A 52,373-nucleotide genomic window follows, 5' to 3' on the forward strand; every position below is an offset into this window, starting at 1 on the left:
TGAACCATGCGGTTCAAAATATTATCCGGTATTAGCTCCGGTTTCCCGAAGTTATCCCAGTCTTATAGGTAGGTTATCCACGTGTTACTCACCCGTCCGCCGCTAACATCAGAGAAGCAAGCTTCTCATCCGTTCGCTCGACTTGCATGTATTAGGCACGCCGCCAGCGTTCATCCTGAGCCAGGATCAAACTCTCCATAAAAATTTATGATGTTTGATTAGCTCATAAATACTAAATAATGTTTGTAACTAATAGTTACGTTTTTGGAATTAACGTTGACATATTGTCATTCAGTTTTCAATGTTCGTTTGTCACTTACAAGATTTAATTATAACTCGTAAGTTTTTGTAAGTCAAGAATTATTTTTAATTATTTTATTTCTAAAAAATAAATTTCCTAACTCAATTAATTCAACAAATATTATTTTATTATGTATTTGTTCGAATTTCAATAGTCAAATTTACACTTTATTAATATTTTAAATCAACAACTTAAAACATTTGTTTTTTAAATATTAGTGCCGTTTGACGACTTTTATATAATATCAAGTTATTCTAGTAGAGTCAACATAAAACAACACTTATTTTTGTTTAAAAATTACTGTTGAAGGGATTATTTTCTATTCGTAAGTACTATATGTATTTAAAGTGTAATTCCTTACGCTTTTTACTTCAGTTTTACAAACAAACTTATACTCACTTTATGGATAGTTATTTAGTAGACCTTCGTTTGAATATTTTTATGTTTATTTATAAAGGATACTAGTTATTAGTTAATACCACTTCCGTAGTTAGAATGTTCTTTTCTTCTATTTAAATATTTTTCAGAATAAGCATAAAAAAGAAGTTAAACAACTTTCATGTCGTTTAACTTCTTAAATATTACGCTTACTTATATGAAGTAAGCTAACGCCTTTTTAATTTGTCATACTACCAAAGTTAAATTATTTATCTTGGCATTCTTTACAAACTCCATAAATTTCCATTCGATGATGTGTTACGTCAAAGTCAGTCATATGCTGAGCTAATCTTTCAATTTCATTTAACTGTGGATATTGAAAATCAACAATCTTACCACATTGTTCACATATAATATGATAATGATTATGTGTATTAAAGTCGAATCGACTTGATGAGTCTCCATATGTTAATTCTTTTACAATTCCAATATCTTTAAACACTCTTAAGTTATTATATATTGTCGCAACACTTATATTTGGAAAATCAGGTGAAAGTGCTTGATAAATTTCATCAGCTGTTGGATGAGTATGTGAAGAAATTAAATAACGTAATATTGCTTGTCTTTGAGGTGTAATTCTTACGCCTGCTTGTCGCAATGATGCAATTGATTCTTCTAGTTCATGTTCAATTGATTCTATTTCAACACTCATCTATATCACCATCTTTCTTATATAATAATTATTATTACTTACTATAAATATAACTGTAGTATTGCGCGCGTGTCAATATTTACATGATGATTTCATTTAATAGCCTTTTTTAGCATCAACTTCATTCTCAATTAGATCATTCTTATTGAGAAAATTAACTAGATTGTTTTTAAAAATATCTAATAAGTCATACTTTGCCTCATAATCATTACCAGTTATATGCGCTGTTATAGTTACATTATCCAATTCATATAATTCATGATTAGGTTTCAAAGGTTCATTTTCAAACACATCTAAATATGCATGTCGAATAACTTTACTTTTTAATACTTCTATTAAGAGCGCTTCTTTAACTATGCTACCTCGTCCTATATTTATAAAAAGTGCTTCATCTTTCATTAATTCAAAATGTTTTTTCTTTAGTAAATGAATCGTTTCTTGCGTTTCTGGTAAAGCATTTATAATAATGTCAGCATTTGGTAATGTGCTTTCAAGTGATTCGATAGTATATATCTCGTCAAACTCATCTTTGTTCTGACCTGACTTGCTCAGACCAATTAAATTCATATTAAAAGCCTTTGCTAACTTCGCAGTTCTAGTAGCAATTGCACCTGTACCTAAAAATAAAACTGTTTGTCCTGATAGGCGTTTACCAGTTATTTTCGAATCATATATATGTTGTCGTTGGTTATCATATGATAGTTTCATCTTTTTATAATCATCTAAAATGAAAGCTAAAATGTATTCAGATAATTGTTTAGCTTGAACACCTTTTCCATTAGTTAAAAGTATGCCGTGATCTGCAATATAATCTAACGGCAATGTATTTACACCCGTTGCAAACCATGCAATCCATTTTAAATTCGGGCAACGTTGTAAAAATGCCTCATTGATACCGCCATCATAACCAACTAATATATCTAAATCAGCCAAGTCGCTCTCAGGTATTTCTGATGCTTTTTTATAAAATTTAAAATCTAAATCTGAAAAGCGTTGTTGTAATTCAGTTTCAACTTCACGCATACGATTCAACCCAACAACTTTCATATATGTCACCCCAAAATGTTTTTAAGTTCTTCTATTTGTGTTTTAACCTTAACCTTCTCGATAACATCTAATACTTTACCTTGTTCATCTATTATAAAAGTCGTTCTTACAATGCCCATACTTTCTTTGCCAAATGATTTTTTTAACTGATATACGCCAGTTTCTTTAGCTAATTTAAAATCTTCATCTACTAATAAATCGAAATTCAATCCGTGTTTCTCAATAAAATTTTGGTGTTTTTTCTTTGAATCACCGCTTATACCATATACTGCAACATCTAAATCATTGAACATTTCTAAATTGTCTCTAAAGTCACAAGCTTCTGTGGTACAAGTAGGTGTATTATCTCTAGGATAAAAATATATAATCGCCTTTTTACCTTTTAATGTATCATTTGTAATGACAGTTCCGTCTTGATTTTCTAATTTAAATATTGGAAATTGTTCTCCTTTTTGCAACATATAATCACCTTTTTCTTCATTATAATAATTTTATGATACGATATTAGATGAAAATATTAAATTAAAAGAGGTTGATATAAATGAATTTTAGTGAAAGTGAACGTTTACAACAACTTTCAAACGAATATATTCTAGGCGGTGTCAATTCCCCTTCTCGTTCTTATAAAGCTGTAGGAGGCGGTGCACCTGTTGTTATGAAAGAAGGACACGGTGCATATTTATATGATGTCGATGGCAATAAATTTATTGATTACCTTCAAGCATACGGTCCAATTATTACGGGGCATGCACATCCTCATATTACTAAAGCAATTCAAGAACAAGCTGCTAAAGGTGTTTTATTTGGTACACCGACTGAATTAGAAATTGAATTCAGCAAAAAATTACGTGATGCAATTCCATCTCTTGAGAAAATTCGCTTTGTAAATTCTGGAACAGAAGCAGTCATGACAACAATTCGTGTTGCACGTGCATATACTAAAAGAAATAAAATTATAAAATTTGCTGGATCTTATCATGGCCATTCTGATTTAGTATTGGTTGCAGCAGGTAGCGGCCCATCTCAGCTCGGTTCTCCAGACTCAGCTGGTGTTCCAGAAAGCGTCGCACGTGAAGTCATTACTGTACCTTTCAATGATATTAACGCCTATAAAGAAGCAATTGAATTTTGGGGTGATGAAATTGCCGCAGTATTAGTAGAACCAATTGTTGGTAACTTTGGAATGGTAATGCCTCAACCTGGATTTTTAGAAGAGGTTAATGAAATTTCACATAACAATGGGACCCTAGTGATTTATGATGAAGTAATTACTGCATTCCGTTTCCATTACGGTGCCGCTCAAGATTTATTAGGTGTTATCCCTGATTTAACTGCATTTGGTAAAATTGTTGGCGGTGGTTTACCAATTGGAGGCTATGGTGGACGTCAAGATATTATGGAACAAGTAGCACCTCTAGGACCTGCATATCAAGCTGGTACAATGGCTGGTAACCCGTTATCTATGAAAGCAGGTATTGCATTACTCGAAGTACTAGAACAAGACGGTGTTTATGAAAAATTAGACAGCTTAGGCCAACAACTAGAAGAAGGTTTACTTAAATTAATCGAAAAACATAATATCACAGCTACAATTAATCGTATTTATGGATCTTTAACATTGTACTTTACAGATGAAAAAGTCACACATTATGATCAAGTTGAACATTCTGACGGCGAAGCGTTCGGTAAATTTTTCAAATTAATGTTAAATCAAGGTATCAATTTAGCACCTTCTAAGTTTGAAGCTTGGTTCTTAACAACTGAACATACAGAAGAAGATATTCAACAAACTTTAAAAGCTGCAGACTATGCTTTTAGTCAAATGAAATAACTTTTAAGGAAGTATATTTTTAATTGAATTAAAATAAAACAAATGCTCACATAGTAGATTCATTTTATATCGTTAACTATTAACGTTTAACTTGATATGTCACTATGTGAGTTTTTATTTTACAAATTTATACTCTTTTAATCTCTGACTAAAGTTTTACATCGCTATCAGTATTATGTATGATTTATTTTAACAACTATAAATAAGCTTGAATTTTGTAACTAGTAAGTGTATAACAGTAATGAATACGAATATTAGATATTCAATAAACTTAAAAGGGGCGTCATTATTTTTGAGACTAGGAGCTCGGATTTTTAAAACTGGTATAGCCATTATTTTAGCTATGTCTATCGCTTCTTTACTACCGGATGATGTTGGTCTGAAAGCCTTAGCTGGTGTCAGTGCTGTTGTTGCAATGCAACCTAGTATTTATCGTTCATTTAAAACAGTTTCTGATCAGGCATTAGGTAACATTATAGGTGCCATACTTTCTGTTACAATGGTAACAATTTTTAGTGATAATTTTATCATTATGGGTGTTACCGTCATAGTACTTATTGCTATTTTATTTAAATTTAATTTAGCACATGTTGCTACTTTGGCGAGTGTAACAGCATTAATCATTATGGGACAACATACCGGTTCTTTCTATATTACCGCCTTTTACAGGTTTGTACTTGTAATGATTGGTGTCATAAGTTCATCTCTAGTTAACTTTGTGTTTCTACCACCTAAATTTGAAACAAAAATTTACTATAATTCATTAAATATATCCTCAGATATTTTTATGTGGTTTAAATTAGTATTAAATGATACGACGGAGTTTAATAATATTAAACAAGATAGTCATAATTTAAAACAACGTGTCGAAAAGTTAGAGAAAATTTATGATTACTATAGCGAAGAACGTCCTATTACAAAAAAACATATTCACCAACAGAATAGAAAGAAAATACTTTTCAGAGAAGTAGTTCAGACGACTAGACAAGCTTATGAAGTATTAAACAAATTGTCGCGTTATCAAAACGACTTATATTTACTTAATAACAATTTCCTATTACAAATCAAATTAGATTTAGATTCATTAACTGCTTTTCACGAGCAAATTTTAGCTAGCCTTTCTAAAAAAGCACGTTATAATGTGACACATGTTGATTATGAGTTAGATAATCCGCAGAAAAAAGATTTATTGTCTACATTTCAGCATGAGTTAATAAATCATCCTTATCAAACGGAATATTCGTTTGCCAATGTTATGCAAATTGTTGCAGCCATCGAAGAGTATCGACACCATTTAGAGCATTTAGACCGCATAAGAATTAGCTTTTTCACATATCATAGATCTGATGCAGACATTGAAATTGTTGAAGAAGACTTTGATTTATAACATTAAAAAAATTCCTATAATTAATTCCACAATGAGATAAAGTAATATTGAATCTCGAAATTAAATTTAAAAAAGCAGTAAGATTATTTTCAATTAAGAAAATCTCTTACTGCTTTTTCTTATGTTATGACCCCACCATCCTGTTACAAATTTTCTCTTCAGGATTGTACTGAAGTCAAACAACTAATACTTTATAAGTTTTGAATGCTATATAAATGCTCGTAAGCACCTTGTTTTGCAATCAATTCACGATGCGTACCTGTTTCAACAATATGTCCATTTTCAATTACGACAATTTTGTCAGCATGTGTAATAGTGGACAAGCGATGCGCTACGATAAGTGTCGTTCGATCTTTACTCAACACATCTAATGCTTCTTGAATAATGGATTCACTTTCTAAATCAAGTGCACTTGTTGCTTCATCCAAGATAAGAATTGGCGGATTATTTAAAAATATTCTAGCAATCGATAATCTTTGTTTTTGACCACCTGATAATTTAACACCTCGTTCACCTACTTCAGTGTCATATCCCTGTGGCAAGTTCATAATAAAGTCATGTGCATTAGCCATTTTCGCCGCTTCAACTACTTCTTCATCTGTTGCTGTTGGACGACCAAGTAAAATATTTTCCTTAACTGTATCAGAGAATAAAATATTATCCTGTTGCACCAATCCTATTTGATTTCTTAAACTTCCCGTTAAAAAATCTTTAATGTTGTGACCATCTATTAAAATTTGCCCAGAAGTTACATCGTAAAATCTCGGTATTAAGTTAATTAATGTTGATTTACCACCACCACTCATACCTACGAAAGCAACTGTTTCTCCTTTTTCAATACTCAAATTAATATCTTTTAAAATTGGAGCTTCGTTATCGTTATATTGAAAACTAACATGATCAATATCAATACGACCTTGTTTAATTTCAATAGGTTGAGCACCAACACCATTTTTGATGTCATAATCTTCATCAATTAATTGGAATACACGGTCCATTGAAGCAAAACTTTGCGTTAAAGTTGTAAATGATGCGACTAAACGACGTAAAGGCCCGAACAATAACTCCAAGTATCCAACAAATGCTGCAAGTGTACCTACTGTGATTGATCCAGAAATAGCAAGATATGCACCAACACCGATGACAATTATTGGTCCAATATCTGTAACTGTATTAATTGCGGCAAAGGAATAGGCATTCCATCTTGTATGTTTCAAAGCACGTGTTAAGAAATTAGTGTTCTTTTTATCAAAGTTTTTCGCTTCATTGTCTTCAATCGCAAAACTTTTAACGACTGAAATACCTTGAACACGTTCATGCAAGAATCCTTGAACCTCAGCTAATGCTTGCGATCTTTCACGCGTCAATTTTCTTAATCTTCCAAAGAAAACGTACACCGTTAAAATGTAAAATGGGAAGATAAACAGTGCTGCTAAAGTCAATTTCACATCTAAAAAGAACATTATGGATAGTGCAATAATAATTGTTATACAATCTAACCAAATATTCATTAACCCGGTTAAAATGAAATCTTTTGTTTGTTCAACATCATTAATCACTCTAGATATTACTTGACCTACTTGATTATTAGCATAAAATCTCGCACTTAAAGCTTGTAAATGGTTGTATAACTTTTTACGTATATCATACAATATTTTATTACTTGTCCATTGCGCCAAATATTGACGTATAAATTCAATTGGTGGTCTCACTATTACAAAAATAAATAATGCGATACCAATGGCAATAGTTAAATGATGAACTTTTTCATCAGTCGTTAGTGCGTGGTTATTAATCACGCCATCTATTGCATATTTAATTAAAAGTGGTATAAGCATTGGTATACCAAACTTAATTATCCCAACAATAATCGTTGCAAAAATACGATATTTGTATGGCTTAACAAATTGCAAATATCGTTTAATCATACAATCCCCCCTAATCTATTGCCCTATCCTATTCATAAGCATAAAAATGAATAGAGGTTGGATACATAATTTGTAGATGTAAATTCTTCTTACAATTTACATTTTTAAAATTAAGATATCTCAACCTCTGTCATATTCATGTGATTAAATACGTTGTCTTATTCGTATGTTATATTCTATTCAATTTAATCTATGGATACTGTGTCCCCACACGACAGCAAAAGTTATCATACTTCTTTACAACACTAAGTCAATATAAATGATTTAATCAGTATTTACACTTTATTTGCTTAATACTGTCTAATTTTTTTGTAACGTTCATTCCAAACTTTGATAAAATCTGGCGCGAATGGGCCCTTCTTCTGTTCTATCCATTGTTGAAGAATGTCCACGTTGCGTCTTAAAATAATATCAATATCATGCGGATAATTCATTTGATTCATATGTTGTTCATATTCATCTTCATCTAATAAATGATACTTTCCGTTTGGATATACTTTAATATCTAAATCATAGTCTATATATTTTAATGCCTCTTCATCACAAACAAATGGTGATGACAAATTGCAATAGTAATAAATTCCATCTTCTCTAAACATGCAGATAACATTAAACCAATATTCTGAGTGAAAGTAAACAATTGCCGGTTCACGTGTTATCCAAGTTCTTCCGTCACTTTCAGTTACTAACGTATGATCATTGCCACCAATGACAACATGATCAGTACCCTTTAATATTGTTGTTTCAGACCAAACGCGATGAATCTTACCATCATGTTTATAACTCTGAATTTTAATGTTTTCCCCTTCTTTAGGTATGGATTCTCTGACCATACTCCACACCACCTTCTGTTAATTTAACCATTATAAATTATAGCATATTTCAGAAATAGTATTATATAAATACATATTTTTACGAAATAAGATTTTACTACTTAATAATTAAACTCGGTAATATTGCTAAGTACTACAACAGAGATTTACATGTCCCATTTAAAGTATATAAAATAATCACTTTTATATATCAACACTTTAACTTTTTGACATTGTTATTCTATGAGATTTAAAGATATCATTTATACTTTTTAAAATTAATGTCACTATGTTTTCCGATAATATTACCAATCATCGAATGTTACCCATTTATAAATTGATAAATCTTTGACATAGGTACAGGGAATGTATATTGATCTCGATCACTTAAATCAAACCAAATCATGTCATCTGGTAATGTTTCAATGTTAATTGCTCCTGAAACGGCGTATACTTTAATCTTCCATGTTAAATGAGTAAATTGATGCTTCAACTCAAAAATAGGTGTTTCTACTGGTTGAATGTCATGACCGATTTTTTCAGTCATTTTACGTCTAGCATGCTCACTTTCAAACATAGGAAATTGCCACATACCATGCAATAATTTTTCTCTACGCTTTTGCAACAGATATTGACCTTGATTATTTCTAATTAAAAAGACGGATTGCTCAATTACTTTTTTACTTACATTTTTAGATTTAACAGGTAACTTTTCAAATGTACCTTTATCAAATGCCTCACAGTTTTCTTGAACTGGACAAAATAAGCATAATGGATTTTTTGGTGTACAAATTAATGCCCCTAATTCCATCATAGCTTGATTAAACGTTCCAGCTTCTGTAGTAACATACGGTAACAATTCTTGTTCGTACGATTTCCTCGTCGATTGTAATTTAATATCTCGATAGTCATCATTCAATCTAGACCATACTCGAAAAACATTTCCGTCTACAGTTGCTAGTGGTACATTATATGCAATGCTCATTACTGCAGCTTGTGTGTATGGGCCAACACCTTTTAACGCTTTAAATTGATCAGGATCTTTGGGAACTAAGCCTTCATATTTATCATAAACTTCTTTAATCGCCGTATGAAAATTTCGAGCTCTACTATAATATCCTAAGCCTTCCCAATACTTTAACACTTCATCTTCCGAAGCTTGACTCAAAACTTCCACAGTTGGAAATCGTTCAACAAAACGATGATAATAGTCAATAACTGTTTTAACTTGTGTCTGTTGTAACATGACCTCACTTAACCAAATATAGTACGGATTGGTCGTTTGTCGCCATGGCATTTCTCTTTGATTTTCATCAAACCAGTGTATCAAATTTTCTTTAAAACTAGACTGCTGATACATTTATAAAACCCTTTCCTCACCAAAATTAATTGTCTTTACTCATAATGTTTTTATTGTACATTAAAATCATGGTTAGTATGTAAGTTAATTTAGTTATTTGCGAAATTGGATTATAATAGTATATATAATATTATGAAATGAGTGAACTGATATGGACACTGCAACACATATCGCAATTGGGGTGGGCCTTACAGCACTTGCAACTCAAGATCCAGCAATGGCTTCTACGTTTGGTGCAACAGCTACAACCCTTATCGTTGGTTCATTAATTCCTGATGGGGATACTGTTCTTAAATTAAAGGACAATGCAACATATATTTCGCATCATAGAGGTATCACGCATTCCATCCCTTTCACAATACTATGGCCAATTTTAATTACATTTTTAATATTCACGTTCTTTAGTGGAACCAACCCATTTCATGTATGGATGTGGGCTCAGCTCGCAGTATTTTTACATGTCTTTGTAGATATATTCAATTCTTATGGTACACAAGCGCTTAGACCTATCACAAACAAATGGATTCAATTAAGTGTGATTAACACATTTGACCCTATTATTTTCACAGTTCTTTGTATTGGTATTGTATTATGGGTTATAGGCTTGCATCCATTTGCAGTCTTCTTTCCTATAATCGCTTTACTAATCATTTATTACATGATTCGTTTTAAAATGAGAGCCGTAATTAAGCAACAAGCTTTAAAAGCAATTCAACAAGAGCATCACCCTGTTAAAGTATTTGTTGCGCCAACAATAAAATTTATGGAATGGCGTGTCGCGATACAAACTGATGCACATGACTATGTTGGAAAAGCATATGGTAGGAATGTGGTGTTTAGTGATAAAGTGGAACGTCAAACATTATCAACAGACTCCATTTTATGGAAAGTCAAAGGTAATAAAGATATACGTACTTTTTTAAACTTTTCATCAATCTATCGTTGGCAAACAACAACGTTAGCAGATGGTTCTACTGAAATTCGTTTGATTGATTTGCGTTATTTAAAAAATGATCATTATTCATTTGTGGCAATTGCACATGTAACAAACGATAATGTCATAGACCACTCTTATATTGGCTGGGTATTTACAGAAGATAAGTTACAACGTAAACTGTATGCTAAATAATTTCAAGTTATTATTCACTAAAGTTAATCTATAAAAAATGAACAACCGGGCAGAATGAAAATCAAAACGATTTTTACTCTGTCCGGTTTTTTAATGTAAAACTATGAATGCTTTTACAAAATCTAAAATTTATATTGTTGCTAACAAACTACCTTTAATGACTCGAAATATCAAAATCAGTATAGGAAAACAATATCTAGATGATATTCTAATTGTTTCTGATTCTCACAGATTAATTTACACAACAGGTCAGCTAAACATCATGAAGAAGTATCCGCCTCGTCTGTACTATCATTTGAAACATCCTGTTGATTATCAGTTTGTGTCACTTTAGATGTTTTATTATAAATTGCGTGTGTCGTATACCTTGCTAATACGAAATTTACTGCAGCTATTAAACATAAGAATAAAATAAAGTAAAAATGATATGGAATGTTTTCCATACTTGATATACCAAATATGATAGATTGTGCTATACCATTAACAATGTAATACATTGGATTTAGCATTAGGATGTGATTGATAAATACATGATTTGGATTTGGTATGAAAATAATTGGTAACAATAAGAAACACAATACACAAACCCCATAAAATATGATATTTATTTTTTCAGTTAACAGTCGAATAAGACCAAAAGTAACGGATATTAATCCTACAAAAATAGTTGCCATCACAATAAAATAGAATAGCGCTATATATGATGTTTCGAAGTTTACTGGTTTAACCAATGCACTAATCATCGTCAAAATGACTAGCATAATAAAACTTAAAATAGACATAATAACTACTGGCGTCGCTGCGGAAATATTAAATAACTTAGTAACTAAAAAGTCATTCATATAATGATGATAAGAGATATAAATTGTGAACATCACTACCGCAAAAACAATCAATACAATGATTCTAAATAACCATCTCACCTCTTTAACATCGGTCAAATGACTAAAGGAAAATAGCGTTTCACTTGCAATAATAAGTATTAAACATGCAGCTAATACGATTAGAAAACTTTTCCAACTTTGTTTTAAACGTTCTGTTACATACCTTTTAGTATGCGGTAAGTTTTTAAAATATAAAATAATATTATCTAGCATCTTTACACCTACAATTCAATATAAATCCATTTGTCTTCTTTCAAATTGGCAATACAATATCCATTCCCAACTTTAGTAATCCAAATGTTATTGTTAATATTAAACTTATCTTTTAATTCTTTTTTATCTACAATTGGATAAACAAAACCGTATAACTGATTATTATCATTGAAAAGTAATTGTATCGGTTGTTGTGTAACGGATGCAACGAAACGGTTATCATCATCAGGAACTAAAGTTTTTATAACTGAACTATGCTTTTTATGTAATTGACTATTAAAGTATGCATAGTAATTACTATAATTTGATTTCATATATGGTGCTAATTTTTTAAAACTATGCGTTTGATATAAACCTGCCGGGTTAAAATATTCTAATTTATCTTTACTAACATAGTAAGTCTTATTATCGGCGGTAACACGATAATTTTTACTATTTTCGCCAGTAATTGTAACTACACTATATTTTGGAATTGTGACTTGTTTATCCCCTTGCATATCCACACTGCCATTAAAAGCAATTCCATAAGCTAACTTTTCGCCATATGGATCTTTATTTTCATTTTGCATCGTAGCACGATTCGTAAAATCTGTTATCGAAATAATTCCTATATTATTGAAAATGAGCAACATCATCAATGCTAAGCCTAAAATAGTACCTGAGGCTAAAGTCCAAAAACGCACTAAAAACTTAGGCGGTTTTGCATGATTATAGCGCTCAACACGTTTGAAATTATAGGTCATCTCTGGTATTCTTGTACGATTCTTTTTCCAATCTAAATCAAAGTTTTCAATTTCTTCTTTTGAGTTTAGACTTAATCGATCACGTTCATGTTCTTTAAAAGATGGAATAACTTGTTTAAGTGACCCTTCCATTCTTAATTGACCATGTGAAAACCAAGCTATGTAGTTACTCACTTGTGAAATTTTATCAATATCATCACCAATTGACACAATCGTTAAATTATTTTCAATATAATCATTTGTTAATTCAATCGCACGTTCCATAAATTGTGGTGTTAAATAGTCAATAACATGATTTAAAATAATAATATTTGATTTTGATGAGCGTGCAATACTTAATAGTAATTGAGCGTATGCCGCTTTCGAAATATGGTTAACCGGCTTCGTTTTATAATCACCTAAATGTGCATATTGAATAATCTGTTCAGCTTTATGATCATTAATTTCATATGGAAATAGTTGAACTAACTGCGCTGTATAAGCTTCAACAGTTTGATGAATTAACGATTGATCTTCAATATATCCGTAGAACAAATCTTCAGTACAAACTACTTTACCTTTATCAGGTTTAATTGCACCTGCCAACAATTGACCTACCAACGCTTTGGAAGATTCAGGTTCACCAATTATACCTAATGCTTCTCCTTGATAAATATGTAAACTAATATTGTTTAAATCGATATCTTCAGCATCATATCCAAAAGGTAAATACCATTTCTTATTCTGTTTATTCCTATAGTAGTGTGTTACTTTTAGTAACTTTAAAACAATTGAACTTCCCATCTATTTTCATCCTTCTATAATTGTAATAACGCTATAGGTAATCCTTCTTCGGGTTCATCGCTATTAAATCTAAACCCCCACGCAAAAATACCTTTTAATCTTTCTACTTTAAAATATTGATTACTGCCATCAGTCAGTTTATAAATTTTACCAATTTCTATCTTTTTTCTGTCTACTAAGTAACTTTCGGCAACAATTACTTTACTTTGATAAACGTCATATTCATTTAAAATACCATTCATCTCAGCTTTTCTCATTTTCTCTTTATAAAGTTGTATTTCGTGTCTTAATTCTGGCTCAGACATCTCACTCAATTTCTTCTGTTCCATCGGCAATACCACTTTCTTCTAATTTAGCTTTAATTTTATCATATTTATATCCTTTTCTCATAAGGCCTTCGATAGTTTTTGAAATTAATTTCTGTTGCGTGTACTTCTTTCGATTTTTATTATAAATTTTTTCTAAATCTCGTTGTAATAAATCGTCTAAAACCGCTTCATCTTGTGTAAAATCCATTTCATTCAATACAGCATGAATGGTTTCCATTTCAAACCCTTTTTGAATTAAAGATTGCATTACTTTTTCTTTAACTTTATTTTGTGGCCCTTTTTTTGTTTTAGATATTTTTTCAGCAATTTGGATAATATCATCAAGTTCCTGTTGTTCTCTATAAAGTTCTGTAAATATTTCAATGATATTTGGTTCTATACCAAGTTGATATAGTTTTTGTTGATAAATTTTAGGTCCTTTATCTGTCGTGCGAATCATTGTATTTTTTAAACTTTCCGCATAATCTTGATGGTCGATTAACTTTTCGCGATAACAATATTCAATCACTTCAGAAATCGCTTGCTCTGATATCTCTTCTTTTTGTAAATATTGTATAACTTCTTTTTCAGTTCTCTTTTTATATGATAAATATTGGATTGCTTTGTTTAAACCTATGCGATAATGATCATACTTTTGAATCTCTGCCATGTCAGCAGCTTCAAGTTGTTGCCCTTTTTTTAAATTAAATTTGACTAATGTATCGATATCTATACCCATTTCAAATTGTTCGTCTAAAAAAAGATTAAAACGTTCTTTGTTTTTCTTTTGAACTTCTATTTTAGTAATCTTCGGCACTGGATCACCCCGTTACTTTCTCAAGTTTTAATACAATACTCTTTTATTATTCAATAAGCCACTTCCTATAGCAAATGTTTAACTTTAAATATTTTTCGATGCTAACAAAAAATCACACTATCATCTTTTAAAATGAAAGTGTGATTACAAGCAAATCTGTAAAATTTATAAAGCAGAAACAATTCAACTTTATCATTATGACATTTCAATTAAACCTTCTACATTATAGTTCCAAGCATCTTACACATGAATGCAAGTATTTAACGATTTAATTGTGACATAGCCTGTTGATATTGTGTTTCATTGATATAATTTTGTTGCTTCATTTTTTCTAAGTTCGTGCTTACACGTTGCGTAAAATTCTCTGACATATTATTGATATTATATACGCTAGGTGCATTGACTTTACTAGCTAAAATAGCGCTTTGTAAAACTGTTATGTGAGACATTGTTGTACTATTTTTATTCACGGTTGTTCCAAAGTAATGGTTTGCTGCGCCCTCAAGCGTATATTGATTATCCCCAAAGTAAATATTATTTAAATAAAAGCTTAAAATTTCGTTCTTATTATATTGTTTTTCAACTCGATGAGCTACAAATAATTCTTTTACTTTTCTAGTAAATGAACGATCATTATCATAAAAATAATTTTTGACAACTTGTTGTGTAATGGTACTACCACCTTGCACATCTCTGTCGCTAATCGTTGAAAATAAAGCTCTAGTTGTACCTTTCAAATCGAATCCATGATGATTGTAGAATCGTTCATCTTCCATTGAAATAAAGGCACCTTTAACATACTCTGGCATGTTATCAGCTGACACAAAACTACTTTTATTTTCAATTTTTCTTAGTTCATCCACATTATCGCGTGTAGATAAAAAATACATGATACCAATAAACAATGCGATAATGATTAGAATGGTTAATAATATTTTTAATAGTATTCGTTTACTTTTTTTCTTTTTCGGCGGTTTGCCAACTGGTTGATAATACGTATTATAGTGAGGTTCGTGTTTCATATGCTCAAAATGTTCATTTGAGTTTGAGTACCTATCGCTTCTTTTCATGCGTTTGCTCCTTCTTTTAAAACTCACTTAGTATATACCTTGAGTTTACCAGTACTATCACAAATAGGCTACACTTTTTGGGAAAATCAGTCCAAGGGCTTACAATCGTATACGCCATCATACTTACTTTTTGTTTTTTGAAAAGATTATAGATAAATCATTGCGATTTTAAATATTAATCATGTCAAATATTGTTATATTTTATAAAAATAAAAGACCATCCCTATTAAATGCCAATAGAGACGACCTTTTATTTGTTATTCATTTTTTAAAACTAAAATCCATATTTCATTTCAAACGAAAATATATAAATTTTAACAATTGATAACCGCAATACTCTATTGTAATTGCTTAACGATTTCTCGATTAAAATCATCTAAATCGTCTGGTACTCGACTTGTTACAATATTGTTGTCTACAACTACTGACTCATCAACTACATGTGCGCCTGCATTTGATAAATCTTTGCGTACATTTAATACTGCTGTTAACGTACGACCTTTTAAATCGTCTGTATCTATTAGTATTTGTGGCCCATGACAAATGGCAAATGTTGGTACATCATTTTTAGTAAAGTATTTAGCAAATGTGCCATATCGACCTTCTGTATCTCCACGTAAATGATCTGGTGAAAATCCTCCAGGAATTAATAATGCATCATAATCTTCTGGTTTAGCTTCTGCAATGCCTACATCGACAGTAACTTTTTCACCGTGTTTACCAACAACTTCACTATTTGCAGTATCTCCAATCACTACAGTATTAAAGCCTGCATTCTCTAATGCCTCTTTAGGGCTTGAATATTCTATATCTTCAAATTCGTTTGCTAGAATAATTGCTACTTTTTTAGTCATTGAAAATCACCTTTCTATATATCATTGATATAATTACTATAGACAAGTAAATCAGTGATTAAACATACAAGATATAAAAATTATTAAGCGACTGTCGCGATATCTAACCCTAACACATCTTATGTGGCATTTACTTAGATACTAATTTAACCTTTTCTTCAAGCTGATCTAACAATCCAATCCATTCATCTATATCTTCAACACGTACTTCATCAGGATTTACATGATCGATATCCTCAATAAACTTATTTAAACGCGCTTTTATCTGTTCGATTGTTTGCTGTTCATTCATAAAAAGTTAACTCCTTTTATTTTGTTTTCTTTTTCATTATTATCCTAACAGAAATTGCGTTAAAGCGATATAATCTTAGCTATATTTATGACATTCAAATTATTTTGACTTTTAAAAATCCCCTTTTCAATTAACTAAAATTAAGAGATAATTTGTTACGAGTGATAATACGAAGTGGTATCATACCGATATGAACCAAATAGAAAGAAGGAAGTTTAAGACGATGAATAGCGTCAAATTGAAGCAACCTGTTAGCATTTACAATGATCCATGGGAATCATATAACGATGTTAAAGAACATGGCCAATTAACTTTAAGTAACATCGAATTTACAACTACAAATCTTTGTAATATGCGTTGTAGCCACTGTGCAGTTGGTTATACTTTACAAACTGTCGACCCCGAGCCTTTAGATATGGACTTAATTTATCGTAGACTTGATGAAATTCCAAATCTGCGAACGATGTCAATTACAGGTGGCGAACCAATGTTTTCTAAAAAGTCTATTAGAAATGTTGTTAAACCTCTATTAAAGTATGCACATCATCGAGGTATATATACACAAATGAATTCAAACCTAACATTGCCTCAAGATCGTTATTTAGATATTGCTGAATATATCGATGTTATGCATATCTCACATAACTGGGGAACAACTGATGAATTCGCAAATGTTGGCTTTGGCGCAATGAAGAAGCAACCACCGTTAAAAGCTAAGTTAAAATTATATGAACAAATGATTTCGAATGCACGTACATTATCAGAACAAGGAATGTTTGTATCTGCGGAAACAATGCTCAATCAAAGTACGCTACCACATTTACGAAAAATACATCAAGAAGTCGTTCATGATATGAAATGTAGCAGACACGAGATTCACCCTATGTATCCAGCTGACTTTGCAAGTCAATTAAATGTGTTAACTCTAGCGGAAATGAAAAAGACAATTCATGATATATTGGATTTCAGAGATGAAGATATTTGGATGTTATTTGGTACTTTGCCTGTGTTTCCATGCTTAAAAGATGATGAAGATCAAAAGTTACTATCACGTTTAAGAACTGCTAAAAATGTAACGACTAGAAATGACCCGGATGGCCGTAGTCGTTTAAATGTCAATGTATTTACAGGTAATGTAATCGTAACTGATTTCGGAGATGAAACAGGTACAATTTCGAATATACAAAAAGATAAATTAACAGATGTATTTGATAAATGGTTATCCTCTGATCTTGCTAAATCATTAAATTGTCATTGTTCCGAGTTTAGTTGTTTAGGACCAAATGTTCTTGTTAAAAATATGTACTATCCGAATATGGATTTTAAAGATAATGAGCGTCATATGCACAAACAACCACAAATTATACAATTTTAAAAACTCTTAATTATGCGGAGAAGCACTTTATCGATAAGTAGTCTCCGCATATTTTAATGCTATTATAAAATAAAAAACAATTAATTGCTGGCAGTACTCTACTTTAATAATAAAGGTCATTTAATAGGACTAATAGTCTATAATAAAAGGGTTAAATTTTAACTAAAAGCATAAACGTGCATAATCAAAAAGACAGATTGTAGGTGGAATATTCGAACATAACAGTTCAATTCATCCTTAACAATCTGTCTTTATATTTTTAGTCTCTAATATGTTGCACTTGAGCTAAATATTCAATTGTTTGTTTACTTTCAATGCGACGTGCTTTTCTTCGTTCAACACGTTGTGGTGCTGTATCATAAAACCATTTTTCAACATCATCTTCTGGATATACACCAGGTACATGTTTAGGTTTGCCTTCATCATCTAACGCAACAAATGTTAGGTAACTTAATGCAGCTAAATCATGCTTGTTATTAAATACATCGTCAATTCTAATTTGAACGACCACTTCCATTGAACTAGTCCCAGCGTATGAAACCATCGCTACGTATTGTAATATGTCCCCTGTTTTAATCGGCTTTAAGAAATCTACTGAGTCTGTAGATGCGGTAACTACTTGCGCACCAGCATGTTTCATAGCTGTGATTGCTGCAATTTCATCAATATTAGCCATCAATGTACCACCAAACATTGTATGATGGTGATTCGTATCTTGAGGGAAAACTTGTCTATTTTTATAACATTTTGATTCTGACATAGATTTCATTGGTCTGTCCTGATTTGTCATTATTTTATCTCCCAATCTATACTTTAATCACGTATTTGACCTTTAAATACATGTTTCATTTCCTACTCAGCACCTCAAAATACATTTATTAAAATGTTGATGCCCAATTTCCATTTTCAAATACTAGTTCTTTTGAACCATCTTCGAATATGCCATAAATAGTCAAATCACTACTACCAATCATGAAATCGACATGTACGTTTGAATCATTTAATCCGCTTGCAATCTTTTCCTCAACAGTCATTTCCGTTCCACCTTGAATATTAAAGGCGTAAGCAGATCCAATCGCTAAATGACATGCTGCATTTTCATCAAATAAAGTATTGTAAAAAATGGTATTACGATTTGATATCGGTGAATCATCAGGTACTAATGCTACTTCACCTAATCTTCTTGAACCTTCATCAGTATTGATTAAATCTTTCAATACCGCTTCACCTTTTTCAGCTGAAAAATCAATAATCTCTCCATCTTTAAACATCAATTTAAATTGATCGATAATTGTGCCATTATAACTTAAAGGCAATTTATTAGTAACATATCCATCTACTCTATTTCGATCTGGTGCTGTAAATACTTCTTCAGTTGGTATATTAGCAATAAAAGCTTGTTCCTTGCCGTTAACATAACTTGTAGCATCTTCCCAGATATGATTTTTCGCTAAACCTACTGTTAAATCAGTACCTTCAGATACATAATGCAACGCATGGTAATTTTTTTGTTGTAACTTTTGAGCGTAAACACTTAAATTAGCGATGTGTTGACGCCAATTTTCAACTGGATCGTTACCATCAATTCGCACAATATCGAATACCTCGTCAATAAACTTAATATATGCTTCTTCCACAGATAGTTCAGGATACACACTCTTCGCCCAAGCTTTAGATGGAAAAGCAGCTACGACCCATGGAAATTGATTTTTTTGTACACTTTCCATATATCCTTTAAATGCGCGTGCGTTTTGTTGTTGAAATGCTTGTAATTTTTGGCTATCGATACCATCCATTAAATCAGGATCTTCACTAATAAGTGCTAAATTAGCAGCGCCACGTTTAACGTAATCCATTCTCGCTTCAACATCATATGATTTTATCTCATGATTAGCAAAATGTTCCACAGATTCATTTTCAAATTTTAAGCGTTTTAAGGTTGGATCGCTATATACAACACGTACATCTGAAGCGCCACAATGATATGCTTCTTCTACAATTAAATGCGTTAATTCTAATGTTTCTACTGATGATCTAATAAATACTGGCTGTTTTGGTTGAACATTCATACCAACCTTAACTAATAGTTCAGCGTATTGTTGTAACTTTTCTTTGTAATTAGTCAAAATTCCCACTCCTAGTCGTGTCGCAATTGTCCTAAAGCGTCAGCAATAGCTGTCACTTCACTTGGCGACAATCTTTCTCTTGATTGAACAAAATCATATATATCTGTTAATTCTTCTTCATTTGCATTTTTATATTTTTCAGGATCTAATAATCCTTGATTAACAATATTTAACTTCTCTCTAATAGCTAATACTTTCTCTTCATTTGTCATAGCCACAATGTTCACCTCTAATAATAGTTATGTTATCAAAGTATCACAATTTAATAAACTTTAATAGAATTTTATATAATCTGCTTTCTTATTGTTTAAAGTCGCTATAAAATGGGGATATAACTACATAGTTTGGAGGAATCAAAATGGTAGATGTAGCATTTGTCTGTCTTGGCAATATATGTCGTTCTCCAATGGCAGAAGCAATCATGCGACAAAGACTTAAAGACAGAAATATTCATGATATTAAAGTACATTCAAGAGGTACTGGTAGCTGGAATTTAGGAGAGCCACCTCATGAAGGTACACAAAAAATTCTCAACAAACACAATATTCCATTTGATGGCATGATTAGTGAATTATTCGAAGCGACAGATGATTTTGATTACATTGTGGCTATGGATCAAAGTAACGTTGATAATATTAAATCTATCAATCCTAATCTTAAGGGACAATTGTTCAAACTGTTAGAATTTAGTAATATGGAAGAGAGTGATGTACCAGATCCATACTACACGAATAATTTTGAAGGTGTATACGACATGGTATTATCATCTTGTGATAATTTAATAGACTACATCGTAAAAGATGCAAATTTGAAAGAGGGGTAGTTTTTTATGGAAAATAAATTTGTTCCTGGTATTTTAATTGGTGCCGTAATTGGTGGTGCAATTAGTTTAGCTGATAAATCTACACGTCAAGCTTTAGTTCAATCAGTTAAAGATGCAAAAAATGGTAACCGCACTCGTAAGCCTTCTAAAGTCAGCAAGATTAAAGACGAAGTTTTATACTGGAAAGATGTTGTTGAAGAAATTCGTCGTAATAATCCTGAATTAGAACGTTCATTAAAAGATGCGAAAGAAACATTTGTTAATAGAAAAAATCAACGCTAAGATGATTTTGTTTTTATAAGGCAATACTTAACAATTTGGTGTACGCCTTTCATAGTTATCATTATTAAATGATAATACAATGATTGGCCAAACTGCATTGTTTCAGTATTGCCTTTGTTTTAATTTTAAATCAAAATAGCCTATGAAAGATTTAAATCAATTAATTTCTATAATATTATCATTTTTAAAGCATATCATTGTTTAGTTTTTTTATAATTGGATAAATACTAATAGTTACTTTATAAAACATTACATAGAGAAAGGTTAAGGAGTGCACATGTCGAAAAAGGATCACTCTTCTTCAAAATATCTTAATTCTGTTAAGGAAGCACAAGAGGAGTCAAAAAATAAAAGTAATCCCAAAATTGATGTTGATCGTACATATATTGAACCTCAACAATTCCAATCTAAGAAACCTAAAAAAGATGATCAGGTTTTCTTCTTATCAAGATTAAATAAACCTGCAAAATATAAGAAAGACTCTAATTTCTTATCATATCTCATCTATCGCATAGGAAAAGATGATGCCTCAGGACTAGCAGCACAAATGACTTACCATTTCGTACTTGCTATGTTCCCTATGTTGCTTTTCCTATTAACATTATTACCATTTTTCAATATTAAGCAGAGTCAAATTACTAATATGTTAAGCAATGCACCCGCTGAAACATCTACTCTAATTAAGAGTGTAATTGGTGATATAACTCAAAACTCCAGTGGTGGCTTATTATCTATCGGTTTGATTTTAGCAATTTGGTCAGCTTCAAATGGAATGACTGCAATTATGAATTCTTTCAATGTTGCTTACGATGTAGAAGATAGCCGTAATGGAATCGTATTAAAACTACTAAGTGTTGTCTTCACTGTAGTTATGGGCGTTGTGTTTGTAGTTGCTCTAGCATTACCAACGCTTGGTTCTGTAATTAGTCATTTCCTATTCGGTCCACTTGGATTTGACGAACAAGTGAAATGGATTTTTAACCTTATTAGAATTGTGTTACCAATCATTATTATATTTATCGTATTTATCGTGTTATATTCGGTTGCACCTAACGTTAAAACGAAGCTTAAGTCAGTATTACCAGGTGCAGTATTTACTTCAATTATTTGGTTAGCTGGTTCATTTGGTTTTGGTTGGTATATTTCAAATTTTGGTAACTATTCTAAAACATATGGCAGTATCGCGGGTATCATCATTTTGTTACTATGGTTATATATCACAAGTTTTATTATAATTGTCGGTGCTGAAATCAATGCAATCATTCATCAGCGTAGTGTAATTAAAGGTAAAACACCTGAAGAAGCAGCATTAGAACATGATGACAATAATAAAAATCATTATAATGAGAACACTAGATACGAATATGATGAAGATAGTAATGCAACACATCAACGTACGTACCATGTTGATGAACATCCTAGTGATACCTATCCAGAAGATGATAAAAATATAAAAGACAAAATCGTTGATAAGCTTAAAAAAGACTAAACACCAACAAAACAGAGGTTTTCGCTAATGATTGCGAAGACCTCTGTTTTTGGTGTCTATTTGATGTTATATTGTGATTGGCGTAAGTAACTTTTCTTAATTCAATACGAACTATTGAATTAAATTATGTTGGAATGCATAGATGACAGCTTGTGTTCTATCTTGCACTTCTAACTTACTTAAAATGTTACTCACATGTGTCTTAACCGTTTTAATAGTAATATGCGATGCACTAGCAATTTCTTGATTTGAGTAACCTTTCGCAATCAATAATAATATTTCCATTTCTCGTTCTGTAAGCATTTCATATAACTCTGCGCGCTTTTTCATACGGTTACGCATTTTCACTAAAACTTCCGGTTCAAAAACAGATTCTCCTCTAGAAGTTTTACGAACTGCATCGGCGATATCTTTTGCACTTGTTGTTTTTAAAATGTAACTATCGACACCTGCATCTAATGCACGATATACCTCTTTATCTTCAATAAAACTAGTTAACATTAATACTTTAATTTGCGGTAAATCTTTTTTAATCTGAGTCGTCGCTTCTACACCATCCATGTCTTCCATAAGTAAATCCATTAAAATTAAATCTGGCTTCAACTCATGGGCTTTGGCAATTGCTTCCTTACCAGAAGCGCCTTCACCAACTACTTCAATATCACTTTGCGTTGATAGATAACTTGAAATTCCTATACGTACCATTTCATGATCATCCACAAACAATACTTTAATCGTCATACGAATCCTCCTTATTTAAAGGTGCTTTCACCTCGATACGTGTACCTGAATCTGGCAATGATACAATATGGAACGTTGCACCAATTTCCAAAGCTCTTTCACGCATATTTTTAAGTCCATAACTTTGTTCTAATTTTTCATCAACATTAAAACCTTTACCATTGTCTTGAATTCTCAACAATAAATAATCGTCTTTATTAAACAATTCTACTGTCACTTTTGTACCGTTTGAATGACGCAATGTATTCGAAATTGCTTCCTGTGTAATTCTGAACAAATGATCTTCAATACCTTTAGGCACTTTAAAATCTTGTATTTCATGCACAACTTTCATCGGCACTTTTTTTTGTAAATCAATAACTAAATCTTTAATACCCTCACCTAAAGATTTGTCTTTTAAACCAAGCGGTCTTAAATGTAACAGCAAAGCACGCATTTCTAACTGCGAATCTTGAACCATTTTCTCTAAAATCGGAATTTGTTGGTCTAATGGTGGTTCTAACTTCGTTTCTTTGATAGCAGAAAGCATCATACTTGCCGCAAAAAGTTGCTGACTAACAGAATCGTGAAGTTCTCGAGCTAGTCTTTGACGTTCATCTTCAATAATCTTTTTAACTTTCACATCATTAATATTATAATTTTCATTGGTTAAATTTTGAGTTTTAAGTCGCAACTTATGCAATTCTTGATTTAAAGGTACGAGTGTATGGTATAAATCTAACGTTTCACTATATATTTCTATATTTTGATCATTAATGCCAACTGTTTCGCCTTCCATTGAACGCTCAATTTGCGTCTTAATCCAATCATTTTGCTGATTGATTTTGTATGCGAGTACCGAACCAACAATAATACACAATAATATGATGATGAGATTTAAAAATAAAAAGACTGGTATTCCGAATATTTGTGTATAAAACATACCTTGAAAATAGATGATATTTACAAAAACTTTATCGATGAATAGAAATGCAGCTAGCATGCTATATACTAAGATGAGCATTGAACCAATTGTTCTAATGTAGTGGTTCATCGATAAATCACCTCTACGTCTCCGATAAACGTTGATACGTAGATATTAACTGTATAGTTATCCGGTTTCATCATTTCTTCAATATGAATATTGTTATTTTCAACTTTATATGATTTTTCATTCACGTAAGTACTTCCATAAAAAGCAGCTACATGTAAATTAATATTGTAATTAACCGGCAATATAACCTGCACTTTACCTAAAATGTGTCTAACAACAATGGTATTATTTTCCTTAATATTTGCAGCTTTTGTTAAGTCAATATGTAGGTCGCCAATTCCATGTTGAATTTGGACATCTTCCCATTTATATACATAAACTGGTGTACGTTGCTCACCAAACCACTTTTGTTTAATAAAAGATGGTGAAGTCATAACCTCATCCGTCGCAACTACTTTTTTTGGTTTAAATTTGTGTATTAAATAACGCACAATAAGTAGTAATAAAAAGACGAACAAGATGATGATTGTATACTTATTAGACAATAATGTGAATGCAATTAATAGCGCGCCTATCCAAAACGCCAAAAGGCCACGTATTTTATGAAAATAAAGATATCCTACATAAACTAATACACATCCCAATAATAGAACGAGTAAAAAGCCAATTTTTTCAAAAAATATGTAGTAAAAATTGGCAATAATCATTAATGCAGTAAAAATGATCAACATTTGCGTTGATATATATTTGTGTGTCATGTTTCGCCGCCTTTCTATGCCACAGCGTTCATATAATTTATTAGATACGATGTTTTTTCTGTTGCTATTTTTTCAGTTGAAGTTTGTTGAATTTGAGTTTCAATTTGTGCATAATATGCTTCAACTTTATTCAACTCTGATTTAATATTTTCAATTTCTTGATTATTGATTTCTCTTGCACATTGAATTTGAAATGCTTCAGCAATATCAATATATTTATTTTCTAATGTTAGCATTAGACTGTCAATTAACTTGCTAAGTTGTTCTTTTTTAGTAATTAAATAACGCATATAATCATCTAAATTTTTCATTTTTTCATCTAGCATTAAAAGGTAGTGCTTGATATTATTTCTTACTGTTGCTCTCAAAAACTGTTCAATATAACGTTCAACATAGTTCATAACTATCACCTTTTATAATAAGTTTTAAAATACCAAATGCGCTATGTATCTTCGTTGATGTCGATGATATGTTTGCTTAAAAACTACTTTAGTACAACATATTTTTGAAATGACGCATTGATTGTGTTCTTAATTATTATAAAACAGTTCCGAAACCAATATGAATAGGCTCCGGAACTAAATGATGTTCATACTTTAGTCTTAGTATATGTTGAACTATTCTTCTTCAATTTTTGTCGTTAAAATCGGACCATCCTTAGTCACGATAACCGTATGCTCAATTTGAGCAACAAAACTTTTATCGCTCGTTTCAAAAGCCCATTCATTTTTACCTTCTGTAACAAATGATGCATTTGATGAGATAAACGGTTCAATAGCTAATACCATACCTTCAGTTAATAATGTTTTGTCTTTTGGATCAAAGTAATTAAGTACATGTGCTGGTGCTTCATGTAATGATAAACCAACACCATGACCTGTTAAGTTTTTAATGACTTTCAAATCATTTTGTCTAGCTGTATTATGCACCGCTTTACCAATGTTACTTAACTTAGTACCCGGTTTTACTTTTGCAATTGCATTCTCAAATGCCATCGTTGCTACGTCACATACTTTTTGTTTCATTGGATCATCTGATTCTCCAACGACAAATGAAATGCCTGTATCTGCATAATAGCCATTCTTCAAAGCCGATACATCAATATTTACTAAATCTCCTTCACGAATGACACGCTTACTTGGAATCCCATGTGCCACCTCTTCATTGACACTAATACACGTTTGACCAGGAAAATTTTCATCATGAATTGGCGCAGAAATAGCACCGTATTCTTCAAATAACTCTTTCGCAATATTATCAAGCTCTTTCGTAGTGATACCTGGTTTGGTTGCAGCTTGCATTGTATTGCGCACTTTAGCGCATATGTATCCAATTTCTTTTAACGCTTGTAATTCTTCTTCTGTTTTTACAATCATTTTATCCCGTTCCTTTTTTATATAATTATAACTTATTATAGCAAAAATTCTTTGATATACTAAAGATGTTACTTTAGTATTTTGGAAAGTGAGTGAGACATAGTGTGATAAAGAAAAAATATTTCTTTATCGTTGTACCCCAACTTGCATTGCCTGTAGAAATTGTAGATCCAATTTCTCTATGTTGGGGCCCCGCCAACCTGCACATTATCGTAAGCTGACTTTTCGTCAGCTTCTGTGTTGGGGCCCACACCCCAACTTGCATTGCCTGTAGAATTTCTTTTTTGAAATTCTCTATGTTGGGGCCCCGGACTATAATTGAAAAATGCTTGTTACAAGTGCATTTTATTTCAGTCAACTACTAACAATATAACATTGTGGAGCCCAGAACTTTGATTAATGTATATGAAAATCAAAGTAATGCTTAAGTATGATTATTTCAAATATTTTACATACATGAACTTTTCCAATGTACGATACTATTATTATAAAGCGCTCGCTAAGATTTTACGATGATTAGAGGTTAAAAAATGAACGATCAATGGTATAAACATTTAATTGGTGCCAGAACAATTAAAACTGGTATTGCCATTTTTTTAACAGCTGTCTTTTGTATGGCACTAGATTTAACACCCATCTATGCCATTTTAACAGCTGTAGTCACAATTGAACCAACTGCCAAGGCATCACTTATTAAAGGTTATCGTAGATTACCTGCTACGGTAATTGGTGCAGGCTTTGCAGTATTATTTACATATTTATTCGGCGATCAATCACCTTTTACATATGCATTGAGTGCAACGTTCACGATTTTATTCTGTACAAAACTCAAATTGCAAGTTGGTACGAATGTCGCTGTACTAACATCATTAGCTATGATTCCAGGTATTCATGATGCCTACATATTCAACTTTTTGTCTCGAACATTGACAGCAATTATTGGACTCGTGACATCAGGTTTAATTAACTTCATGGTGTTTCCACCTAAGTATTATGGTCAGGTCGAAGAAAAATTAAGTAAGACAGATGCCTTGATGTATAAATTATTTTACAATCGCTGCCAAGAACTTATCTTATCAAGACTGCAATCTGATAAAAGCGAAAAAGCATATAAAAATATTTTCAATTTAAACAATCAAGTTGAAACGTTAATAAGTTATCAACGTGATGAATTAAGCTATCATAAGAAAAAAGAATGTGATTGGAAATTACTCAATCAATTAACTAAACGTGCATATACGAATCGTTTGTTTATCACTCATTTATCAAATATCATTTACTTACCTAAAAATACTCGTGTTAACTTTTCAGGTGACGAAAAAATGGCATTGCTAAAAATTAGTAGTAGCATCAAAGATATATTTTATGATGGTTCTTTTAAGAGAGAAGATGATTCTGTAGAAACTTTACGTTCGACAATAAAAGCACTTGAAATTAGTGGTGAAAATCAAATTAAAAGTCATATACTATACGAAGTTCTAATGATTTATCGACTGCTAGACAGCAGATATGCTTAATTTAAGTACCTTATACTAATTGGCACCATGGGAGTGGGACAGAAATGATATTTTCGTAAAATTTATTTCGTCGTCCCACCCCAACTCGCATTGCCTGTAGAATTTCTTTTCGAAATTCTCTGTGTTGGGGCCCACACCCCAACTTGCATTGTCTGTTGAAATTGGGAATCCAATTTCTCTTTGTTGGGGCCCACACCCCAACTTGCATTGTCTGTAGAAATTGGGAATCCAATTTCTCTTTGTTGGGGCCCCTGACTAGAATTGAAAAAAGCTTGTTACAAGCGCATTTTCGTTCAGTCAACTACTGCCAATATAACTTCGTAGAGCATAGAACATTGATTTATGTCCCCGCCTCTTTTTATCGTATATAGCATGTCCCTTTTTAAAATTACAAGCATAAATATTCAGACTCAAATATAGCCACACCCCTAAACTACGGAGGGATGTGGCTGTCTTTTTTGATTGTAATTATGTATCAGATTTAAATCATTAATGTAAAGAGGCTAATTCATTAATAAATTTAGTAAAATCTGATTTAGCAACATTTATCCTTAATGAAATACCAGATTCTGTTGCCATGTTTGAATGCCTTAAACCAGAATCAAAATCAATATAAATACAAAGCAGTTCTTGATTAAAATCAATAATTGTAAAATGTAAATCAGGTTCTATAAAATATATTTCAGTAACAGGATTGTCGTAATCCATATGTTTCAAATTGTCCATGTCACTATCAAAAAGTGCAAATTCAAATTTAACTTCTTGATCTTCGAAAGTTGCACTAGTGTCGAAATAATAAATTTTATTATCTTCTTCGATAACTACATCTTTTAAAATAAATGTTATCGATGTTTTGCTATGTAAATAAGATGCATCTTTTAATATCAATTTAGTAGGCTTCATCGTCAAATTCCTTTCATCATTCATTTTTTCATGTTGCATAATCACCATTACTATTGATAATTCTAGGATAGATACTCATTGTATAATAATTATTCACTAGAACAAAAAAAACACACATCAATTTGGTTGTTTCCATCCAAAATAATGTGTGTGTTTATACATATATGATTAATTACTAAACTTCATCGTTTATCAATATTAAATCCATTGATGCGATGTTCAGAGTTAACGAGATTTCTTCTGTCTATTTGCTCTGTCTATTAATACTTGTTTCGCTTGTATTTCCGCTTCATTATCTATTTCTTTAGGCTCAAACGGAATACCCTTACGTTCACAAGCTTTTTCTAACAGATAATCAGTGATTTCGTAATTTTTAGGTAAAATTGGTCCGTGTAAATAAGTACCTAATAAATTTTTATAATGAATGCCTTCTTTTTTATCTTCATCATTATTACCATAACCAAAAGTGACATGACCAAGTGTACCGAAATCATGATATGTTCTACCACCGTGATTTTCAAAACCTACAATAGTTCCAAAAGTATCACTTTCGATAACAATATCTCCTGTTAATCGGTTTGTCTTTGATTCAGTATAAAAATCTAAAATACCTAACCCTTCTAATTCTGTACCATCAGGCGTGATATATTTTTTTCCTAAAAATTGATAGCCTCCACAAATTGTTAATCCCGGCATACCATCTTCAATCGCTTCTTTAAGTGGTGTCTTAATTTTACTTAATTCTTTTGTTGCTAATGCTTGTTCTCTATCACTTCCACCACCGATAAAGAAAATATCACATTCATCAAAGGTAATACCTTCTGTTTCATTGATTTCTACGACATTAACTTTAATATTTCGTTTTTTAGCACGTTGTCTTAAAGCAATAATATTTCCTATATCACTGTATAAATTCAATTTATCTGACATAAAATGATAAATAGTCAATTCATGCATATTATGATTGACCTCCTTCAAACGAACGGTTTAATTGTTCAAGCATAGGCGCTAATGATGTATAGTTTGGTATTGCAACTGTGAAACCTTTATAATCCATAGTCTTTGCCGTTGCTTTATAAATATCACGCTCAACTATAATTGGTACTTCAACCTCTGCTAACTTCAATCGCAATTGAAGTTCTTCTGCTCGTGTACCTGTCACGATGATAGCTTCAATTTGTTGCTTAGATAATTTTTCAAAATCTGCATCATAAATCCATGAAGTATCTCGACCATCTGCAGCGTTATCATTTAGCGAAATAACATACACTTTTTCGCCTTCTAATTGTTCACCAACTGATAAACTTGCATTCATTCCTGCAGGATTTTTAGCTAAATTGATCATCGCTTCTTTTCGTTCTTTTTTAAAGTACTGCATACGACCATTGTCTGATGTATACGTTTCAAAGCCATTTTTAATTGCTTGTTCATTTAACCCTAGCTCTCTTAAAACAGTATATGCTGCTAACGCGTTATAAGCGTTAAAGTCACCTGCAATTTTCATATCATATTTTTCATCATTGATATTTAAATGTAAAAACGGTGCCACATCAAAACTTGATATTTCATATTTTGCTTGCTCTCGTTTGAAACCACACTGACAGTGATAATGACCAATTTGATTATAATGAATATAATCGTATTGCAATAAGCGACCACAGTTTGGACAATATCTACTTTCATTCATCGTACTTTGTTCAAATTCATGGGCATGTGCTTTCATACCATAGTACACAATCGTATCACTTGCGATTTTCAAACGACTCACAAATGGATCATCAGCATTTAGCAATAATTTGATGCCTTTATTACTAATTGTCTCTGCAATGTTATTAACCATAATATCAATTTCACCGAAGCGATCCATTTGATCTCTAAAGAAATTAGTAAATACCATCATTGAAGGTGTAACTTCTTTTAACACACGTGGAATCGAACCTTCATCAATTTCGATTACCGCAATTTTAGTCTTAGGTGTTGATTGCATGATGAATGCAGAAGTTATACCTGCAGCCATATTAGCACCTTCATTATTGTGTATAATTTGAATATTATTTGCTTTTAAAGTATGTCCAATTAAGTTTGAAGTCGTTGTTTTACCATTTGTTCCACTGATAAATACAATATCATCAACTTGCTCTGCTAATTTTCTTAATATATCTGTATCCACTTTTCTAGCGATTTGTCCAGGTAAATCTGTTCCTCTTTTACCTACTGCTCTACTTGCTTTACGCGCCAATTTCGCTAGATGGATTGCCGTCCACTGTCTCATGTGTTTCCTCCTCAAATTTCCACTCGCATCATTATAACATGACAAGGCAACTTCAAAAAAGTTTCTCAATCACAAATTGATACAGTGTTTCTAAATTATAATAATTCTCATTTAGATAATTAAAAATGATATTTATTCTCAATTAAATATCGCTAAATGATACATTTTCTCAATTAGAGTGCTAAAATAAGGTGTTAAATTATAATTATTATTATTTACAATTGAGAATGAGTTTGTTATACTAAGTTTAATTCATAGTAATTTTAATTTACAAATAAGAGGTGTATCAAAATGTTAAGTAAAAATTTATTAGAAGCATTAAATGATCAAATGAACCATGAGTACTTTGCAGCACACGCATATATGGCAATGGCAGCATACTGTGATAAAGAATCGTACGAAGGATTTGCAAACTTCTTCATTCAACAAGCTAAAGAAGAACGTTTCCATGGACAAAAGATTTATAACTATATTAACGACAGAGGTGCACATGCAGAATTCAGAGCAGTTTCAGCACCAAAAATTGACTTTTCAAGCATACTAGAAACTTTCAAAGACAGCTTATCTCAAGAACAAGAAGTAACAAGACGTTTCTATAACTTATCTGAAATCGCTCGTCAAGATAAAGATTATGCAACTATCTCATTCTTAAACTGGTTCTTAGATGAACAAGTCGAAGAAGAATCAATGTTTGAAACTCACATCAATTATTTAACTCGTATCGGCGATGACAGCAATGCATTATATCTTTACGAAAAAGAACTTGGCGCTCGTACATTCGACGAAGAATAATTAAACATCACTACAATAGACAGATAAATATCATACGACATGATAGGCATTTGGGTCACTTACAATAACCCAATGTCTATATTATTTTGCTTTACGGAGATCACTAGATTCATTTTCTGAATCATTGATCTGCGTTTTTTCATTTTCAAGGCTAATTATTGTATTTTTAGTCATTTATTTTTTAAACTACTAATGTTAATAACTCTAAATTTGATGTTGAATTAATTTGACCGATTTTAAAGCATATCATCATTTACTTTTTAATCAGAGTTACATCCAAATGATAGATTTCACGTTATACCTTCACGTATAATATTATGTATCGTTTGTAAGCAAATGACTAAAAGTCTATTAATATATACATTTAATTAATTGAAAGGATTGACTACATGATACAAGATGCGTTTGTTGCACTTGATTTTGAAACAGCAAATGGTAAACGTACAAGTATTTGTTCTGTCGGAATGGTTAAAGTCATTGATAGTCAAATAACAGAAACATTTCATACTCTTGTGAATCCGCAAGACTATTTTTCACAACAAAATATTAAAGTTCATGGCATACAACCAGAAGATGTTGAAAATGCACCTACGTTTGACTACGTATTTCCATATATGATGCAATTTATTGCAGATTTACCTGTTGTCGCACATAACGCGGCATTTGATATGAACGTCTTACATCAAAGCATTCAAAATATTGGTTTACCAACACCAAATTTAACTTACTTTTGTAGTTATCAACTTGCTAAAAGAACCGTTGATTCGTATCGATACGGTTTAAAACATATGATGGAGTTTTATCAATTAGATTTTCATGGTCATCATGATGCATTGAATGATGCCAAAGCATGCGCAATGATTACTTTTAGGCTACTGAAAAATTATGAAAATTTAACATATGTAACTAATATTTATGGTAAAAATCTAAAAGATAAAGGCTAGGACTAAATAAAATACTCCCTTCAAAGTAAGCATTGTAAAAATGTAAACTTTGCAGGGAGCTTTATTTTATATAAAGTCATATATCGTCATATTTTTATAAGTTGATTGTTCTAAATTACCTACAGTGACACCAATAAGTCGAATTGGTACATCAGGGTCTTTTAAATCGTTATAAAGTAAATATGCAATATTATAAATATCTTCTTCAGAACTAACCGAATCTCTTAAACTCATCTGTTTAGATAGCGTTTCAAATTGATAAGTTTTAATTTTAACCGTTACAGTTTTAGCTGACTTCTGTAATTTATTTAGACGTTCAGCTGTTTTACCTGACAATTCCCATACTTTTCTTAAAATCTCTTCATCATCATTCACGTCTGTTGCAAATGTGCGTTCAGTCCCTACTGATTTTCTTACTCTTGATGATTTCACTTCACTATGGTCAATACCGCGTGCCTTGTTATATAAACCCCGACCTCTTTTTCCAAACAAACGTATTAATTCAAATTCCGTTTTCTCATATAAATCTCTACCGTTAAAAATACCATTATCATGCATTACTTTTTTGGAAGCTTTACCTACGCCTGGAAAATCTCCAATATCCAATGTCATCAAAATATCATGGACATTTTGATAATCAATCACAGTCATACCATCAGGTTTATTCATACCACTCGCTAATTTAGCTAAAAATTTGTTATAAGAAACACCTGCAGATGCTGTTAAATGTGTCTGCTCTAGAATATCTTTTCTAATATACTGAGCAATTTTCGAAGCAGGAAGGTCTGGTCTCACTAATTCTGTAATATCTAAATACGCTTCATCCAATGACATCGGTTCTACCTTATCTGTATAACTTCGGAAAATAGACATAATCTGCGCAGATGTTTCTCGGTAAGCACCAAAATTACTTGTGACAAAGTATCCATTTGGACATAATTTATGCGCTTGTGACATAGGCATTGCTGAATGGACGCCGTATTTTCGTGCTTCATAAGATGCCGTAGAGACAACACCCCTACTGCTTGCTTTACCACCAACAATAACTGGTTTCCCTTTCAATTTGGGGTTGTCTCTCATTTCGACTTGTGCAAAAAAATAGTCCATATCTATATGAATAATTCGTCTCTCAGTCAAGTGCTCACCTCCCTACTAATTTTTACTTTTATAACGCACAAAAATATCTCAACATAATTATACGCTGTGTACGATTTTTTTACATAAATCTTGCACTTAGCGATAACTATATTGAGATAACTACAAGTTGTTATAAAATCAATTGCTATTTAAGCATGATGATGAAGACGATTGAGTAAGAAAACATAGGTAATCTGAAATAATTCAAGCAAATTCATTTTGTTGGTATCATCATATTAAAATTTATTATTGAGCCGGCTTTTGATGATACAAATAAATACTATCTTCATCTTGTTGAACATATTTAAAACTACTAGATATTGTTAATGCAACAAGCAGAATATCTATAAAGCAATAAGCAGTATGCATACTAAACATAAAAATAAGTGATGAATAACCAAATACCTTAATTAAAATAAGCAAGCCAGTACTTAATAGGATTAGTGGTGACAGCATAATAATTGAGAATTGCCATTTGTTGAAGCAAGCATCTGCTGTTTGGAATAAGATTCTGTCTTTTTTTATATTAAACATAGGTTTGCTATCTTTTTTAAATAAAAGAAATAATGCTCTATGGATAAGTTCATGTAAAATCAATAAAATAATGAATCCAGCAAACCCATATACAAGATTGATGATGATATTTTGATCGACAACCGCTGTGACACCTAACGCCCACTTATACGTAAATAAAATCACGAATAACGCAATAACAAGTTGCAAGATAATAAACCTTCGCATTTGAAAATTATTTGTCGTTAAATCAATTTTATGCATTACCAACCCTCCCGATCATGACATTCTTATTCTTCTTTAAATATAGTATACAATGTCACATTTAATTTAAAAAGTTCATATCAAGAAAGTAAATTGGCTGTAATAAAATTTTAATATACGACTTCTTTCTTCACTTATTAAGGCGAAATTTTATCTCAAATCATGTGCGCTATTTCAAATTGAATAATGCCACTGTCTCAACATGTGTTGTTTGTGGAAACATATCTACCGGTGTTACCTCTTCAAGTTGATATTTTTCAGCTAATAATAATGCATCACGTTGCTGTGTTGCGGGATTACATGAAATATAGACAATACGCTTAGGTTCTAATGTAAGCAAAGTCTGAATAAACGTTTCGTCACAGCCCTTTCTTGGCGGATCAACCATTACAACATCTGGTTTAATCCCTTGTGCTTTCCATTGTAAAATAACTTCTTCAGCTTTCCCACAGACAAAAGTTGTATTATTGCATTGGTTTATAGTCGCATTTTGTTGTGCGTCTTCAATTGCAGAAGGTACTACTTCAACACCGTATACATGTTTTGCATGTGGTGCCATATATAGCCCTATTGTTCCAATACCACAATAGGTATCTAATACAACTTCATTACCTGTCAATTGCGCATATTCAATTGCTTTATTATATAATTTCTCTGTTTGTTCAGAATTAATTTGGTAGAATGACTGATCACTTATTTTAAATGTACTATCTGTTAATTGATCAATAATTGTATCTTTACCATATAGCGTTATAGATTGACGCCCCATAATAACATTAGAGTGGCTATCATTAATGTTTTGTTTAATGCTTGTCACATTAGGAAATGCATCTAATATCTTCTCAACAACAGCATTTTTTTGTGGCCACTTTTTACCATTAGTTACAAAAATAATCATCATTTCGTCTGTATGATATCCTGTTCTTACAACCAAATGTCTCATTAAACCTTTTTTCAATTGTTCTTGATAAATACTTACATTTAAATCTTTTAAAATAGATTTAACTTCATTCATCACTTCTTGATGTTGTGAATCTTGTATTAAACAACTTTCCATGTCAATAATGTCATGGCTTCTTTGACGATAAAAGCCCATAATAACTTCATTCTGTTCATTCTTACCAACTGGAATCTGGGACTTGTTTCGATATCTCCAAGGATCTGTCATGCCAACTGTATCGTTAATCTTAGAATTATCAAAATGCGCTTTTCGCTGAAACAAATTAATCACTTGTTCCTTTTTCATTTCAAGTTGTGCTTCGTATGATAAGTGTTGAAGTTGGCACCCACCACAACGTTCATAATATATACATGGCGGTGCAACACGATTCTCACTTCTCGTATTTATATTAAGCAACTTACCTATCGCAAAGTTCTTTTTTACTTTGATAATTTTATATTCAATTTGTTCATTAATTAAAGCTTGTGGTATGAAAATAGGAAAGCGATCTATTTTTACGACACCATGGCCTTCATGCGTTAAATCAACAACTGTTCCCGTTTTTATGTCATTTTTAGCTATTGCTTGCAAAATTTTACCTCCAAAATGAACAGGTTAGGAACAAAATTATGCGCTTCCTAACCTGCCATTATATATTTCACTATTTCTGTTTATTCTTCGATTAAATTGTCATCAACATGATCATTATTTATTAACTCTTCATTTACAATATCATTAGGTGCAAAGACATCTATATGACGTTCTAGATTTAAGAAATTCGCTGGTAATTTACCACCATATTCTCCATCTACATTTAGTTGTAAGTCTGTGAATGATGAAATATTAATTGCCTTTGCTTTTTCATAAATAACTTTAGGATGCTTAGTATGTTCTCCTCTTGAAGCTAAAGTCATAATATGACCAAGTTCTGCAAGGTTTGATTTTTCAACTATAATTAACGTAAAATAGCCGTCATCTAACTTAGCGTCCGGCACTAATTTTTCAAATCCTGCCATTGAATTTGTTAAACCTAAAAAGAATAATAATGCTTCTCCTTGGAAAACATTACCATCATATTCAATTCTTAAATCTACAGCTTTCATTTGAGGTAACATTTCGAAACCTTTGATGTAATAAGCAAATGGACCAACAATAGATTTCAATTTACTCGGTGTTTCATAAGAGACTTGCGTCAATTGTCCGCCTGCAGCTAAATTAATAAAGTATCGATTATTCATTTTACCAATATCTACTTTAGTAGAATGACCTTCAATGATGACATCAAGTGCCCCCATGATGTCATTAGGTATATGCAATGCACGTCCAAAGTCATTAACAGTACCCATAGGAATGACACCTAGCTTAGGACGATTAGGCTTTTCTGCGATACCATTAACTACTTCATTTAATGTTCCATCACCACCTGCAGCGATTAATACATCATAATTTTCATGCATAGCTCTTTCTGCTTCAAGTGTGGCATCACCTATTTTCTCGGTTGCATATGCACTCGTTTCATATCCCGCTTTTTCTAATTTTATTAAGGCATCAGGTAATTCTCTTTTAAATAGCTCTTTACCTGATGTCGGGTTATAAATGATTCTAGCACGTTTCCTCATATCTTATCCCTCTACTTAAAATTCATATATTTTAACATCATCTTTGTTTCGTCTAATAGGGAGTGGGACAGAAATAATATTTAACAAAATTTATTTCGTTCTACCCCAACTTGCACATTATTGTAAGCTGACAGAAAGTCAGCTTCTTTGTTGGGGCCCCACTAGAATTGAAAAAAGCTTGTTACAAGCGTATTTTCTTTCAGTCAACTACTGCCAATATAACATTGTAGTGCCTAGGACATTGAATTTATGACCCAGGCTCAGTCTTATTTCATCATTCTTAATATCGTTAAAGACCAACTTGTATCTTAAACAAATACTATCTCAATATGTACAAAGCTTGTTATTTATTCAGCATTTTTTGCCGTTCTTCATTATATAGACTTCGTCAGTTATGCTATTTTACCTTTAAAATGATGTTGTAAATATAATGTTGTCTTTATACAAAAATGTTTTATACCTTTTTATTATACAGTTTGCCTTAATATAATTAAAGCTAACGCATTAATAAAATTAATATTTTTACCATTAACATGTACAATGAATAAAGTTAAAAGTAATATGACTTCTATAGATATAAATAAACCCTCGATTGCATCTAAGTCAGCAATCAAGGGTTTATTTTTTAAATCTTCATAGTTTGATGATTTAAATTATCTTTTATCTAATTCTTGTTTTAATAGTTGATTTACTAATTGTGGATTAGCTTGACCTTTAGACGCTTTCATAATTTGACCAACTAAGAAGCCCATAGCTTTGCCTTTACCATTTTTGTAATCTTCAACTGATTGTTCGTTATTGTCTAATGCTTCATTTACAAATTTTAGAAGTGTTGCTTCATCAGAAATTTGAACTAAGCCATTATCTTCCATAATCTGTTTAGCATTACCACCTTTAGCTGCTAACTCTGGGAAGACTTTCTTCGCAATTTTACTGCTCATTGTTCCGTCTTCGATAAGTTTAATCATACCTGCTAAATTTTCTGGTGTTAATTTAGTATCTAATAATTCTACTTGATTTTTATTTAAATATTCGTTTACGCCACCCATTAACCAGTTAGATGTTAATTTAACATCTGCACCGTGTTCAATTGTTGATTCAAAGAAATCTGACATTTCTTTAGTCAATGTTAATACGTGTGCATCGTATGCAGGTAAACCTAATTCATTTACATACTTAGCTTTACGTTCATCTGGTAATTCAGGAATTGTCTGACGAACACGCTCTTTCCAAGCATCATCAATATATAAAGGTACAATGTCAGGCTCTGGGAAGTAACGGTAATCATCAGAACCTTCTTTAACACGCATTAAAATTGTTTTACCTGTAGATTCATCAAATCGACGTGTTTCTTGTCCGATTTCTCCACCATTTAACAATTCTTCTTCTTGGCGTTTTTCTTCATATTCTAAACCTTTACGTACATAGTTAAATGAGTTTAAGTTTTTCAATTCGGCTTTAGTACCAAATTTTTCTTGACCATATGGACGTAAAGAGATGTTAGCATCACAACGTAAAGATCCCTCTTCCATCTTAACGTCTGATACACCAGTGTATTGAATAATTGAACGCAATTTTTCTAAATATGCATATGCTTCTTTAGGTGAACGAATATCTGGTTCAGATACGATTTCAATTAGCGGTGTACCTTGACGGTTCAAGTCAACTAATGAATACTCACCTTTATGTGTTGACTTACCAGCATCTTCTTCCATGTGAAGACGAGTAATACCGATTCGTTTTGTTTCACCGTCGACTTCGATATCGATATATCCATTTTCACCAATTGGTTGATCAAATTGAGAAATTTGATATGCTTTTGGATTATCTGGATAGAAATAGTTCTTACGGTCAAACTTAGATTCTGTTGCGATTTCCATATTTAGTGCCATTGCAGCACGCATTGCCCAGTCTACTGCCCGCTTATTAACAACTGGTAAGACACCTGGATATGCTAAGTCGATAACATTTGTATTTGAGTTAGGTTCTGCTCCAAAATGCGCTGGTGATGGAGAAAACATTTTTGAGTCCGTTTTTAACTCTACGTGAACTTCAAGTCCTATAACTGTTTCAAAATGCATGATTTCCACTCCTTATAATTTTTCATAAACGTCATGTAAATTGTATTGTGTTTCATATTGATAAGCGACACGATATAACGTTTTTTCATCGAATGGTTTACCAATGAACTGTAAACCGATTGGTCGGCCATTTGATTGTCCACAAGGAACAGAAATACCAGGTAATCCAGCTAAGTTTACTGGTGTTGTTAATAAATCATTGGCATACATTGTTAATGGATCATCAATTTCTTCACCTAAATTAAACGCAGTTGTAGGCGCTGTTGGACCAACTACTACATCATAATTTTCGAATACTTTATCAAAGTCATTTTTAATCAATGTTCTAACTTTTTGAGATTTTTTATAGTAAGCATCGTAGTAACCTGAACTTAATGCAAATGTACCTAAGAAAATACGACGTTTTACTTCTTTACCGAAACCTTCAGATCTTGACATTTTATATAATTCTTCTAATGAATGAGCTTCTTTAGAATGATAACCATAACGAATTCCGTCAAAACGAGAAAGGTTTGACGAAGCTTCTGATGATGCAATCACGTAATATGATGGAATACCAAATTTAGTATTTGGCAATGATACTTCCTCAACGACAGCACCTAAAGATTTTAAAGTTTCTACAGCGTTTTGAACTGCTTCTTTTACGTCATCAGCTACACCTTCACCTAAGTATTCTTTAGGTAATGCAACTTTTAATCCTTTAATATCTTTACCAATTTCAGATGTAAAGTCTACATCATCAACTGGTGCACTTGTAGAGTCATTAACATCTGCACCAGAAATAGCTTCTAATACGATTGCATTATCTTTTACATTTCGAGTCAATGGACCAATTTGGTCTAATGAAGATGCAAAAGCAACTAATCCAAATCGAGATACACGACCGTATGTTGGTTTCATACCGACAACGCCACAATATGCAGCCGGTTGTCTAATTGAACCACCTGTGTCTGAACCTAAGCTAAATGGTACTAAACCAGCTGCAACTGCTGCTGCAGATCCACCTGATGAACCACCTGGTACTGCTTTATGGTCAAATGGGTTAACTGTTTTTTTGAAATAAGATGTTTCTGTTGAACCACCCATTGCAAACTCATCCATATTTAATTTACCGATTAAAACGGCATTCTCTTTATGTAGTTTTTCCATTACAGTAGATTCGTAAATTGGCACAAAACCTTCTAACATTTTACTTGCACATGTTGTTTCTAATCCGTTTGTAATAATGTTATCTTTTATACCCATTGGAATACCAAATAATTTGCCATCCATTTGATCTTTTGCTTGTAATTCATCCAATTCTTGCGCTTTTTTGATTGCATTTTCTTTATCCAGCGCTAGAAAAGACTTAATTGTTGGATCAGTCTCTTCAATTGCATCATATATATCTTTAACAACATCAGATGGTTTGATTTTTTTGTCTTTTATTAAAGTTAATAAATTCTCAACCGATTCGTAGCGAATGCTCATCTTACGCGTCCTCCTCATTCATGATTGTAGGCACTTTAAATTGTCCATCTTCTGTTTCTTTGGCATTTTTCAAAGCTAATTCTTGCGGAATACCTTTAATTGCTTTATCTTCACGTAAAACGTTTTGTAAATCTAAAACGTGATATGTAGGTTCAACGCCTTCTGTATCAGCGCTATCATTTTGTTTTGCAAAATCTAAAATGCTTTCTAATGTGTTGGCCATTTCTTCCGTTTCTTCAGGAGAAATTTGAAGTCTTGCAAGATTCGCGATATGCTCAACTTCTTCACGTGTTACTTTTGTCATTAATAAAAGCCTCCTTTAAGTCATTCATCACTAAATTGTATCAAATTTCCAATTAAAAATCTAAGTATTTATGAGGTGCTACTTTAATTTCATATAAACTGTATAAACATTATCATTCGTTTATCAAATCATTTTTTATGAAAACAACACTCTTTTAATATTAGACAACCCAATTCAATATTATGATTATGCAATTTTAATTATAAAAATTTGCTCATATCCAAAAAATACGAAAGCGCTTTCTATATTGGTATGCAAGTATTTCAAAAAGAATAAATTTAATTTTCCTACTTTTCTAAACATTTATCTTTATGTATAATGTTTTCAAGTAACTAAATTATAAATTAAATAAAGGGAGTGTTTATCATGCTTACAATGGGGACAGCATTAAGTCAACAAGTAGATGCCAATTGGCAAACTTATATTATGATTGCCGTCTACTTCTTGATACTAATCGTTATTGGCTTTTACGGTTACAAGCAAGCAACTGGTAACCTAAGCGAGTACATGTTAGGTGGACGTAGTATTGGACCGTATATTACTGCATTATCAGCTGGAGCTTCAGATATGAGTGGATGGATGATTATGGGGCTACCTGGTTCTGTCTATAGCACTGGTCTATCAGCTATGTGGATTACAATCGGTTTAACATTAGGTGCTTATATAAATTACTTTGTTGTTGCTCCTAGACTTCGTGTTTATACCGAATTAGCTGGAGATGCAATTACATTACCAGATTTCTTTAAAAATCGTTTAAACGATAAAAATAATGTGTTAAAGATTATTTCTGGATTGATTATCGTAGTATTCTTTACATTATATACACATTCTGGTTTCGTATCTGGTGGTAAACTATTTGAAAGTGCTTTTGGATTAGATTATCATTTCGGTTTAATATTAGTTGCTTTCATTGTCATTTTCTATACTTTCTTTGGTGGATATTTAGCTGTATCAATTACAGATTTCTTCCAAGGTGTCATTATGTTAATTGCGATGGTTATGGTCCTTATTGTTGCTATGATGAATTTAAACGGCTGGGGAACGTTTCATGATGTAGCAGCTATGAAACCTACAAATTTAAATTTATTTAAAGGGTTATCATTTATAGGAATTATCTCTCTATTTTCATGGGGATTAGGTTATTTCGGTCAACCTCATATCATTGTAAGGTTTATGTCTATTAAATCACACAAGATGCTACCTAAAGCTAGACGTTTAGGTATTAGCTGGATGGCTGTTGGTTTATTAGGCGCTGTGGCTGTTGGTTTAACAGGTATTGCATTCGTACCTGCTTATCATATTAAACTAGAAGATCCTGAGACATTATTCATCGTGATGAGTCAAGTACTCTTCCATCCTCTTGTAGGTGGTTTCTTACTTGCTGCGATTCTAGCTGCAATTATGAGCACGATTTCTTCACAATTACTTGTAACATCTAGTTCACTAACGGAAGACTTTTATAAATTAATTCGTGGTGAAGAAAAAGCTAAAACGCACCAAAAAGAATTTGTTATGATTGGAAGATTATCTGTATTAGTTGTAGCAATTGTTGCCATCGCGATTGCATGGAATCCAAACGACACAATTCTAAACTTAGTAGGTAACGCTTGGGCCGGATTTGGTGCATCGTTCAGTCCACTTGTGCTATTTGCACTTTACTGGAAAGGTTTGACACGTGCCGGTGCTGTAAGTGGAATGGTTTCAGGTGCCTTAGTCGTTATCGTTTGGATTGCGTGGATTAAACCATTGGCACATATCAACGAAATATTCGGCTTATATGAAATTATTCCTGGATTTATTGTAAGTGTAATCGTTACATATGTTGTAAGTAAACTTACTAAAAAACCTGGTGCATTTGTTGAAACTGACTTAAACAAAGTCCGCGACATCGTTAGAGAAAAATAATTCATAAGTCTTAACAAATTAAAAAGGTACTAATGTTAATCAAAATTCTGACTAACATTGGTACCTTTTTATTATCTTTAAATTACAATTAATTACTGTAAATATGAACTTGCGGTTCTTTGTCATCTTTTGTCTTACTAATTAAAGCACGTGGTTGGTTACCATCTTTAATACGAATTTCATAGTTATCGATTTTATCGAAATATTTATTCGCTTGTTCAGTAACGTACTGTGTAATACCAATTGTTTCAGCTTGTCCATAGTAATCGATTGGTAAATCTACTACTAATCGTTGTGGCTTTTTATCAACAAATTTAACTTTCCCTACTGCTTGTGTGAAATTAGAAAAATATGATTGCAAATTATCATTAAATTGCTTGAAATTATTATTTAAATTTTCATCATAATCTACTGCTGTTGAAGAAGGTAATAAAGCTGATTTTTCATTGATATTATGCCATTCATTAAGCTTTGTTTGACTCTTTTCTGCAGTCGCTTGAGTGATAAATTCACCTGGTGTGATTGAATCTTCACTTGATTGCTTATAAATTGCAAAATGAATTGGTATATCTTTTAAATCATCATTTTCACGTAACCTTGATAATATCTCACTAGCCATTTGTTTACCTTGCTTTTTAACTTCGCTATCATCTAGTTTTTTACTAAAAGTCGGTCCATCTTTTTCTTTTTTATAGTAATAAACACTATTCATAGCTAAACCAATCGTCATACCTTTAATATTCTTACCTTTTGTATCTCCACCACCATAAAAATCTTGCTCTAAAATGTTAGATAAATAGGCTGGTGATTTTTCTGCAATCTTTTCAGGATCTGTTTCACCTTCGTGTGATGGATTAAGTCCTAAATTTTCATTCGCTTTCTTGTCTTTTTTATCTTTTTCAGACATCTTATCGATTTCACGTTTTGTATACTTAGGATTTAAATAGGCATTAATTGTTTTCTTGTCCAAAAATTGACCATCTTGATACAAATATTTATCTGTTGGAAATACTTCTTTACTTAAGTTCAATAAACCATCTTCAAAGTCGCCGCCATTATAACTATTTGCCATGTTATCTTGTAAAAGTCCTCTTGCCTGGCTTTCTTTAAATGGTAACAATGTACGATAGTTATCACCTTGTACATTTTTATCCGTAGCAATTTCTTTTACTTGATTTGAACTATTGTTATGTTTTTGATTATCTTTTCCAGCCTGGTCATCCTTATGGTTACCACAAGCAGCGAGTATAAAGATAGCTGTAATCAATAATACTAATGTACGCTTCATCGACATACCCCTCTAACTATTTAATTCATTTTGCTTATCTACAAATTGTTGCTCTGTCCAAATTTCAATACCTAAACTTTGTGCTTTTGTTAATTTTGAACCTGCATCTTCACCAGCAATAACGACATCTGTATTTTTAGTAACGCTACTTGTAACTTTAGCACCTTGTGATGCAAGCCATTTAGATGCTTCATTGCGTGTCATTTGATGTAGCTTACCAGTCAGTACTATCGTTTTACCACTAAATTCAGGATGTCCTTCAATATCTGATGTTTTGATACCTTTATAAATCATATTAACATGTTTATCTTTTAATTTTTGAATTAAAGCACGAATATCTTCATTTTCTAAATAAGTAACTACAGATTGTGCTACTTTATCACCTATATCATGAATTTCTACTAATTCCGCTTCAGTTACCGTTAGTAATCGATCTATCGTTTCATATTTTTCTGCTAACACTTGGCTCGCTTTAACACCTAAATGCCTAATACCTAGACCAAATAATAAATTTTCTAAAGAGTTGTCCTTAGCTTGTTGAATGGCAGCTAATAAATTATCAACTTTTTTCTGCCCCATTCTGTCTAAAGGTAATAAATCTTCTTCTGTTAAATAGAAAATATCAGCAACATCTTTAATTAATTCGCTTTGATAAAGCTGTTGAATAATTTTAGTGCCTAAACCATCAATATTCATGGCTTGTCTTGATACAAAGTGAATCAATCCTTCAACAAGTTGTGCTTGGCATTTTGGATTAATGCAACGAAGTGCTACTTCGCCTTCAATACGTACTAATTCATGTCCACAACTTGGACAATGGGTTGGCATATGATATGTGACAGCATCCTCAGGTCTACGTTCTGGAATACTACGTACAACTTCAGGTATGATGTCACCTGCTTTTTTCACTACAACACTATCACCAATTCGAATATCTCTGTCATGAATTAAATCCTCATTGTGCAAAGATGCTCTTGATACAGTTGTACCAGCTACTTTTACTGGTTCTAAAATAGCAGTAGGTGTGACTACACCTGTTCGTCCAATACTTAATTCAATATCTAATAATTTAGTTACTACTTCCTCAGCTGGAAATTTATAAGCAATGGCCCATCTAGGAGATTTTTGTGTGAATCCCATCTCATCCTGTTGATCTAAATCATTAACCTTAATAACAATCCCATCAATATCATAAGGTAATGACTCTCTTTGGCTTGTCCATTTTTCAATATACTCTAAAACACCATCGATATTATTTACACGCGCTCTATTTTTATTCGTTGTAAAACCTAATTTATCTAACTCATCTAATGCTTCACTTTGCGAACGCGCATTGAAATCAGTGAAATCATTGACACTATATATAAATACGCTTAGCTTTCGTTTTGCCGTTAATTTAGAATCTAACTGTCTTAATGATCCCGCAGCAGCGTTTCTTGGATTTGCAAATAACTGCTCATCATTTTTTTCTTTTTCTTCATTTAATCGTAAAAATGAACGTCTCGGCATATATGCTTCACCACGAACTTCTACATTTAATGGTTCTTTCATTTTCAAAGGTATCGCATGAATTGTTTTTAAATTTTCGGTAATATCTTCACCTGTTGTTCCATCACCACGTGTTAAACCTTGAACGAAGTATCCATCAACATATTTCAATGATACTGCTAAGCCATCAATTTTTAATTCGCACATATATTCAACGTTGCCAATTTGTTCACGTATGCGTTGGTCGAATTTTCTCAAATCATCCTCATTAAATGCATTCCCTAAACTTAACATTGGCGTGTCATGGTTGACTTTATTGAAAGAGGCTTGGGCTTCACCGCCAACTCTAACTGTTGGAGAATCTACAGTCTTATACTCAGGATGCTCCTCTTCTATTTTAATCAGTTCATGAAGTAATTTGTCATATTCACTATCTGGTACAGATGGATTATCCTCTACATAGTATTCATAACTGTATTGATTTAATAAATCATGTAACTCGTTCACACGAGACGATAAATCAGCCATCCCTTAATCCTCCTTTTTTTCAATTGGTGCAAATTGCGCTAACAAACGTTTTGGCCCTTGTGATTTAAAGATAATATCTAGTTCGATTGAGCCATTTTTCTCGTTTACATTACTCACCATGCCTTCTCCCCAGGCTTTATGCATCACTTTGTCACCTACATTCCAATCAGATGACAATACTTGTTTTTTCGTTGACGTTGTTCGTTGACTAAATCCGCGTTTAGCAAAAGGTTTTGCCTTAGGTTGTATCGTTTGTCGTTTGCCACTTGAATGATTTTCTAATAGTGATTCTGGAATTTCCTTTAAAAATCTGGATGGCATATTTGACTGAGGGCGACCAAATAACATTCTTGATGTCGCATGAGTGATATATAACACCTCTTCAGCCCTTGTAATTGCTACATAACAAATACGACGTTCTTCTTGCATTTCATGATCATCTTCACTCTTAATCGCTCTAATATGTGGGAATAAAGATTCTTCCATCCCCATTATAAAGACAATTGGAAATTCAAGGCCCTTAGCCGAGTGCATCGTCATTAGTGTTACGCCATTTTCAGTATCTGCCTCATCAATATCAGCTACTAACGATAAATCCGTTAAAAAGTTAATTAATGACTGTTCTTCTAATGGGGTATTTTCCTCATAGTCTTTTGGTACTGACATAAATTCATCGATGTTTTCTAATCTACTTCGAGATTCTAATGTATTTTCACGTTCAAGCATTTCTCGATAGCCAGACTTTTGTAATACTTCATCAACTATTTCATGAATTTCTAAAAATTCTTGTTCTTTTATCAAGCTTTGGATTAACTCGTAAAAATTAAGACACTCTTGTGTCACCTTTTTTGACAATCCGATAAAATCAGCTTCTCCAAGTGCATCAAACATACTGATATTGTTTTGAAGTGCATAGTTTTGAACTTTTTCAACAGATGAAGGACCTACACCTCTTTTTGGAACATTAATAATACGTTGCAAACTAATGTCATCATTACTATTGGCAATTATACGCAAATAACTTAATAAATCTTTGATTTCTTTACGGTCATAGAACTTTTGGCCACCAACCATTGTGTATGGCATATTAGATTTCATGAATGTTTCCTCAAGTACACGTGATTGTGCATTCGTTCTATATAAAATTGCCATATCTTGATATTTCTTACCATTACGTTGATGCTTCATAATTTCTCGTATTACAAATTCCGCTTCATCACGTTCCGTCATTGCTTCATAGTAATGAATTTTCTCACCATTCGTATTTGCAGTCCACAGTCCTTTTGGCTTACGTTCAGAATTATTTTTAATCACTTCGTTAGCCGCATTTAAAATCGTTTTCGTCGAACGATAATTTTGCTCTAAAAAGATTGTATTCGCTTCTGGATAGTCTTTTTCAAATGATAAGATATTTTGAATATCAGCACCACGCCAACCATAAATTGACTGATCTGAGTCACCTACAACACATAAGTTTTTAAACTTACTTGCTAATAATTTAACTAATGTGTATTGTGCTTTATTAGTATCTTGATACTCATCTACATGAATATATTGGAATTTGTTCTGATAATATTCTAGAACTTCTGGTACACGCTCAAATAAGTTAATCGTTGTCATAATAAGGTCATCAAAATCTAACGCTTCATTACGTGACAATTGGCGTTGATATCCACTATAAACCGTTGCTACCATTTGCGAGTGATAATCTGTGGCTTCTTTTTGAGCATCTGCAGGTGTTTTAAGTTCATTTTTCAAATTACTGATCGCACCGATAAACATACGAGGTTCAAACTTTTTACTATCAATATTTTCATTTTTTAAGACGTCTTTAATAACAGATTTTTGGTCTGTAGGATCAATTATCGTAAAATTGCGTTCTATACCAATTCGATCTGCATCACGACGTAAAATACGAACACACATTGAGTGGAATGTTGACATCCAAATAACTTCTGCTTGATCACCTACTAATTTTTGAACACGTTCTTTCATTTCTCTTGCAGCTTTATTTGTAAAAGTAATAGCCAAAACATTGTATGGTGAGACATCTTTTTCGTCTAATAAATAAGCAATTCTATGTGTTAAAACACGTGTCTTCCCTGAACCAGCACCTGCCATAATTAACAATGGTCCTTCTGTTGTCTTTACAGCTTCACTTTGCTCTGTATTCATATGATTTAATAACGCATTCATTTACTAGACTCCTTTATTTTTACTGTTTTTAAAGCTTTTTTAATATCTTTATAAATAATATCACCGACGATAATTGTATCTGCAATAGCTGCCATCTCTGTCGCTTGTTGTTCTGAGGAAATACCGCCACCATAAAAAAGTTGCGTTTCTGTTAGATGTTCTGAGACAGCTTGAACCTTTGATACGTCGCCATAAATGCCACTATACTCTATATACATAACCGGTAATCGATACATATGATTGACCATTTGGGCATATGCTTCTAAATCTTCTGTTGTTAAATCTGTATTTGCTTTGGTATGTTTTGCCACTTTGCTATCAGCATTGCACACGACATACCCTTCAAATATTACTTCCTCAAAATCTATACTATGTCCATATGTTTTAAGCGCTTCTAATAATGTACCATTGTGAAATACAACATCTGTACTGTTCAGTACTGTAGGTACAAAATAAAAATCAAAACCAGGCATTACACTTTCGATGTTTGATATTTCAAGTACTAAAGGCAATGGGTATCTTCTTACTCTGCTCATTAAATGAATGACATTATCTTCAGTAACGTCATCAGTTCCACCAATCATAATTGCATCTGTTTGAGACATACAAATCGCATCTAAATCATCATCTGAAATATGTTTAGCTGGGTCTAATTTAAAAATATGGCGCCATTTTTTAATGTCATACATTTTCCGAAACTCCTTTTTTAACATACATATGATTATAGCATTTTTAAGTGTCGAGTTCTAAAGACTTAATATGAAATTTAAGTTCTTTTACTCTGTAAATTTTTTCGTGAAAAAACAATGATTATCTACCTTATTAGTGCAGATAGATAACCATTGTTTATCGTTCATTTATTATTCATTTGTTTCAATATTCATACGATCTAAAATCATTGTATAAGCATCATTACCCCATTGTAATGAACGCTTCACTCTAGAAATCGTTGCAGTCGATGCTCCAGATTCTTGTTCAATCGTTGCATAGGTATAACCTTGCTTAATCATTTTAGCAACTTGTAATCTTTGAGACAGTGATTGAATTTCATTTACAGTACACAAATCATCGAAAAATTGGTAACATTCTTCTCTATTTTCTAACGTTAGTATTGCATCAAACAATTCATCTAACGCTGCACCTCGTAATTTTTCAATTTGCATATCGAAACAACCCCTATAATTTTATTCTTTATGTCATTTTAACGCATTAATCTATTAAAGTGTAGCGATTTATATTTTATTAAATCTGAATCGTTACTTTATTTAATTTTATGCTAATCCAGCGCGTTCGAAAATAGTGTCAACTTGATTCAAATGATGTTTAGGATCGAAACATTCATCCAATTCTTCTTTTGTTAAAACACTTGTAATAGACTCATCTTGTTCGATTAATTCACGGAAAGGTGTTTTCGTTTCCCAAGATATCATCGCTTTTGGTTGTACTTTGTCGTATGCTTCTTCACGAACCATACCTTTATTAATTAATGCTAATAAGACACGTTGTGAGAAAATCAGACCAAATGTTTTATCTATGTTATTACGCATATTATCTTCAAATACAGTTAAACGGTCCACAATATTTGTGAAACGATTCAATGCATAATCTAGTGCTATTGTAACATCTGGTAACATAATACGCTCAGCAGAAGAATGAGAAATATCTCTTTCATGCCATAATGGCACATTCTCATAAGCTGTAGTAATATAACCACGAATGACTCTTGAAATACCTGTGATATTTTCAGAACCAATTGGATTTCGTTTATGAGGCATTGCAGATGAACCTTTTTGGCCTTTTGCAAATGCTTCTTCAACTTCTCTTGTTTCGGTTTTTTGAAGGTTACGAATTTCAACGGCAAATTTTTCTAGTGACGTCGCGATTAATGCTAATGTCGCAATATAGTATGCATGTCGATCGCGTTGCAATGTTTGCGTTGATACAGGCGCTGTGCCAATACCTAAATGTTTACACACATAACTTTCTATTTCAGGAGGAATGTTAGCAAAAGTACCTACTGCACCACTCATTTTCCCTACTTCAATTTCTTCTCTTACTTGTTTGAAACGTTGTAAGTTACGTTGCATTTCCGTGTACCACAATGCCATTTTGACACCAAATGTAGTTGGTTCTGCATGCACTCCATGTGTACGTCCCATCATCAATGTATATTTATAATTTTTTGCTTTTTCAGCTAAAACGTCGATAAATCTTTCTAAATCTTTTTCAATAATGTCATTTGCTTGTTTAATAACGAAACTTAAAGCTGTATCTACAACATCAGTAGAAGTTAAACCATAATGTACCCACTTACGTTCTTCACCTAGCGTTTCAGAAACTTGTCTAGTAAAGGCTACAACATCATGGCGCGTTTCTTGTTCAATTTCTTGTGCACGTTCGACATTTACCTTTGCGTTTTGACGAATTTTTTGTACGTCAGCTTTCGGTATATGTCCTAATTCACTCCATGCTTCACATGCTAAAATTTCCACTTCTAACCATGCTTCATAGCGATTTTGATCAGTCCAAATATTAGACATTTCTTCTCTAGAATAGCGTTCAATCATTTTTTTAACTCCTATCGTATGTATACTCGAATTTTCAAAAACAGAACATTTTTAATAAAAATAAACAAAAAGTTCGTTTTTAACTCTACTCTTCACAGTTTAACAGAATTGGTTATAAATGTATAAAAAATTTCCGTATATTCTCATTCTATTTTATTTTTTACATTAATACAATTATCTATGGCAGATTAATACTGATTTCTAATTGTAAATGTTCGCAATACTTTAATCTAATTGGTATTTATAATGATCCATTAAGAATATATTATTGCATTTTAGTTTTTCTCCCCTCAACTACACTATCCAACTTTTTATTACAATTAGGACAATCAATAGCTTTAGTAATACCAGATTTTATTCACTTTACTTCTCCTATTGTATGGAATTTTCAACAATCTACTTTACCTAGTTTCATAATACTCCTTCTTACATTTCCATAATATGTTTTAAAATTATTCACTTCTAATATAACAAACTTTCTACTCACAAAAAGAATATATGTTCTATTGCATAGGTATGGCATTTTAAATATAAGACATTAATATTGAACTCCAGAATCGTATAAATACGAAACTGATTATAGAAAAATACGCAGAGATTTTCTTAATAGTAAATTTTTATAGAAAGACATAAATTGACTACGCTTCTTTCAAAATCGACTAATATATTTTCATGAAACTTTCGATCATATTAATTATTGAATGAGATGTTTACAATTTAGTAAATAAGCTACTAAATTATTACATAAACTGATAATGTGTAAAAATTGAATATTTTTTAAACATAGATTAAAAATTTATATTGAAACTCTTAACTAAATTTAATATAATTATTTTATAATAAAATAAAGGAG

The 52,373-nt window shown here is 31.9% G+C and carries 50 protein-coding genes, 1 rRNA gene and 2 pseudogenes; 11 read left to right on the top strand and 42 right to left on the bottom strand.

Annotated elements, in window-relative coordinates:
* From IDG66_RS04690 to bcp, 4 genes are all read right to left on the bottom strand, one after another.
* Nucleotides 1-202, bottom strand: a 16S ribosomal RNA gene (locus IDG66_RS04690); the annotation flags it as partial.
* A gap of 742 nt (nt 203-944) precedes the next feature.
* Nucleotides 945-1,391: a peroxide-responsive transcriptional repressor PerR gene (gene perR, locus IDG66_RS04695; RefSeq protein ID WP_000110011.1), complete on the bottom strand. Its 447-nt coding sequence runs from the start codon at nt 1,389-1,391 to the stop codon at nt 945-947.
* Between the two features lie 96 nt (nt 1,392-1,487).
* Nucleotides 1,488-2,438 carry a phosphoglycerate dehydrogenase gene (locus tag IDG66_RS04700; protein WP_000869444.1) on the bottom strand — a complete coding sequence of 317 codons (951 nt, stop codon included), beginning with the start codon at nt 2,436-2,438 and terminating at the stop codon, nt 1,488-1,490.
* A 5-nt stretch (nt 2,439-2,443) separates the two neighbouring features.
* Complete coding sequence (bcp, locus tag IDG66_RS04705; RefSeq protein WP_000939521.1) at nt 2,444-2,899, bottom strand: thioredoxin-dependent thiol peroxidase; 456 nt, start codon at nt 2,897-2,899, stop codon at nt 2,444-2,446.
* 80 nt (nt 2,900-2,979) lie between these two features.
* Here bcp and IDG66_RS04710 point away from each other — a divergent pair, with 80 nt between their 5' ends.
* Both IDG66_RS04710 and IDG66_RS04715 read left to right on the top strand, forming a co-directional pair.
* Nucleotides 2,980-4,269: a glutamate-1-semialdehyde 2,1-aminomutase gene (locus IDG66_RS04710; RefSeq protein ID WP_001011599.1), complete on the top strand. Its 1,290-nt coding sequence runs from the start codon at nt 2,980-2,982 to the stop codon at nt 4,267-4,269.
* Nucleotides 4,270-4,561: 292 nt separating this feature from the next.
* Complete coding sequence (locus tag IDG66_RS04715; RefSeq protein WP_001236371.1) at nt 4,562-5,656, top strand: FUSC family protein; 1,095 nt, start codon at nt 4,562-4,564, stop codon at nt 5,654-5,656.
* A gap of 89 nt (nt 5,657-5,745) precedes the next feature.
* Here IDG66_RS04715 and IDG66_RS04720 read toward each other — a convergent pair.
* The 4 genes and pseudogenes from IDG66_RS04720 to mutY form a co-directional block, all read right to left on the bottom strand.
* A pseudogene (locus IDG66_RS04720) lies at nt 5,746-5,839 on the bottom strand (hypothetical protein).
* A gap of 8 nt (nt 5,840-5,847) precedes the next feature.
* Nucleotides 5,848-7,584 carry an SAV1866 family putative multidrug efflux ABC transporter gene (locus IDG66_RS04725; RefSeq protein WP_000597238.1) on the bottom strand — a complete coding sequence of 579 codons (1,737 nt, stop codon included), beginning with the start codon at nt 7,582-7,584 and terminating at the stop codon, nt 5,848-5,850.
* Between the two features lie 290 nt (nt 7,585-7,874).
* Nucleotides 7,875-8,417, bottom strand: a complete 543-nt coding sequence (ntdP, locus tag IDG66_RS04730) for a nucleoside tri-diphosphate phosphatase (RefSeq protein WP_000251255.1) — start codon at nt 8,415-8,417, stop codon at nt 7,875-7,877.
* 301 nt (nt 8,418-8,718) lie between these two features.
* Complete coding sequence (gene mutY, locus IDG66_RS04735) at nt 8,719-9,756, bottom strand: A/G-specific adenine glycosylase (RefSeq protein WP_000284760.1); 1,038 nt, start codon at nt 9,754-9,756, stop codon at nt 8,719-8,721.
* A 151-nt stretch (nt 9,757-9,907) separates the two neighbouring features.
* On the opposite strand from mutY, the gene IDG66_RS04740 reads away from it, so the two are divergent.
* Nucleotides 9,908-10,885, top strand: coding sequence for a metal-dependent hydrolase (locus IDG66_RS04740; protein WP_000379098.1), 978 nt, complete (start codon nt 9,908-9,910; stop codon nt 10,883-10,885).
* Between the two features lie 260 nt (nt 10,886-11,145).
* On the opposite strand, the gene IDG66_RS04745 is transcribed toward IDG66_RS04740, so the two are convergent.
* The 7 genes from IDG66_RS04745 to IDG66_RS04775 form a co-directional block, all read right to left on the bottom strand.
* Entirely contained in the window at nt 11,146-11,982 is an 837-nt protein-coding gene (locus IDG66_RS04745; protein WP_000886468.1) for a membrane protein, read from the bottom strand.
* Between the two features lie 8 nt (nt 11,983-11,990).
* Nucleotides 11,991-13,508 (bottom strand): ABC transporter ATP-binding protein, encoded by a 1,518-nt coding sequence (locus IDG66_RS04750; protein ID WP_000535834.1) that lies wholly within the window; start codon nt 13,506-13,508, stop codon nt 11,991-11,993.
* Nucleotides 13,509-13,522: 14 nt separating this feature from the next.
* Complete coding sequence (locus IDG66_RS04755; RefSeq protein ID WP_000435806.1) at nt 13,523-13,837, bottom strand: YfhH family protein; 315 nt, start codon at nt 13,835-13,837, stop codon at nt 13,523-13,525.
* Nucleotides 13,815-14,633 carry a recombination regulator RecX gene (gene recX / locus IDG66_RS04760; RefSeq protein ID WP_001124419.1) on the bottom strand — a complete coding sequence of 273 codons (819 nt, stop codon included), beginning with the start codon at nt 14,631-14,633 and terminating at the stop codon, nt 13,815-13,817. Before recX ends, IDG66_RS04755 begins: the two co-directional genes overlap by 23 nt.
* A 260-nt stretch (nt 14,634-14,893) precedes the next feature.
* Nucleotides 14,894-15,703 carry a monofunctional peptidoglycan glycosyltransferase SgtB gene (sgtB, locus tag IDG66_RS04765; protein ID WP_000830380.1) on the bottom strand — a complete coding sequence of 270 codons (810 nt, stop codon included), beginning with the start codon at nt 15,701-15,703 and terminating at the stop codon, nt 14,894-14,896.
* A 338-nt stretch (nt 15,704-16,041) separates the two neighbouring features.
* Nucleotides 16,042-16,557 (bottom strand): type 1 glutamine amidotransferase domain-containing protein, encoded by a 516-nt coding sequence (locus IDG66_RS04770; RefSeq protein WP_000163283.1) that lies wholly within the window; start codon nt 16,555-16,557, stop codon nt 16,042-16,044.
* 130 nt (nt 16,558-16,687) lie between these two features.
* Nucleotides 16,688-16,849, bottom strand: a complete 162-nt coding sequence (locus IDG66_RS04775; RefSeq protein WP_001005407.1) for an SE1561 family protein — start codon at nt 16,847-16,849, stop codon at nt 16,688-16,690.
* Nucleotides 16,850-17,072: 223 nt separating this feature from the next.
* Here IDG66_RS04775 and yfkAB point away from each other — a divergent pair, with 223 nt between their 5' ends.
* Complete coding sequence (yfkAB, locus tag IDG66_RS04780) at nt 17,073-18,224, top strand: radical SAM/CxCxxxxC motif protein YfkAB (protein ID WP_001089622.1); 1,152 nt, start codon at nt 17,073-17,075, stop codon at nt 18,222-18,224.
* 259 nt (nt 18,225-18,483) lie between these two features.
* Here the strand turns inward: yfkAB and IDG66_RS04785 are convergent, their stop codons facing one another.
* The 3 genes from IDG66_RS04785 to IDG66_RS04795 all read right to left on the bottom strand — a co-directional run bounded on the left by IDG66_RS04785 (nt 18,484) and on the right by IDG66_RS04795 (nt 20,562).
* Entirely contained in the window at nt 18,484-19,014 is a 531-nt protein-coding gene (locus IDG66_RS04785; RefSeq protein WP_000184383.1) for an acyl-CoA thioesterase, read from the bottom strand.
* An 88-nt stretch (nt 19,015-19,102) separates the two neighbouring features.
* A complete protein-coding gene (locus tag IDG66_RS04790) occupies nt 19,103-20,359 on the bottom strand; it encodes an aminopeptidase (protein WP_078055712.1) in 1,257 nt (418 codons plus the stop codon).
* Nucleotides 20,360-20,361: 2 nt separating this feature from the next.
* On the bottom strand, nt 20,362-20,562 hold the full coding sequence (locus IDG66_RS04795) for a DUF1128 family protein (protein WP_000180460.1): 201 nt from the start codon (nt 20,560-20,562) through the stop codon (nt 20,362-20,364).
* 146 nt (nt 20,563-20,708) lie between these two features.
* Here IDG66_RS04795 and IDG66_RS04800 point away from each other — a divergent pair, with 146 nt between their 5' ends.
* The 3 genes from IDG66_RS04800 (at nt 20,709) to IDG66_RS04810 (ending at nt 22,944) form a co-directional block, all read left to right on the top strand.
* On the top strand, nt 20,709-21,173 hold the full coding sequence (locus IDG66_RS04800; RefSeq protein WP_000228666.1) for a low molecular weight protein-tyrosine-phosphatase: 465 nt from the start codon (nt 20,709-20,711) through the stop codon (nt 21,171-21,173).
* A 6-nt stretch (nt 21,174-21,179) separates the two neighbouring features.
* The gene (locus IDG66_RS04805) at nt 21,180-21,455 is read left to right on the top strand and encodes a YtxH domain-containing protein (protein ID WP_000428172.1); all 276 of its coding nucleotides are present in this window, start codon (nt 21,180-21,182) and stop codon (nt 21,453-21,455) included.
* 277 nt (nt 21,456-21,732) lie between these two features.
* Complete coding sequence (locus IDG66_RS04810) at nt 21,733-22,944, top strand: YihY/virulence factor BrkB family protein (protein ID WP_000037091.1); 1,212 nt, start codon at nt 21,733-21,735, stop codon at nt 22,942-22,944.
* A gap of 111 nt (nt 22,945-23,055) precedes the next feature.
* Here IDG66_RS04810 and vraR read toward each other — a convergent pair whose 3' ends face one another.
* The 5 genes from vraR to map all read right to left on the bottom strand — a co-directional run bounded on the left by vraR (nt 23,056) and on the right by map (nt 26,792).
* Complete coding sequence (gene vraR, locus IDG66_RS04815) at nt 23,056-23,685, bottom strand: response regulator transcription factor VraR (protein WP_000153535.1); 630 nt, start codon at nt 23,683-23,685, stop codon at nt 23,056-23,058.
* On the bottom strand, nt 23,675-24,718 hold the full coding sequence (gene vraS, locus IDG66_RS04820) for a sensor histidine kinase VraS (protein ID WP_001017131.1): 1,044 nt from the start codon (nt 24,716-24,718) through the stop codon (nt 23,675-23,677). The genes vraR and vraS overlap by 11 nt, the downstream gene beginning before the upstream one ends.
* Nucleotides 24,715-25,416 (bottom strand): cell wall-active antibiotics response protein VraT, encoded by a 702-nt coding sequence (vraT, locus tag IDG66_RS04825; RefSeq protein ID WP_000149064.1) that lies wholly within the window; start codon nt 25,414-25,416, stop codon nt 24,715-24,717. The genes vraS and vraT overlap by 4 nt, the downstream gene beginning before the upstream one ends.
* A gap of 14 nt (nt 25,417-25,430) precedes the next feature.
* Nucleotides 25,431-25,817 carry a hypothetical protein gene (locus tag IDG66_RS04830; RefSeq protein WP_001110179.1) on the bottom strand — a complete coding sequence of 129 codons (387 nt, stop codon included), beginning with the start codon at nt 25,815-25,817 and terminating at the stop codon, nt 25,431-25,433.
* 216 nt (nt 25,818-26,033) lie between these two features.
* Nucleotides 26,034-26,792, bottom strand: coding sequence for a type I methionyl aminopeptidase (map, locus tag IDG66_RS04835; RefSeq protein ID WP_000636142.1), 759 nt, complete (start codon nt 26,790-26,792; stop codon nt 26,034-26,036).
* A gap of 530 nt (nt 26,793-27,322) precedes the next feature.
* On the opposite strand from map, the gene IDG66_RS04840 reads away from it, so the two are divergent.
* Nucleotides 27,323-28,309: an FUSC family protein gene (locus IDG66_RS04840; protein WP_000999713.1), complete on the top strand. Its 987-nt coding sequence runs from the start codon at nt 27,323-27,325 to the stop codon at nt 28,307-28,309.
* Nucleotides 28,310-28,798: 489 nt separating this feature from the next.
* On the opposite strand, the gene IDG66_RS04845 is transcribed toward IDG66_RS04840, so the two are convergent.
* From IDG66_RS04845 to murT, 4 genes and pseudogenes are all read right to left on the bottom strand, one after another.
* On the bottom strand, nt 28,799-29,212 hold the full coding sequence (locus IDG66_RS04845; protein ID WP_001837236.1) for a hypothetical protein: 414 nt from the start codon (nt 29,210-29,212) through the stop codon (nt 28,799-28,801).
* Nucleotides 29,213-29,240: 28 nt separating this feature from the next.
* Nucleotides 29,241-29,352, bottom strand: a pseudogene (locus IDG66_RS04850) (hypothetical protein).
* An 85-nt stretch (nt 29,353-29,437) separates the two neighbouring features.
* A complete protein-coding gene (gatD, locus tag IDG66_RS04855; protein ID WP_000544969.1) occupies nt 29,438-30,169 on the bottom strand; it encodes a lipid II isoglutaminyl synthase subunit GatD in 732 nt (243 codons plus the stop codon).
* A gap of 1 nt (nt 30,170) precedes the next feature.
* Entirely contained in the window at nt 30,171-31,484 is a 1,314-nt protein-coding gene (murT, locus tag IDG66_RS04860; protein ID WP_001250333.1) for a lipid II isoglutaminyl synthase subunit MurT, read from the bottom strand.
* Nucleotides 31,485-31,775: 291 nt separating this feature from the next.
* Between murT and ftnA the strand changes: the two genes are divergently transcribed.
* A complete protein-coding gene (ftnA, locus tag IDG66_RS04865; protein WP_000949467.1) occupies nt 31,776-32,276 on the top strand; it encodes an H-type ferritin FtnA in 501 nt (166 codons plus the stop codon).
* An 81-nt stretch (nt 32,277-32,357) separates the two neighbouring features.
* Here the strand turns inward: ftnA and IDG66_RS04870 are convergent, their stop codons facing one another.
* Nucleotides 32,358-32,450: a hypothetical protein gene (locus tag IDG66_RS04870; RefSeq protein ID WP_001790679.1), complete on the bottom strand. Its 93-nt coding sequence runs from the start codon at nt 32,448-32,450 to the stop codon at nt 32,358-32,360.
* Nucleotides 32,451-32,665: 215 nt separating this feature from the next.
* On the opposite strand from IDG66_RS04870, the gene IDG66_RS04875 reads away from it, so the two are divergent.
* On the top strand, nt 32,666-33,220 hold the full coding sequence (locus tag IDG66_RS04875) for a 3'-5' exonuclease (RefSeq protein ID WP_000613738.1): 555 nt from the start codon (nt 32,666-32,668) through the stop codon (nt 33,218-33,220).
* Between the two features lie 66 nt (nt 33,221-33,286).
* Here the strand turns inward: IDG66_RS04875 and dinB are convergent, their stop codons facing one another.
* The 8 genes from dinB to gatC form a co-directional block, all read right to left on the bottom strand.
* A complete protein-coding gene (dinB, locus tag IDG66_RS04880; protein WP_000140176.1) occupies nt 33,287-34,357 on the bottom strand; it encodes a DNA polymerase IV in 1,071 nt (356 codons plus the stop codon).
* Nucleotides 34,358-34,603: 246 nt separating this feature from the next.
* On the bottom strand, nt 34,604-35,134 hold the full coding sequence (locus IDG66_RS04885; RefSeq protein WP_000548780.1) for a DUF3267 domain-containing protein: 531 nt from the start codon (nt 35,132-35,134) through the stop codon (nt 34,604-34,606).
* Between the two features lie 169 nt (nt 35,135-35,303).
* A complete protein-coding gene (gene rlmD, locus IDG66_RS04890) occupies nt 35,304-36,665 on the bottom strand; it encodes a 23S rRNA (uracil(1939)-C(5))-methyltransferase RlmD (protein WP_001147864.1) in 1,362 nt (453 codons plus the stop codon).
* A gap of 80 nt (nt 36,666-36,745) precedes the next feature.
* Nucleotides 36,746-37,693 (bottom strand): diacylglycerol kinase, encoded by a 948-nt coding sequence (locus tag IDG66_RS04895; protein WP_001231451.1) that lies wholly within the window; start codon nt 37,691-37,693, stop codon nt 36,746-36,748.
* Between the two features lie 467 nt (nt 37,694-38,160).
* Nucleotides 38,161-38,307, bottom strand: a complete 147-nt coding sequence (locus IDG66_RS04900) for a hypothetical protein (RefSeq protein WP_001789566.1) — start codon at nt 38,305-38,307, stop codon at nt 38,161-38,163.
* Nucleotides 38,308-38,346: 39 nt separating this feature from the next.
* Nucleotides 38,347-39,774, bottom strand: a complete 1,428-nt coding sequence (gatB, locus tag IDG66_RS04905) for an Asp-tRNA(Asn)/Glu-tRNA(Gln) amidotransferase subunit GatB (RefSeq protein ID WP_000545370.1) — start codon at nt 39,772-39,774, stop codon at nt 38,347-38,349.
* Between the two features lie 12 nt (nt 39,775-39,786).
* Complete coding sequence (gene gatA, locus IDG66_RS04910; protein WP_000027917.1) at nt 39,787-41,244, bottom strand: Asp-tRNA(Asn)/Glu-tRNA(Gln) amidotransferase subunit GatA; 1,458 nt, start codon at nt 41,242-41,244, stop codon at nt 39,787-39,789.
* 1 nt (nt 41,245) lies between these two features.
* A complete protein-coding gene (gene gatC, locus IDG66_RS04915; RefSeq protein ID WP_000170162.1) occupies nt 41,246-41,548 on the bottom strand; it encodes an Asp-tRNA(Asn)/Glu-tRNA(Gln) amidotransferase subunit GatC in 303 nt (100 codons plus the stop codon).
* A gap of 366 nt (nt 41,549-41,914) precedes the next feature.
* Between gatC and putP the strand changes: the two genes are divergently transcribed.
* Nucleotides 41,915-43,453 (top strand): sodium/proline symporter PutP, encoded by a 1,539-nt coding sequence (putP, locus tag IDG66_RS04920; protein ID WP_103143743.1) that lies wholly within the window; start codon nt 41,915-41,917, stop codon nt 43,451-43,453.
* A gap of 88 nt (nt 43,454-43,541) precedes the next feature.
* On the opposite strand, the gene IDG66_RS04925 is transcribed toward putP, so the two are convergent.
* From IDG66_RS04925 to purB, 6 genes are all read right to left on the bottom strand, one after another.
* Nucleotides 43,542-44,741, bottom strand: coding sequence for a CamS family sex pheromone protein (locus IDG66_RS04925; protein WP_000831697.1), 1,200 nt, complete (start codon nt 44,739-44,741; stop codon nt 43,542-43,544).
* Between the two features lie 12 nt (nt 44,742-44,753).
* Nucleotides 44,754-46,757, bottom strand: a complete 2,004-nt coding sequence (gene ligA, locus IDG66_RS04930) for an NAD-dependent DNA ligase LigA (RefSeq protein WP_000774565.1) — start codon at nt 46,755-46,757, stop codon at nt 44,754-44,756.
* Nucleotides 46,758-46,760: 3 nt separating this feature from the next.
* A complete protein-coding gene (pcrA, locus tag IDG66_RS04935; protein WP_000992921.1) occupies nt 46,761-48,953 on the bottom strand; it encodes a DNA helicase PcrA in 2,193 nt (730 codons plus the stop codon).
* On the bottom strand, nt 48,950-49,642 hold the full coding sequence (gene pcrB / locus IDG66_RS04940; RefSeq protein ID WP_000272070.1) for a heptaprenylglyceryl phosphate synthase: 693 nt from the start codon (nt 49,640-49,642) through the stop codon (nt 48,950-48,952). Before pcrB ends, pcrA begins: the two co-directional genes overlap by 4 nt.
* A gap of 171 nt (nt 49,643-49,813) precedes the next feature.
* On the bottom strand, nt 49,814-50,116 hold the full coding sequence (locus IDG66_RS04945) for a YerC/YecD family TrpR-related protein (RefSeq protein ID WP_001165363.1): 303 nt from the start codon (nt 50,114-50,116) through the stop codon (nt 49,814-49,816).
* Nucleotides 50,117-50,224: 108 nt separating this feature from the next.
* Nucleotides 50,225-51,520, bottom strand: a complete 1,296-nt coding sequence (purB, locus tag IDG66_RS04950) for an adenylosuccinate lyase (protein ID WP_000572878.1) — start codon at nt 51,518-51,520, stop codon at nt 50,225-50,227.
* Between the last annotated feature and the right edge of the window lie 853 nt (nt 51,521-52,373).

It is taken from the genome of Staphylococcus sp. EG-SA-18 (assembly GCF_017151825.1).
GTDB classification, from domain to species: domain Bacteria; phylum Bacillota; class Bacilli; order Staphylococcales; family Staphylococcaceae; genus Staphylococcus; species Staphylococcus aureus.

Excerpts from the sequence above, each read along its gene's own strand:
- perR (WP_000110011.1), bottom strand. The coding sequence starts at position 1,391 with ATGAGTGTTGAAATAGAATCAATTGAACATGAACTAGAAGAATCAATT.
- IDG66_RS04700 (WP_000869444.1), bottom strand. The coding sequence starts at position 2,438 with ATGAAAGTTGTTGGGTTGAATCGTATGCGTGAAGTTGAAACTGAATTA.
- bcp (WP_000939521.1), bottom strand. The coding sequence starts at position 2,899 with ATGTTGCAAAAAGGAGAACAATTTCCAATATTTAAATTAGAAAATCAA.
- IDG66_RS04710 (WP_001011599.1), top strand. The coding sequence starts at position 2,980 with ATGAATTTTAGTGAAAGTGAACGTTTACAACAACTTTCAAACGAATAT.
- IDG66_RS04725 (WP_000597238.1), bottom strand. The coding sequence starts at position 7,584 with ATGATTAAACGATATTTGCAATTTGTTAAGCCATACAAATATCGTATT.
- ntdP (WP_000251255.1), bottom strand. The coding sequence starts at position 8,417 with ATGGTCAGAGAATCCATACCTAAAGAAGGGGAAAACATTAAAATTCAG.
- mutY (WP_000284760.1), bottom strand. The coding sequence starts at position 9,756 with ATGTATCAGCAGTCTAGTTTTAAAGAAAATTTGATACACTGGTTTGAT.
- IDG66_RS04740 (WP_000379098.1), top strand. The coding sequence starts at position 9,908 with ATGGACACTGCAACACATATCGCAATTGGGGTGGGCCTTACAGCACTT.
- IDG66_RS04745 (WP_000886468.1), bottom strand. The coding sequence starts at position 11,982 with ATGCTAGATAATATTATTTTATATTTTAAAAACTTACCGCATACTAAA.
- IDG66_RS04750 (WP_000535834.1), bottom strand. The coding sequence starts at position 13,508 with ATGGGAAGTTCAATTGTTTTAAAGTTACTAAAAGTAACACACTACTAT.
- IDG66_RS04755 (WP_000435806.1), bottom strand. The coding sequence starts at position 13,837 with ATGGAACAGAAGAAATTGAGTGAGATGTCTGAGCCAGAATTAAGACAC.
- sgtB (WP_000830380.1), bottom strand. The coding sequence starts at position 15,703 with ATGAAAAGAAGCGATAGGTACTCAAACTCAAATGAACATTTTGAGCAT.
- IDG66_RS04770 (WP_000163283.1), bottom strand. The coding sequence starts at position 16,557 with ATGACTAAAAAAGTAGCAATTATTCTAGCAAACGAATTTGAAGATATA.
- IDG66_RS04775 (WP_001005407.1), bottom strand. The coding sequence starts at position 16,849 with ATGAATGAACAGCAAACAATCGAACAGATAAAAGCGCGTTTAAATAAG.
- yfkAB (WP_001089622.1), top strand. The coding sequence starts at position 17,073 with ATGAATAGCGTCAAATTGAAGCAACCTGTTAGCATTTACAATGATCCA.
- IDG66_RS04785 (WP_000184383.1), bottom strand. The coding sequence starts at position 19,014 with ATGACAAATCAGGACAGACCAATGAAATCTATGTCAGAATCAAAATGT.
- IDG66_RS04795 (WP_000180460.1), bottom strand. The coding sequence starts at position 20,562 with ATGACAAATGAAGAGAAAGTATTAGCTATTAGAGAGAAGTTAAATATT.
- IDG66_RS04800 (WP_000228666.1), top strand. The coding sequence starts at position 20,709 with ATGGTAGATGTAGCATTTGTCTGTCTTGGCAATATATGTCGTTCTCCA.
- IDG66_RS04805 (WP_000428172.1), top strand. The coding sequence starts at position 21,180 with ATGGAAAATAAATTTGTTCCTGGTATTTTAATTGGTGCCGTAATTGGT.
- IDG66_RS04810 (WP_000037091.1), top strand. The coding sequence starts at position 21,733 with ATGTCGAAAAAGGATCACTCTTCTTCAAAATATCTTAATTCTGTTAAG.
- vraR (WP_000153535.1), bottom strand. The coding sequence starts at position 23,685 with ATGACGATTAAAGTATTGTTTGTGGATGATCATGAAATGGTACGTATA.
- vraS (WP_001017131.1), bottom strand. The coding sequence starts at position 24,718 with ATGAACCACTACATTAGAACAATTGGTTCAATGCTCATCTTAGTATAT.
- vraT (WP_000149064.1), bottom strand. The coding sequence starts at position 25,416 with ATGACACACAAATATATATCAACGCAAATGTTGATCATTTTTACTGCA.
- IDG66_RS04830 (WP_001110179.1), bottom strand. The coding sequence starts at position 25,817 with ATGAACTATGTTGAACGTTATATTGAACAGTTTTTGAGAGCAACAGTA.
- map (WP_000636142.1), bottom strand. The coding sequence starts at position 26,792 with ATGATTGTAAAAACAGAAGAAGAATTACAAGCGTTAAAAGAAATTGGA.
- IDG66_RS04840 (WP_000999713.1), top strand. The coding sequence starts at position 27,323 with ATGAACGATCAATGGTATAAACATTTAATTGGTGCCAGAACAATTAAA.
- IDG66_RS04845 (WP_001837236.1), bottom strand. The coding sequence starts at position 29,212 with ATGAAGCCTACTAAATTGATATTAAAAGATGCATCTTATTTACATAGC.
- gatD (WP_000544969.1), bottom strand. The coding sequence starts at position 30,169 with ATGCATGAATTGACTATTTATCATTTTATGTCAGATAAATTGAATTTA.
- murT (WP_001250333.1), bottom strand. The coding sequence starts at position 31,484 with ATGAGACAGTGGACGGCAATCCATCTAGCGAAATTGGCGCGTAAAGCA.
- ftnA (WP_000949467.1), top strand. The coding sequence starts at position 31,776 with ATGTTAAGTAAAAATTTATTAGAAGCATTAAATGATCAAATGAACCAT.
- IDG66_RS04870 (WP_001790679.1), bottom strand. The coding sequence starts at position 32,450 with ATGACTAAAAATACAATAATTAGCCTTGAAAATGAAAAAACGCAGATC.
- IDG66_RS04875 (WP_000613738.1), top strand. The coding sequence starts at position 32,666 with ATGATACAAGATGCGTTTGTTGCACTTGATTTTGAAACAGCAAATGGT.
- IDG66_RS04885 (WP_000548780.1), bottom strand. The coding sequence starts at position 35,134 with ATGCATAAAATTGATTTAACGACAAATAATTTTCAAATGCGAAGGTTT.
- IDG66_RS04895 (WP_001231451.1), bottom strand. The coding sequence starts at position 37,693 with ATGAGGAAACGTGCTAGAATCATTTATAACCCGACATCAGGTAAAGAG.
- gatB (WP_000545370.1), bottom strand. The coding sequence starts at position 39,774 with ATGCATTTTGAAACAGTTATAGGACTTGAAGTTCACGTAGAGTTAAAA.
- gatA (WP_000027917.1), bottom strand. The coding sequence starts at position 41,244 with ATGAGCATTCGCTACGAATCGGTTGAGAATTTATTAACTTTAATAAAA.
- gatC (WP_000170162.1), bottom strand. The coding sequence starts at position 41,548 with ATGACAAAAGTAACACGTGAAGAAGTTGAGCATATCGCGAATCTTGCA.
- putP (WP_103143743.1), top strand. The coding sequence starts at position 41,915 with ATGCTTACAATGGGGACAGCATTAAGTCAACAAGTAGATGCCAATTGG.
- IDG66_RS04925 (WP_000831697.1), bottom strand. The coding sequence starts at position 44,741 with ATGAAGCGTACATTAGTATTATTGATTACAGCTATCTTTATACTCGCT.
- ligA (WP_000774565.1), bottom strand. The coding sequence starts at position 46,757 with ATGGCTGATTTATCGTCTCGTGTGAACGAGTTACATGATTTATTAAAT.
- pcrA (WP_000992921.1), bottom strand. The coding sequence starts at position 48,953 with ATGAATGCGTTATTAAATCATATGAATACAGAGCAAAGTGAAGCTGTA.
- pcrB (WP_000272070.1), bottom strand. The coding sequence starts at position 49,642 with ATGTATGACATTAAAAAATGGCGCCATATTTTTAAATTAGACCCAGCT.
- IDG66_RS04945 (WP_001165363.1), bottom strand. The coding sequence starts at position 50,116 with ATGCAAATTGAAAAATTACGAGGTGCAGCGTTAGATGAATTGTTTGAT.
- purB (WP_000572878.1), bottom strand. The coding sequence starts at position 51,520 with ATGATTGAACGCTATTCTAGAGAAGAAATGTCTAATATTTGGACTGAT.